The organism is Microcystis sp. M061S2 (assembly GCF_020245605.1).
Taxonomy (GTDB): domain Bacteria; phylum Cyanobacteriota; class Cyanobacteriia; order Cyanobacteriales; family Microcystaceae; genus Microcystis.
Map to the genome: position 1 here is coordinate 57,672 of NZ_JADBUP010000020.1, position 43,347 is coordinate 101,018.

Here is a 43,347-nt window from a genome sequence, read left to right on the forward strand (position 1 = left end):
AATGTCGCTTCCCTACCTTTTGTTTATAAACACATTTCTTTAATGCCCGATGTTCACTTGGGTAAAGGCGCTTTAGTCGGTTCGGTGATTGCCACCAAAGATGCCGTAATTCCTGCCGCCGTCGGAGTCGATATTGGTTGCGGCATGGCTGCCCTAAAAATGCCTTTTACTGGCGAACAATTGCAGGGAAAACTCAAAAAAATTCGCCTCGATGTAGAGGCGAATATTCCCGTCGGTTTTGCGGAAAATAAAGAAGTGGATCGGGAAGTAACTAAATGGCCAAAATGGGCGGAATTTAAACAGATTCATCGAGGCGTGCAGAACCTAGAGAAAAAAGCCCTTAAACAAATGGGTTCTCTGGGGGGTGGTAATCACTTTATCGAAATTTGTTTAGATACAGACAATCAAGTTTGGTTAATGCTCCATTCCGGTTCTAGAGGTATTGGTAATCAACTGGCCCAATGTCATATTGATACGGCCAAAGAGTTAGCAAAACTAGCAGAAGGTAAATTACCTGACCTCGATCTGGCCTACTTTGTTGCCGGTACAGAAGAATTTGCCGCCTACTGGCATGACCTACAATGGGCGCAGGAATATGCCCGTTATAATCGGGAAATTATGATGGCTAGATTTAAACGCATTGTTGAAAAACATCTAGCGGGAGGCAAACCAACTAAACCCCTCTTAGTAGTTAATTGTCATCACAATTATGCCGAAAAAGAAATTCATTTTGGGGAGGAGGTTTATGTCACCCGAAAAGGAGCCGTCCGCGCCAGAGAAACCGATTATGGTATTATCCCCGGTTCCATGGGAGCGCAATCTTATATTGTCAAAGGCAAAGGCGAACATAATAGCTTCTGTTCCTGTTCCCACGGGGCCGGGCGCTTGATGTCGAGAAATCTGGCTAAAAAAACCTTTACTCTTGATGATTTAATCGCCCAAACCCAAGGGGTTGAATGCCGCAAAGATGAGGGCGTTATTGATGAGATTCCGGGGGCCTATAAACCGATCCAAGAGGTGATGAATCAACAGGCGGATCTAGTGGAAATTGTCGCCACTCTCAAGCAGGTGATGTGTGTCAAAGGTTAACAAATCATGGCCAGAGCGATCGATTTTTACGGAACCCGAATTTTTACGCGATTTTGGGGACAGATTATCTCTTGATCAGGCCCAGAATCAGTGAGCAGTCTAGGAATTTAGGATCACAGATCCACTAACATCAACTCCTCGACTAAATCAAAATTAGCCGTTACCGATTGCACATCATCGAGGGATTCTAGGGTGTCGATTAACTTGAATAAAAAACGGGCCTGTTCTCGATCGCTCACTTCTAGGGTATTAGTGGGAATCCAGCGTAATTCTGCTTCTTTGACCTTAAATCCCGCTTCTTGCAGAACCTTATTCAATTTCTCCAGGTTAGACACCTCAGTAAAAACTTCTGCTCCTTGACCTTCCTCCTCACTGTCAAAAAACTCGTAGGATTGGGCCTGGCCCTCTAGGGAAGCTTCTAAAAGCTTATCCTCATCAATAGTTCCCTCAAGGCGAATTACGCCCTTATGGTCAAACATCCAGCCCACACAGCCCGTTTCACCTAAATTACCGCCATTTTTGCTAAAAGCCGCCCGCAGATCCGCAGCCGTGCGATTGCGATTATCGGTCAGTGCTTCGATCAGGATCGCCACACCCCCGGGACCATAACCCTCGTAGCGAATTTCCTCAAAAGCTGAGTCATTTTCCCAAGTTCCCGCCCCTTTAGCGATCGCTCTTTCGATATTGTCATTAGGAATACCGGCCGCCTTGGCTTTTTCGATCGCCGTGCGTAGCTGAAAATTGCCCGCCGGATCAGGAACACCGTTACGCGTAGCCACGATAATGGCCCGGGATAACTGGGTGAAAGTTTGCCCTTTTTTGGCATCAACCCGGGCTTTTTGTCGTTTAATATTTGCCCATTTACTATGACCAGCCATATCTGTCTAAGATATCCAACATCAAAAATCTAGCAGATCGATCGCCCTTGGTAAATCTGGGGATAATTGTCAACGAGTGCAGGGTAATGATAATAAATCCTGTGTAGAAACTATAGGGGGGCGGCCAGTTCGAGCATTTGTACTAAAATTCCCGATAGGCGGTTTAAATCCAGTACAGCTTATTATAGAAAAGGTTGATTGATCAGGTGGCAATATGGCGCAATTTTCTCGCAAAACTCTACTAACCTTGTTTGCTAGTATATTAGTATTATTATTCTCTGTGGCTCCGGCCCAAGCGCTAAGTTATAATAACCGCAATTTGACCGATAACGACTTTGCGGGGCAGGATTTGCGCGATTCCACCTTCGATCACTCTAATCTGCGCGGTAGTAACTTTAGTCATGCCAATCTAGAAGGAGTGCGCTTTTTTTCTGCCAACTTGGAGGGGGCCGACTTTAGCGATGCCAATATGAGAAATGTGGATTTAGAATCGGCCCGTTTAACCAAAGCCAACTTTACCAATGCCGTTCTCGAAGGAGCTTTCGCCACTAACATTTTAATCAAAGGTGCAATTATCGACGGGGCCGATTTTACCGATGCAATTATTCGCTCGGATGTGGAAAAATATCTTTGTGAGAGAGCGACGGGAACTAACCCAGTAACTGGCAGAAATACCCGCGATACCCTATTTTGTCCCTAATCACGCTGTCATGACCGATCGAACTAGAGCCAGATCGGCCATAATTGCTGTAAGCTAGTATTCGATTTTTTAACAAAACCTTTAGAATAGACTTTCAAGTCAGTCAGTTCGATCGATCAGTCCCCTCTTGGAAAAAGGAAATTGTAACCATCGTGTCCACCAGTACCCTCGGCAATCAAGACAAAGAGCAGAAACCCAGTAGTGACTCGGATAGCTTTTTCCAAGGAGTCTCTAGAGTCGCGGGGGGAACTGTTCTCGGCCTGTTGATGGTATCCACGGCCGTGGTGACTGGGGCTGTGGTAGGATTGGCGATTAGTTACCGCAATCTACCCGATGTGAGGATTTTACGCGGTTACGTCCCCACGGAAACCAGTTATATCTACGATGTTAAAGGCAGACCCCTGACCAGCTTACACGGGGAAGCGAATCGGGAAGTGGTGGAACTCGATCAAATCTCTCCCAATCTGAAACGCGCAGTGATGGCGATCGAAGATAGCCATTTTTATCACCATCGTGGTATTAATCCTAATAGTATCGGCCGGGCAGTAGTCGCTAACTGGAAAAGTGGCGGTGTGGTGGAAGGTGCATCTACTATCACCATGCAGTTAGTCAAAAATATCTTTCTTTCCCATCAGCGCACCGTTAGCCGTAAATTAGCCGAGGCGGTCCTGGCAGTACGAGTGGAACAGGTTTTTAGCAAAAATGACATTCTGGAAATGTACCTCAATAATATCTATTGGGGTCATAATAATTACGGAGTGCAAACCGCCGCTAAAAGTTATTTTAATAAACCCGCCTCCGAGTTAAATTTAGCAGAATCGGCGATGATGGCCGGATTAATCCAAGCGCCGGAAGTTTATAGTCCTTTTAATAATTATAAAACCGCCAAGGAAAGACAGGCACTGGTTCTCAGTCGGATGCGTAGCTTAGGTTGGATTACCCCCGCACAGGAAGAGGCCGCTTTCAAGGAACCTCTGAAACTGGGTAAACCCACCGCTTGGCAAGAAAGTAAATTACCCTACGTTACCGATGCAGTGGTGGCAGAATTGCGGCAAAAATTTGGCAAAGAAACCCTAACTAAAGGGGGAATGCGGATTCAAACTACGATCGATCTCGACTTTCAAAACATGGCCGAGTCCACCATCCAAAGGGCCTATAATAGCTTGCGTCGTCGCGGTATTCGCACCAAAGACCTACAAATTTCTCTAGTCGCAGTGGATCCCCGCACCCATTTCGTCAAGGCGCTCGTCGGTGGTGTTGATTACAATAAAAGTCAATTAAACCGGGCCATTCAATCCCGTCGTCAACCGGGGTCAGCTTTTAAACCCTTCGTCTATTATACTGCCTTCGCTAGTGGTCGTTTTACCCCCGAAACGGTAGTTAATGATTCTCCCGTCCGTTTTCGCGAGGCTGGCGGCTTCTATAGCCCAAAAAACTACGGTGGCGGCTTTTCTGGTCCGGTTTCCCTGCGTAGCGCTCTGATGCAGTCTCTGAATATTCCCGCAGTTATTCTCGGTCGTCGCGTCGGGATCAATAAAGTCATTGAAGTCTGTCGTCTGCTGGGTTTCGAGAGTCCTTTAATTGCCGTCACTTCTTTACCTTTGGGATCGGTGGATGTGACTCCTCTGGAAATGGCGGGGGCCTACGCTACTTTTGCCAGTAATGGCTGGCATTCTAAGCCTACCTTTATCATGCGTGTTACTGATAGCCGGGGTAACGTCATGCTCGATAATACACCCAAACCGAAGCTAGTTTTAGACCCCTGGGCCACCGCTTCCCTCAATTCTGTCCTACAGGGAGTTATTCAAGGGGGAACAGCAACCTCGGCTCAAATCGGTCGTCCGGCAGCGGGAAAAACCGGTACTACCGATAACGAGAAAAATGTCTGGTTTGTCGGTTATGTTCCCCAATTAGCCACCGCAGTGTGGATTGGAGATGACCAAAATCGCACTTTAGGTAAAGGTATCACCGGTGGCGGTTTTGCCGCTCCCATTTGGCGCGATTTCATGGCACAAGCACTCAAAAATGAACGGGTAGAATATTTTCCTTCTCCCTCCAAATTCCGCAAACCAACAGTTAAGTAGATGGTTAATCTAATTGGTTTGATCGTAATTTATCGATCGAGTAAAGGTGGCTAGGTTTTTGTAAGAGCGCCAATTCAAAAATGAAACCCACGCTATTTTTGTTCTGTGATGATAAAGTTAAGATGTAACTGTACCAATAATCATCGTTGCCCAGTTGCGAATGTCGTTACCTCAGATTGTTATTGATACCAATGTCATTATTGCTGGATTAAGATCTAGGCGTGGAAGTGCGTTTCAACTTCTTAGCCTTATAGGTACAGGAAAATTTGATATGCACTTATCTGTTCCTCTCGTCTTGGAATATACAGATGTCCTATTGCGGGAGTTGCCCAATCTCTATTTAAGTCGAGAAGAAGTAGATGACTTAATTGATTTCTATTGCTCGGTGGGGATACCTCATAAAATTTTCTTCCTGTGGCGACCATTTCTGCGTGATCCCAAAGACGATATGGTATTGGAGCTTGCAGTTAAAGCAGGATGTCAGAGTATAATCACATATAACACCCGTGACTTTGCTGGTGTTGAGCAATTTGGTTTATCTCTGCTTGAGCCTTCAGGTTTCCTACGATTAATAGGTAAGTTACCATGAGTACCATCCAAGTTCAAATTCCCGACTCATTACAGAAAAGTTTAGATGATCTAGCGGCTCGTGATGGAATTTCGATCGATCAATTTATCTCTACTGCGATCGCTGAGAAACTTTCAGCGTTGATGACAGAAAATTACCTAATAGAAAGGTCCAAAAAGGGAAGTCGAGAAAAGTATCAGGCAATCTTAACAAAAGTTCCCGATGTTGAGCCAGAAGCCTATGACCGGCTGCCGACTGTCTGACATATCACTGCACCCGACTTTCTGCTAGACTTTGACAAGGCGGGTGAGTTCAACCGTTTGACTAGCTGAGAGACTGTATGTCTGGGAAAAAGTTAGGTATTCATACTACTATCGAAATTGTAGCTTTTCTATCAGCTTTGGCTACAATTATGGGTTTTGTCTATTTTTTCTATGATCGCCACTTTGTAACTTGTAAACCTATGGAGGGATTTTCGTCAAACAGAGATGCTTATTATTCATGTCTTCGTAAACTGCTTAAAGAAAATAGGTGGGAGGACGCTAATAGAGAGACTCTAAGACTAATGTTGCAAACGGTCAATAGAGAAGGAGAAGGATTTATAGATACAAAAACTATGAAAGAATTTCCTTGCAAAGATTTGTTGATTATTGAAGATTTGTGGTCAAAAGCAAGTCAAGGCAGATTTGGCTTTGATACTCAGCAAAAAATATGGAAAAGTGAAGGCGGTGAACCCTATTTAACTGATGAGAATTCAGAGGCTTACCATAGGTTTCGCAGTGCAGTGGGATGGAAAAAAGGAAAAGATCCTAACTTTTCTCTGAATGCTCCATATGGCCATTTACCAATATTAGGATCTCATGGAAAAATAGGAGGAATTGCAAACACATATCGAATTGCAGAGTGTCTAGAAAAGAAAGAGTGGGAAGCGCCATAACCAAGGTGAGAGCATCTCAAATGCTATTGACAATTGGCCAATTTTGTGATCCCCGTGGGCATTTCCAGTGATACCAGTCAGTTAGAATAGTTAAGAAATCGACCCATTTGATTGAGAGGGCAAATTCTCCTCAAATATACCTGAATCGTCGGTAAGCAACCCAGATAAAGTTCATTTATAATAAAGTCACAAAAAAACCTTTGCTTGAACCGATGACGACTTCCTTGACTGAGAGTCTCACCCTTGAAGATTTCCTCAAATTGCCATATTTGGAGGATTCTCCAGCATGGGAATACTTGCATGGAGTCGCAATTCAGAAACCCATGCCTAAGACTCGACACTCTATCCTGCAAAAATGTCTTTTAGCTGCGGTTGACAGCCATACTGTTGATTATACAGCTTTACCTGAGTTGCGATGTACCTTCGGCGAGCGTTCGATCGTTCCTGATGTGGCGGTAATTGCATGGAATCGAATTAACCTCAATCAAGCAGGTGAACCAGAGGACGACTTTAGGGAAGCACCTGATTGGACTATCGAAATTCTTTCACCAGATCAAAAGGTAAACCGTGTAATTGACAACATTCTACATTGTTTAAAACATGGCAGTAAATTAGGATGGATGCTTGATCCAGATGATTATTCTGTTTTAATGTTTACTCCCCAACAAGAGCCGGAAGTTTGCAGAGGGGATCACCAACTTAAGGTAATTGCAGGGGTTGAGTTGACACTGACTCCACAACAAATCTTTGCCTGGCTAAAAGTTGGTCAAGCTAGACAAAGTAAGTAGAAGTCTGGGGAGAAGCACAAGAACTAACTTGGTCGTTAGACGAAATTCAATAATAAACGGATTTAGTATAAAATGTCAAAAATTAAAAGTCCCTTGCGTTATCCCGGGGGGAAATCCCGGGCAATTAAGCAAATTCTGCCCCAAATTCCTGTGAATATTAGGGAATATCGAGAACCTTTTTTTGGTGGTGGTTCTGTGTTTTTTGCTGTTAAGCAACTCTTTGGACAACAAATAAAAACCTATTGGATTAATGACTTAAATTATGATTTATATTGTTTCTGGCAATGCGCTCAAGAAAATATTGAGTTATTGGTAGCAAAAATAACAGAAATTAAACAGAAATATGATAGCGGGCGAGAATTATTTCAAGATTTGACAAGGGAAGATTTAAAGTTAACCGACTTTGAGAAAGCAGTGCGTTTTTTTATCTTAAATCGGATTACTTTTTCGGGAACAGTGGATTCGGGGGGTTATTCCCAAGCGGCTTTTACCAGTAGATTTACTGATTCATCAATTGCCAGATTAACTCAAATTGCGCCGTTATTAGCATCGGTAAAAATTACTAACCAAGACTACGAAGAATTATTATTTGCTGAGGGAAAAGAAGTTTTTATCTTCCTCGATCCCCCCTACTATAGTGCCACAAAATCCCGTTTGTACGGCGTAAGAGGGAATTTACATACCAGCTTCGATCATCAACGTTTTGCCGATAATATGCGTCAATGTCAGGCTAAATGGTTAATTACCTACGATGATTGTCCAGAGATACGAAACCTCTTTAATTTTGCCCATATTATCGAGTGGAATCTTCAGTATGGCATGAATAACTATAAACAAGGATCGGCGGCATCTGGTAGAGAATTAATGATCAAAAATTATTAGTGCCAGATTGTAGTGGAGTATTTATCTACCATAATTTAGCCGGCATTATTGATGAAGATTTGGAAAAATCCTCATCAGCCTTCCTAGGAAAGTCAGACAAATCCGTTTTTAATAGGATGATTAACTCCAATCCAACTTGAAAAACCCGCTCCCCACCCTCCTATACATTTTAAATAGGTGGCAGTTCAGGGGGAACTGGAATAGGTGTACAAGCTGCCGCACCTATTCCAGTCAGTTTATTCGTGTTGCAAACGTTCCAACGCAGCCACCAGCGCATCCACCTCGGCTTTAGTATTGTAGAAAGCCAAGGAAGGGCGCACCGTTGCCTCGATACCAAAGCGTCGCAGAATGGGTTGAGCGCAGTGATGGCCTGCCCGCACGGCAATCCCTTCCCGGTTCAGGGCCTGTCCAATAACTTCCACATCAAATCCCTCCAGCACAAAGGAAAGCACGGCAGCCTTATCGGCCGCCGTCCCAATCAAACGCAGGCCCGGAATGGTTGTCAGTCCCGCAGTGGCGTACTCCAGAAGTTCATGCTCGTAATTGGCAATGGTGGCCAAACCAATCTGCTGAACATAATCCAAGGCCGTCCCTAAGCCAACGGCATCGGCAATATTGCCCGTTCCGGCCTCGAAGCGAGTGGGAGCCGCCTGATACACGGTGCGCTCAAACGTCACATCCACGATCATGTTGCCGCCGCTTTGCCAGGGAACCGTGGCATTCAACAGGTCTTCTTGACCATAAAGTACCCCGATCCCTGTGGGACCAAAGACTTTATGCCCGGAAAAGACGAACCAATCACACCCTAATTGTTGAACATCGATCGGAATGTGGGAAACCGATTGAGCGCCATCTAACAAGACTTTAGCTCCGACCCGATGGGCTAAGTCAATGATTTGTTTGGCGGGGGTAATGGTTCCCAAGGCATTGGAAACATGGGAAAAGGCCACCAGTTTTGTGCGGGAGTTGAGTAATTGTTGGTACTCTGCCAGTAAAATCTGCCCGTGGTCATCCACGGGGACAACCCGCAACTTTGCTCCCGTTTGGGCGGCTAGTTGCTGCCAAGGCACAATATTGGCATGGTGTTCCAGATGGGTGAGGACAATCTCATCCCCCGCTTGCAGGGTTTGTTGTCCCCAGCTTTTTGCCACCAGATTAATGCCTTCCGTTGTCCCCCGCACGAAAATGATTTCGTTGGCAGATGAGGCATTGAGAAAACGGCGTACCGTTTCTCTGGCCGCTTCGTAAGCATCTGTGGAGCGAGCCGCTAATTCATGGGCGGCACGATGCACATTGGAATTTTCATGGCTGTAGAAATGAACGAGGCGATCGATGACTGCTTGGGGCTTTTGAGTTGTTGCGGCATTGTCGAACCAGATCAAGGGTTTGCCATTCACCCGTTCTTGCAGGATGGGAAAATCCTGGCGAATGGTATGAACATCAAAGAAGCTAGGTCTTTGAACGCTTCGCCCGCTTGCCTGGGGGACAAAAAGGGGATCGATCGCTGGGACTTGAACAAGCTGTTCAGGCTTGGCCACTACCGCCGGAAGGTCGGGGATTTTTGTTTCTAACTCCTCAATGAAGTAGAAAGAGGGGGTTGCTAAGGGTACAGCCAAGGGTTTACCCTGAGCTACGTCGAAGGGAACTGTGGGCCGTTCGCCCACAGTAGCTGGGGAGGTTGCTGCGGCGGATGGCACCAGATAATCCCGATCTGTACTCAACCCCTTCGCCACCTCGGCCTTAAGGTCGTGCCGTTGTAGTTCTTGAATTATCGTCTGGGCGAGATGCTCAAGAAGGTCAGGTTGGAATAAGGGGTTAAGAGAAATGTTCTCGACCTCAGTTGGGGCAGTGGTGGGCGGGGATACAGAGGGTAGATTCCCCGCCGCCTTTTCAGGGATCAGTTCGGGGTTAGTCATAGTCGTAGATGTGGTATTGGTTGACATCAACGTTCTCCAGTACGGCCGCCGCATCGTCGGTCAACACTGCCAACGAACAGTAGAGGGAGACCAGGTAAGAGGCGATCGCCTTGCGACTAATCCCCATAAATCGCACCGACAAGCCAACTCCCTGTTGACCGGGTAAATTGGGCTGATAGAGACCGACCACCCCTTGACGGCTTTCTCCTACCCGCAATAACAAAATATTGGTTTTGCCTTGTTCATTCACGGCCAACTTATCGGAAGGAATCAAAGGCACGCCCCGCCAGGTAATAAACTGAGAGCCAAATAATGACACCGTAGCGGGGGGTACACCCCGTCGGGTTGCTTCTCGGCCAAAGGCCGCGATCGCTTTAGGATGGGCGAGGAAAAATGCCGGTTCCTTCCACACCTTCACCAGCAACTCATCCAAATCGTCCGGCGTGGGCGCACCATTGCGAGGTTGCACTTTCTGGGAATCAACAATATTGTTGAGCAATCCGTACTCATGGTTGTTGATCAACTCATTTTCTTGACGTTCCTTCAGGGTTTCGATCGTCAGGCGCAATTGTTCATGGATCTGATCGTGGGGACTGCTGTAGAGATCGGACACGCGAGTGTGAACATCCAGTACCGTATTCACCGCACTCAAGAAATACTCCCGGGGGGTCTCTTCGTAATCCACAAAGGTTTCGGGCAGCTCCCGCTCATCTCGTTCAGAGCAAGCCACCTCAACCCGGGAGGCATCCCTGACTTTATTGAGACGATAAATCCCGGCTTCAACGGGTAGCCAATGCAAGAGGCGAACGAACCACCGGGGTGAAATGGTCAATAACTGAGGAACGGTCTTTGTGGCATTGGCCAACTGCCGAGCGGCAGCATCTCCCAAAGCCAGTTGCAATTCATGATCTTGGGTATAGGTCATTGATTTAAATCCTCCAATTCAAAAAAAAGTAACAAAGCGACTGTTATGGCCGAACATTCACAGTCAGGACAGCCCCTCAAATTCCCGAGCCGTCATCAAACATTTCCTGTCGTAGTTGCGCCTGGGAGACAAAACCCCCCGGCGGCACACTGCGGGTTAACCAAACATTTCCACCGATGGTGGCGCCCCGACCGATAGTTACCCGACCGAGAATCGTTGCACCTGAGTAAATCACCACATCATCTTCAATAATCGGATGACGGGCTTGACCTTTGATTAAACTGCCCGATTCGTCCCGGGGAAAACTTTTCGCGCCGAGCGTGACCGCTTGGTAAAGGCGCACGCGGTCGCCAATCACCGTGGTGGCCCCAATCACCACCCCCGTCCCATGATCGATAAAGAAGCTATTGCCGATCGAGGCCCCGGGGTGAATGTCAATCCCCGTTAAGGAATGACCAATTTCACTGATAATCCGCGCCAACAGGGGCGAGTCCAACCGATACAGGGCATGGGCAATGCGGTGGTAAGTGATTGCCGTTACCCCGGGGTAACAAAACAATACTTCATCTAAATTTCTGGCCGCCGGATCACCTCGATAGGCCGCCGTGATATCGGTTTCCAGTAGAGCCTTCAGATGGGGTAATTGAGTGGCAAAGGCTTGTACCGTTCCTTGGGCGTGCTTCTCAATCTGGTCTGACGACCAGTGCAACTGCGACCCCAGCAACCACTGTTCACGACAAACTTGGTGATGCAGCAGTTGTAGGACTTCATTGAGGGTATGACCGATAAAATAGCGGCTGGACGTTTCGCCTAAATCGGGATTGCCAAAGTGATAGGGAAAGAGAACGGCACGCAGTCGATCGACAATCCGAAATAAGGCCTCACGGGAGGGCAAGGGAAAATGGCTTCGTGATTGATACCAACTGTGGAACGACTCGCCACGAGGTTTGGACAATTGAGTGATAATCTCATCGAGATCCAAGGACAAGGTGGGTTGGGAGAGAGCGCTGGAACCGCTCGGATGCTCGCTCGTCATGCCACTAACCCTTGCTCATTAAATACCCCTTGGAATAGGATGGAACTCAAGTACCGTTCTCCGGAATCTGGCAAAATCACGACAATGGTTTTGCCTTGGTGTTCGGGTTGTTGTGCCAAACGAGCGGCGACGGCGACGGCGGCACCGCAGGAAATGCCGGAGATAATCCCTTCTTCCTTGGCCAACCGTTGGGCATAAAGAATGGCCTCTTCGTTGGAAACGGTTTCAATCCCATCCACGAGGGATAAATCCAGAACTTCGGGAACAAACCCCGCCCCAATGCCCTGAATTTTGTGGGGGCCGGACTTTAAGGGCTGACCTGCCCGGGCTTGGGATAGTACCGGGCTGGCTTCTGGCTCCACCGCTACCGATAAAATCGGTTTTCCTTGGGTCTTTTTGATATAGCGCGAAACTCCCGTAATGGTTCCGCCCGTTCCCACACCCGACACGAGAATATCGATCGCCCCATCTGTGTCCTGCCAAATTTCGGGGCCGGTGGTTTCCTCATGGATGCGGGGATTGGCCGCATTACGGAACTGTTGCAACAACACATAGCGATCGGGATTAGATGCGGCAATTTCTTCTGCCTTTGCCACCGCTCCGGTCATGCCCTTGGTCCCTTCTGTTAACACCAGATTGGCTCCATAGGCGAGCAACAGTTTGCGCCGCTCCAAGCTCATGGTTTCAGGCATGGTCAGGGTCAGGGGAATCCCCTTAGCGGCGGCCACAAAGGCTAGGGCAATGCCTGTATTGCCACTGGTGGGTTCCACCAGTTCTTTGCCCGGCCCCAATAATCCCCGTTGTTCCGCATCCCAGATCATGGCCGCACCAATACGACATTTGACTGAATAGGCTGGATTGCGACCTTCAATCTTGGCCAGAACCGTGGCGTGACTGTTGCCAACGACTCGATTAAGGCGCACTAGAGGAGTCCGCCCGATCGACAAACTGTTATCTGCGAACCATTTCTTACTCACAAAATGGCAACTCCATGATCAAAATACGACAGTTCACCAGATTGGCTCATCTTGAATTCATTTGAAATTCATTTTGAATCCATTTACAATTCATCTTAGCCTACGCACTATCAACCTCTGGTCAAGCTAAACAAATCTTTATAATTAGGGGTTGCTGAATAAATCTAAAAACCTTGTTGGATAATATCTTTAGGCTTTTTTGAAATCAAAAAGTGCCCGCCATGGGAGTGGTCGGGGGGAAAATTCAGGTACTTTTTCCCCGAAAATTAGGTAATTGACCCTCTGAAAACGGGTAAAACCCTACACCCTACACCCCACACCCCACACCCTACCCCCACGAAAAACTTTTTGCCGCAAACCCTAATTAGGGGGGGTAGGCGATCGCTGTGGTTGAAGAATCAAGGTATAGGAGGGCGGGAAGTGGAGATAAGCCACTCGCCGCTCTCCTATAGCTTTTAAACAGGATTGAGCAAGAATAATGCCTGAAGCCGCAAAACTAAGGGGTTCAACCTAGTCGCAGTTTAGTGATAATTCTTTGACCATAGAGTTGAATTCCTTCTAACTTAGCTAGGGAGAATTTGGGTTTAATGGGAAGGATCAGTAAAGACATAAAACTCATCCGCAGCAAGCGATAAACAAGGATAGTTAAAGTCGTATGTTTTTCGAGACTGAGAAGATAACTATAGATATTATGAGTTAGTCTTAGATAACCATAGCGACGGGTGATAGAAGATGGTTCATGAATAATTTTAATCTGATTGGTAACAACGACTAAATAGCCTTGATTTGCGTATCTTCGGGAAAAATCAAAGTCTTCGTAGTAGAGAAAGTAATCGGGATCAAAATGGGGACAAGTGGAAAAATTCGAGAAGTTAATTAATAAACTGCATCCCGTCACCCAGTCGGGAATTAGATAGGGTTTATCTCGATAGTCTAAGGATTCCTCCACCACGTTAATTGTGCCGATTTTAGCATTAAATTTTCCCCAACCAAACCAGATTTTACCATCCGGTTCGTAAATTTCTGTACCAGCGATGGCAACTTCGGGATATTGCTGAAAAAATTTGCTGGCTTTCTCCAGAGAGTCCGGTAATAAGTAAGCGTCGGGATTAACTAACCAAACGATAGCTTCTCTGTCTTGTTGATAAATCCAATTAAGTCCCAGATTACATCCTTTCCCAAATCCTAAATTTTCCCCCGCTTCAATAATCTTGACTCTTTCCGATGCTAAAGATTGGATATTTTTATCTTCAGTGGAATTGTTAATAATGATGAGAGTAGCAGATAAATCATCGTCGAGGGAAGCGATTAAACGCTGAATTAATTCCGCGCAATTGTAGTTAACGGTCAATATATAAATCATTACAGATAAAAGGTAGGAGTCACTGGTAATTAAAAATCGTTAGAGAATAGCTTTTCCGTGCTAATTACTTTTTTTGGAGACGACAGAGATTAAAATTTTCAATTTTACTAGGAAAGGGTTGACAATTTTGGAAATCAATAACGAGATTTTCTTTAGCCAAATCTTCCACTATATCAGGGGATTTTTTATTAAAGTCCGTCTGGAGAATGTAGAGAGATTCTGGGGGAGTATTAGCAATAAATGTCTCGGCATTTTTTCGCATTAAAGTTCCCTCACTGACTCCCATATTCCCTCGCAATCGCACAAAACGAGTCGAAGCGGGAAAATGGGGAACTAGATAACCCGTTCCTTCATCTCCCCAGATAACAATCGTGGAATTTTCGTAGGGTTTTAATGCTTGACTATCGATACCAAAATAATTATCTGACCATCCCATTCTCCACCAGTCTAAGGGTTTGACTGTAGCGGCAATTAAGGCAAAAATAGCGATAGATATTATAAAAACTGTCCTTTTATGAGGATAAAGATAGGCAATAATCAGGATAATTAAAACCGGTGTGATTAACTCTAGAACCATCAGATAACGATAAATAGAAAACCCCTTTAACCAGATCAGATAGGCACTACAATAAAAAGGTAGTAAAAATCCGAGAATGGGTAAATGGACTAAATTATTTTTTTGCTCTAGAGAACGGCGAGAGGTGTAGCGATAAATAATTACTCCCAGAAGAATAACAATTAAAAGATAGGCAATAGCAAAACGAGTCTCTTTAAATTTTACCTCAGCCACTAGGGTTTGTTCCTGCACAAAATAAAAGGGATAAAATAAAAATTGCCAAACATCTTTCGGTAAAAAGCGTACATCTTGCAGGTTAAAATCTGTTTCGATGTAGGGAGATTGAAAAATTTTGTTGAAGAAGGGAAAAAGGGGATTAGCAAAATTAGTCCACATCAGGATTATCCAATAACCCATCGTCAGGGAAAATCCCACAGCCATAGAGAGAATTAAGGACAGAAGATTACGCAGCTTTTCCCTGATGGTATTGGTTAAAAAACTAATCGCCACGATTAAACTGATACTATACAGTGCCGTGGTCAATTTTAGTCCTGTTGCTAGTCCGAAAAGCAATCCTGCAAAAATTATAGTTTTAACCTTAACCGGTTGATTACGACCAAGACAAGCGATAATTAAAAATAATCCTGCCAAAACAAAAACACTGCTGGTACTATCGCCGATACTGGTTCCCAACTCTGATAGAAAAGCTGCCCCAAAAATACTGATAATTGCTGCTGCTACGCTTAAAGTTATCTTGTATCTTTCGCCAACTTTATCGAAGGATTGATAAGTGATTAAATGAACCAACCACTGATTTAAACCGTGAAATCCTCCCAAGAAAAACCCGACCACCACAGGAGGTAGTTTTAAGTAATGGATAGCAACGAAAAAAGGAACATCCATCAGAGGATTAAAGAAAGTTTGTATCTGTGCTGGGAGGACATCATACTTAAAACGTCCCGTTAATAACATATAAGGATTATAAAAATGATAATTGCGTAAATCCCAACTAACATCTTGACCTAAGATAACTGAGATAATCCCTAATCCGATAAAATAAACTACTGCCCAGAAGAGGGGATGAGTCAGGGTGAACCGTTTTAATAATGCCATAATTTAATCAATAATTTTGGTGACTTCGACGAGAAAACTAAACCCAATAGGACTGTTTACCTTCGGCAAAAGCCAATCAGTTATTAGTTTTTATTGTGCCATTAGACTAATTACTAGCTCTGGGACGAGTCGGCCTTTTAGCTGATAGCTTTTTACTTGATATACCATGTTTGGCTAACAAATACAAACGGAAACTTTTCACTCCCAAAAACGTCTTTGGGCGAGTTGACCAAATTTTGATACACTAAGGTGATAAAATTGCCCACCATACTGACTCGATCGCCCATGAAGTCCAGAAAAGGGTTAATCTCGGTCAAGCAAGCTTATCTAAAAATTCTATCGGTCATCCTAGTGCTGGCGATAATTGGTTTATCGGTAGTCGGAAACTATGGTATCACTTGGGACGAACCGATCGAAGTGGATATGGTCAATCATAATCTCGAATATATCCGAGAAAACAAGCCCATATCAGAAATGTCGCGTCATTACGGCTTTTATTTTAACTACATCTCCCAACTTATCTATGAAACCAAAGAAAATTTTTTCCCTGCTACCCCCAATCTTCCCCCCAATCCCACTGATAAGGATGAATGGCTATCGAGGATCTGGCAAATAACCCGGGTTAAGCACGTCGTCACCTTTCTTTTTTCCCTGATTACCTATCTATCGGTGGTGGGAATCGTCGCTATCCTAGCAGGAATCGAATCTGCTTGGTTAGGTGCGCTAATTTTAGCCCTATTTCCCGCTTTTTGGGGTCATAGCTTCTTTAATCCCAAAGATATTCCCTTTGCAGCCATGTTCACCCTCGGAACCTTCGCCGGTTCCCTATTGCTAGATAAATATTTTCGATCCGAAAATCAGGCTATTAAACTAGGATTTAACCGTTTAACCGTTTATTCTTGCCTCTACGGGATTCTCGCTGGTTTAATCACCGGAATTCGCATCGGTGGCTTTTTTATCCTCTTTTATCTCATCTTCGCCCATCTGGTGGCCCGATGGAATTTAAAAACAATCCTCAAAACTCTCTGGCGTTTTCTGCCCCTATACGCAGTTATTATACTTTTTTGGGCAATAACCACCTATATAGTCTATCCTGCTGCTTGGAGAAACCCGATTACTTGGTTTATCGAAGCGATAACCCTCATGTCAAAGTATAACATCTGGGATAATACGGTTCTCTTTGACGGTCAAAATATCCCCGGTCGTTCCCTACCTTGGTACTATCTACCCCGGCTATTTTCCCTCACCACCCCCGTCCTCCTGCAAATCGCCGCCCTGGTCGGTGTAATTGGGATTTTGACAAAAATGACCAAATTAACGCCAACCCAGCGTGCTTGCGCCCTAATCACCGTACTCCAAGCGTTTTTACTGCCTACCGTTGCTATCCTGCGTCACTCTACCCTCTACGACGGCATCCGTCACTTTTTATTTGTCATTCCCGCCCTAGCAGCGATCGCAACTACGGCCATTATTTGGACATACCATAAACTCAAGCGAAAGTCAATAAAAATCTTTCTAACGACCCTGCTAATCCTCAACTTTAGCGTCATTGTCTATGACATGATTGGCCTGCATCCCTACGAATACACCTACTATAATCGCGCCTACGGAGGCTTAAAAGCGGCCCAAGGTCAACAGGAAACCGATTACTGGGGATTAAGTCTCAAAGAGGGGATGGAATGGCTTAATCAAAATGCCGCCGCTAACTCTACCATAGTCGTTGCCGGTCCGATGTTTGCGGCAGAAATGGTAGAGGATCACCAACGAAACTTTACGATGATCTATCGAGATGACTTTGCTTGGGGAAAGGCCGCCGACCCCGATTATTACATGGGTTTATCCCGATACGATTATTTCCAAGCTTTCCCCCATTGTCCCATTGTTCATGCCGTCCAACGTCAGGACACCCCCCTAACCATCATTAAACATTGTCGTCAGCCATGATCGAAATGACTGCTATTCCGCCGATTTCCCTGCAAAACTACCGTATCGCGGCGATTATTCCCTGTCACAACGAAGAACTAACGATCGCTAAAGTTGTCTCCCAATTTCAAACTTTTCTGCCAGAAGCGGCAATTTATGTCTATAACAACCGTTCTACCGATGATACCGTGACCGAGGCACTGAAAGCCGGGGCGATCGTTCGTCAGGAAATCCAACCGGGAAAAGGCAATGTTGTCCGGCGGATGTTTGCCGATATCGAGGCCGATATCTATATTCTTATTGATGGTGATGATACCTACGAAATTGCGGCAGTACGAGGCTTAATTGAACGAATGCTGCGGGAACAATTGGATATGGTCGTCGGTGCGCGTCGGGAAGCGGTAAAATCCTCCCAGGCTTATCGTCCCGGTCATCGCGCTGGTAATCTATTTTTAACAGGATTCGTTAAATTTCTGTTTGGAGCGCGTTTAATCGATATGCTCTCTGGTTATCGTGTCTTTTCCCGTCGTTTCGTCAAATCTTTTCCCGCTTTGTCCAATGGTTTCGAGATTGAAACCGAGTTAACTATCCACGCTTTAGAATTAAAAATTCCCTTCGCTGAAGAACCAACCCTCTACGGGGAACGTCCCGAAGGTTCCCAAAGTAAATTAAAAACCTTTCAAGATGGCTGGCGAGTATTGGGAACCGCTATCTTACTTTTTAAAGAAATTCGTCCTTTTCTCTTTTTTAGCCTTGTCTCGCTAATTTTAGCGGTTATTTCCCTTCTCTTAGCGATTCCCGTCCTGTTTGAATACCTCGAAACCGGCTTAGTGCCACGTTTTCCCACCGCTATTTTATCGGCCTCGATCATGCTTTTAGCCTTTTTAGGTTTGACCTGTGGCATGATCCTCGATTCCGTCTCCCGGGGACGCAAAGAGATGAAACGAATGGCTTATCTAGCTAACAGTTGGCTGAAAGGTTAGGGGGAAAAAGTTCACTAAACATACAGGTCTAGGTCACATCTGGGGTTAAACCGCCTCTAACCGTTGCAGCACGGAGGAGGGTTTTTTGTCAATAAATTCCGCCGGCGAAATTTGATATTTAATCAGATTGGCTAATTCCTGTAGTTGGCTGATAGCTTCCGCACCTTCGAGTTTCATTAACTCTCGATCATCGCGCATTTCTGTCCAAGTGATGCCGTAATCGGACACGAGAAACCGAATTAGATGGGTTTCACCCAATCCCACCATAAAGGATGCGCTGTTCATTTGACCGCCACAGGTATAGCAGGATGCTAGATAACCCTGATTTTCTAGTGCGATCGCTAAGGCCTGTAAATCCATGACTAAGTCTTTGACCAGTTGGCGATGCTGTTCTGCAAGTCGTTTAAACACAATTTTCCTCCTGATAACACTCCTCAATTATAAAACCTTAACACTTTTTTAAGATTCTTTCTTGAGAAAATAAGGTATGCGAACTAAGTTTTCGGCTCTTCTGGTTTCTGTGTGGAAACGAGGTCTATACTGATAGTCTCTTCCGCAAAATAGTCCTAAAAGTCTTGCTCAATAAGCACTTCAGGATTCTATAAGCAAAAATTATCACACAAAGTCGAGAAGAGCCAGTTTTCTTACGGATGTTAAGGTGATTTCCGAGAACAAATTTACCTTCGGCAGAGTTTAACAATGCCAAGCTCTGACAGCAGATAATTGATCGTCTGGTAATTTCTTTAGAGGAAATCACCTAAGTAACAAAATGTAAAGAACCCGATACCTAGAGTAGCGCGAATTCCTGAGATAGCCAAGTGTATGTAAGTACAAAGCCACCAGTTTATCCGTCTTTCCACCCCCTCGATGCCAACTATAGCGGTTTTCAGTCTAATAAGGTATAGTAAACCCCTTGATAGATAGGCGTTTCAGCGTTTCAATCGGGACTCACTTCTGTGAAAACCGCTATATTCCCATCATGCCTATTTTTAAAGTTTATGATCCAGTTTCGACAAAAAAGTTCGCAAATCTAGATTGACAATTACATAAACCTATGTCTCTATTCCGGATGAGGAGGGGGGGGAGTGGGAATTGTAAATTATGAATTATGAATTATGAAGTGGGGTGATGGGGTGTGGGGTGTGGGGAAAATAAATAAAAATAATCTCCTGTCTCCTGCCTCCTGTCTCCTGCCTTTTGCCTCCTGTCTCCTGACTCCTGACGACCGACTCCTGATCACTGATTACTGATTACTGATCACTGATCACTGATTGCTGATAAGATTGTTACGAAAATATAAACACGAAATTCTATAGTTAGCCATGACCCAAAACGGAAGCTCGAAGTCGATCGTTGTCTCTCCCTCGATCCTATCGGCGGATTTTAGTAAATTAGGAGCCGATATCGAGGCTGTGGATAAGGCAGGAGCCGATTGGATTCACGTTGATGTGATGGATGGTCGTTTTGTCCCGAATATCACCATTGGACCCCTGATTGTCTCCGCTATTCGTCCCTATACGAAAAAACCTTTAGATGTGCATTTAATGATCGTCGAACCAGAAAAATATGTGGCTGACTTTGCGAAAGCGGGTGCTGACATTATTTCTGTTCACGCTGAACATAATGCTTCTCCCCACCTCCATCGTACTCTTTGCCAAATCCGCGAACTCGGTAAACAAGCGGGTGTGGTATTAAATCCCTCCACTCCCCTAGATTTAATCGAATACGTGCTGCATTTGTGCGATTTAGTCCTAATTATGAGCGTTAACCCCGGTTTTGGTGGCCAGAGTTTTATCCCGGAAGTTGTCCCCAAAATCCGTCAATTACGCCAAATCTGCGATGAAAAAGGCTTGGATCCCTGGATTGAAGTGGATGGCGGCTTGAAACCGGCTAATACTTGGCAAGTTCTCGAAGCAGGTGCTAATGCGATCGTAGCAGGTTCGGCGGTATTTAATGCCCCCGATTACGCAGCAGCGATCGAAGGTATCCGTAACAGCAAACGTCCCCAACCTCAATTAGCCACCGTTTAATTGCCGCAGGGGTGGGTTAGCTGTTGACTAATTATCTTAGTATTGGCACTAACCCACTCTGCTGATTTGTTCTAAAACCTGCCGCCATAAACCGGAATTAGAGACGGCTAAAACTTCGCTAGAATCAGCTTTTAGGGGATTACCCGACCAATCGCTAATTATTCCGCCCGCACCTTCAATAATCGGGATTAAAGCACAAAAATCGTAGTATTTCAGGTCTGATTCTAGGATTACCATCGGCATGGCAGTGCAGCCGGTGGCTAACATCATATAGTTATAACAATCACCCCCAAAAGCGGTACGTTTGCAGACGCTTTGCAGCTGACGAGCGATCGCTTGTTGTCGTTCTGTGATAAACATTAAGGGGGTGGTGGAGGCTAAACAGGCATTTTTTAAGACAAGTTCCCGATCTTGACGGTAGGGATTAACAATCATCCGGTTATTATAAAGACTGGCTTTTCCCTTCACTCCTAACCAGCGATCGCCTAAAATCGGTTGATCGACAATTCCTAAAATCGGTTGATTTTCTGCCACTAGGCCGATTAAAGTCCCAAAAATCGGTAATCCCTTGACAAAAGAGGATGTGCCATCGATGGGATCCAACACCCAATAACGACCACTTTGGGAGGGAATATTGGCTCCTTCTTCCCTAATAACCCCATCTTCAGGCAATTCTCGCCGAATAATCGCCACCATCGCCTCCTCAGCTTCTCGATCAGCGATTGTTACTATTGAGGAAACTTGATCGAGTTTTGTCTCGGTTTCTAGATCAGGCTGCCGAAAATAGCGCCGGATAATCTCTCCAGACGCGTCCGCTAATTGATGAGCTAGTTGGATAGTGCGATCGATATTCATCAATAAAAGTTATCCATACAGGAAAACAATAATGTTTATTTATGGTAAAGGGGAAGTGGGGAATTATGAATTATGAATTATGAATTATCAGTGGGGAGATGGGGAGGTGGGAATTATGAATTATAAATTATGAATTATCAGTGGGGAGATGGGGGATTTAGCGGAAATTTCCCTATCACCCTAAATACCTATTGCGGCATCGAACCTAGAACTATCAATGGGTAACAGTTTGATTTTGACTCCATAATTAAATTAGTCAACGATCGACTCAATCTCAAGACGAGAAAAAATTAATCTATTAGGAGTTTAGCTGATGACGGCTTTTACGGAAAATGACCTAAAAAGGTTAGAAAATCTGATTATCAATGGACAAAAAGCGATCGAAACTCGTTTAACCTCTCTGGAGAATGGACAAAAAGCGATCGAAACTCGTTTAACCTCTTTGGAGAATGGACAAAAAGCGCTCGAAACTCGTTTAACCTCTCTGGAGAATGGACAAAAAGCGATCGAGAATAGCGTCGGAGAGATCAAAAGAGAAATTCAGGTCCTAGAGATAGGACAGACGGAAATTAAGGGAGAAATCAGGACTTTAGACGCAAAAATCACCGGTTTAAATGAAAGAGTGCAACTCATCGAGGCATCCGTGGGAAAAATTCCCGATTTAGCTGAAAAAATTGGGGAGGTAAAAAACTGGAAACAGATCGGTATATCGATTGTGACTGCTTTTGTGGGTGGGGTAATTGGTTGGTTAATTCGGGGAAAATAAAACTAGGCAATGTAACATAGTATTAAGCATTTGTATATTTTTATTAATTTTTATGGAACAGACAGCTTTAAATCTGATCGCGATTACCGTTTTTTCGATCACTCTTTCCGTATTTGTCACCCCTTTGCTGTCTATTTCGCCTTTTATTCCCGCTTTGGCTACTTTTAGCCTCTTGGGATTAGTCACCGTTGATACTCTCACCTTTAATAACCGAGGCGTGACTTTACTACTGGATGCTCTTTCTCCCAGTAAACACCGTCAAAGAGTTATTTACCACGAAGCCGGACATTTTCTCGCCGCTTATATTTTGGGTATTCCGATCGCCAGTTATAGTTTGACCGCTTGGGAAGCCTTTCGTCAAGGCCAAGAGGGAGTCGGCGGCGTTCAATTTGATTTAGCAGATTTAGGGCAAAAAGTCAAGAACTTTACCGATTTTCCTGCTTTTTTAGAGAGAATTTCTACGGTGTGGATGGCGGGAATTGCTGCCGAAACCTTAGTTTATGGTAAAGCGGCAGGGGGAGAAAGCGATCGATTTTATCTGCAATCGGCCTTAAAATTAGCGGGGGTTCCTGAGAATAATTATGCCCAAAAAGAGCGCTGGAGTTTATTACAGGCAAAAACTCTTTTAGAAAAACAACAGACTGCCTATCAAGCTTTAGTGATAGCTATGGAAAACAGGGCCAGTGTGGAAGAATGCTGTCGGGTGATTAGCGAAAGTTTAGTATAACGGGAAAAGTAATCAGGGATGAATTTGATGTTTTCCCCGTTAAATTATCAATCCGATCAGCGATTAGCTTTAATTGTGCGCGGAGCAGTACAAGGGGTCGGTTTTCGTCCTTTTGTTTATCGATTAGCAACGGAATTAAACCTAACTGGTTGGGTGAATAATACAGCAGCGGGAGTTTTTATTGAAGTTGAGGGCAATCGAGACAAACTGGAAACTTTTTTGACTCGATTATCTTTAGAAAAACCACCTCAATCGCTAATTGAAAATATTGAGACTCAATGGTTAAATCCCGTCGGTTATCAAAACTTTAGCATACGTCCTAGCAGCGGCGGTGAAAAAAATACAATTGTTCTGCCCGATTTAGCCACTTGTCCCGATTGTTTAGCCGATATTTTTGACCCGAATAATCGTCGTTATCGCTATCCTTTTACTAACTGCACTAACTGCGGTCCTCGCTACAGTATTATCGAGAGTTTACCCTATGATCGCAGTGCCACAACTATGAGGGGTTTTAATCAGTGTCCCGAATGTCAAAGGGAATACGAAAACCCTCTGGATCGCCGTTTTCATGCCCAACCGAATGCCTGTCCTAGTTGCGGACCCCAAATCAGTCTTTTAGACAGTCAAGGAACTGTATTAGCGGAAAAAGATCAAGCTTTAATCGCCACCGCTAGAGCAATTAAACAGGGAAAAATTATAGCGATCAAAGGATTAGGAGGATTTCACCTAGTTGTCGATGCAAGAAATACGGAAGCAGTGCAAAAATTGCGACAACGCAAACAGCGACCAGATAAGCCTTTTGCCGTGATGTATCCTAATCTTGAGTTAGTGAAAAACCACGGTTATGTATCTTCTTTAGAATCGCAATTATTGCAGTCTCCTGCTGCGGCAATTGTCCTGATTAAACAGCAAAAAAATGATCTTTCTGCTGCCGTTTCTCCGGGTAATCCCTATCTAGGAGTCATGTTACCCTATACTCCCCTACATCATCTTTTATTGGCAGAATTAGGCTTTCCTGTTGTAGCAACCAGTGGTAATCTAGCCGATGAACCTATCTGTATTGAGGAAAAAGAAGCTTTAGAAAAATTGGGAACTATCGCCGATTTATTTCTAGTTCATAATCGTCCAATAGTTCGACCAGTGGATGACTCTATTATCAGGGAAATGGCGGGAAAAGCGATGATTTTGCGCCGGGCGCGGGGATATGCTCCCTTTCCCGTTAAAATTAATGAGGGAGATTTTCCCCCGATTCTGGCCGTGGGAAGTTATTTTAAAAATACCGTGGCTATCTACCAAAAAAATCAAGTTTTTATCAGTCAACATATCGGCGATTTAGATACGGTTAATGCCGTCAATCATTTTGAAAATATTCTCGATAGTTTAAAAAAATTATACGAGTTTGCACCCGAAGTTATTGCCTGTGATGCTCATCCTGAATATCTAGCGACCAAGTACGCTTATAGCTTAAATTTGCCCGTTATTCCCATTCAACACCATTACGCTCACGTTTTATCCTGCATGGCAGAACATCAGCTACAACCTCCGGTTTTAGGGGTTGCTTGGGATGGAACAGGATACGGTTTAGACGGCACAATTTGGGGGGGAGAGTTTATCCATATTGCTGCCGATTCTTGGCAGCGAGTCGCCCATTTTAAACCCTGGCCATTACCCGGAGGAGAAAAAGCGGTTAAAGAACCCAGACGAGTAGCTTTAGGATTACTAGAAGTTATGGAAAATACTGATAGGATAAAATCAGCTTTTAGTGAACAGGAATGGTCTATTTTTAGGCAAATGTTAACCAAAAAAATTAATTGTCCTTTAACTTCTAGTGTCGGGCGTTTGTTTGATGGCGTGGCGGCGATTCTAGGTTTATGTTATCAATTAAGTTTTGAGGGACAGGCAGCAATGCAGTTAGAATTTGCCCTTGAGAGCATTAAAACAGAGGAATATTATAATTTTTCTTTGTCCGCCGACTCACCCATAGTTATTGATTGGAATCAGATAATTTTAGGAGTTGTTGAGGATTTAGAAAAACAAGTACAAATCGGCATAATTGCCGCTAAATTTCATAATAGTTTAAGTGAGATTATTGTAGAAATTGCTCACCAAATAGGTAGAGAAAAAATTCTCCTGACGGGAGGCTGTTTTCAAAATCGTTATCTAACGGAAAGAACAATTAATCGCCTACAAGCTTCGGGATTTCAACCCTACTGGCAGCAAACTGTTCCCACTAATGATGGTGGTATTAGCCTTGGTCAAATTATCGGGGCTTTTTCTCAACTTAAACGGTTCTAGATAGGACAAAATTAACTTCTTGGTTAGGACAGGCAAGAGCTAGTTATAAACCACAGAGACACAAAGAACACAGAGAGCCGATTTTTTTCTAGACTGTTGAGATGGTCGAAAATTGAGATTTTAGCTTAAACGATGCCACTCAACGATTTTATTACCTACTTTCAAAATAATTGCTTGACCTAAACCGAGTTCTTGTGTCACATTGACTAGATGGGCGAAATTTTGACGGGTGATTGCTAGTCCCTGCAAACAGGCTAGAAAATCGAGACAGAGAACCGTAGAAAATTCCCAAGTTTGTCGGTAAATACGGCAATTGTCCGGTAAAAAAGCCACAAGAGTGCGAAAATGAGTCAAAGCGGCTTTCTCAAAATTGGCGCTAGTGCAGTCAAAAGACGAGTGCTGATAGCTCATAAAAACTTTGCCTGATAGGGAGATAGCAGGGTTTCCCTCAGACTAGCACCTCGCTTCTGGGGATCACGTTCCCTTTAGAATTTCTCAATAGACTGGCAAATCCCCCCAGAGGGGTATCCTTACCCGCGAACAAATTGCTAGAAGCTAGGTTTCTTCCCAGAGATGGTGTACTTTAGATATTGATGTCCTTCCTGCTGGCAAGATAACCTGTAAATTTCCCCACTCGTCCCTAGCGATAAAAGGCTGTATTTAGTCAAAAATCAAGTGTTGACTTTGATGCCAAACTTGCCAAGTAAAAAATGATGACAGCCTCAAGTTGCCGCTTAACTACTTGACTAATTAACTGATAACTGGTAACTAAGATTATGAATAATGCAATTGTCAAACCGAGAGATGTACAAGTAGCACCTATTGCCGTCGATACTTTTGTCTTTCGTTCCCGCACTTGGGACCGGTTAAAATTCGAGATCGAATACGGATTACAAAAGGGAACCACCGCCAATAGTTATCTGATTAAAGGTGAAAAGGTCGCTCTTTTTGATCCACCGGGGGAATCATTCTCGGCTATATTTTTAGAGGCTTTAACTAAAAGAATTGATCCGAAAACTATTGATTATATTATCCTCGGTCACGTTAACCCCAATCGTGCCGTCACCCTCAAGGCACTTTTAGAAATCGCTCCTCAAGTCACTTTTGTTTGTTCTAATCCGGGGGCAATTTCCCTGAAAAAAATTCTCGAAACCGAAGCATTAAATCTGTTGGTTGTCAAGGGGGAAGAAATATTAAATTTAGGGGCAAACCATCAATTAGAATTTATCCCCACTCCTAACCCCAGATTTCCCGATCAACTCTGTACCTACGACAGCAAAACCGATATTCTCTACACCGATAAATTATTCGGAGCGCACGTTTGTGGCGACCAAATTTTTGATGAGGGTTGGAGCGTTTATAACGAAGATCGGCGTTATTATTTCGATTGTCTCATGGCTCCCTATGCCAGCCAAATTAGCAACGCTTTGGAGAAATTAGCCGCTAAATCGCCCTTATTTTATGCTGTTGGTCACGGTCCTCTGGTGCGTTACGCGATGCACGAATTGACCCTTTCCTATCAACAATGGTTAGCAGTACAAAAGTATCAAGAGTTGACAATCGCCCTGATTTATGCCAGTGCCTACGGCAACACCGCCACCCTTGCTCAAGCGATCGCCATGGGGATCACGAAAGCGGGAGTAGCAGTGACGGCGATTAATGCCGAGTTCGCTGAACCGGACGAGATCAAAACGGCGATCGAAAAAAGTGTCGGTTTTATCTTTGGTTCCCCCACTTTGGGAGGACACGCACCGACTCCCATCCAAACCGCCTTGGGGATTACCCTAGCAAATGGCGATAAAAGCAAGCTGGTGGGAGTTTTTGGCTCCTACGGTTGGAGTGGGGAAGCGGTCGATCTTTTAGAAGGTAAATTCCGGGATGGCGGTTATCGCTTCGGTTTTGAGCCAATTCGGGTTAAATTTAAACCGACGGAGGCAGTTTTAAAGACCTGTGAGGAAGCAGGAACCGATTTCGCTCAAGCAGTCAAAAAAGCTCGCAAAAGCAGACAACCGAAAACTAATGTTAACCAATCCCAAAGCGATCGGCGATCGCAGGCCCTGGGACGTTTGGTGGGTTCTCTCTGTATCGTCACCTGCGAATTGGGGGAATTGCGCGGCGCCATGTTAGCCTCTTGGGTGTCGCAAGCGACGTTCACCCCCCCCGGATTGACTATTGCCGTGGCGAAAGAACGAGCGATCGAGTCTCTGCTCTATAGCGGTACGCCTTTTGTCCTTAATATCCTCCAAGAAGGTCAACATTTGGCTTTAATGAAGCATTTTCTTAAACCTTTTTCCCCCGGAGAAGATCGTTTTGCTAATATCGAAACCACTAAAGCTGAGAACGGTGGGCCGATTCTGGCCGAAGCGCTCGCTTATCTGGAATGTCGGGTAGAACAACGAATGGAGTGCGGTGATCATTGGCTGATTTATGCGATCGCAGAAAAAGGCAAGGTTTTACACCAGGGTTTAACCGCCATCCATCATCGCAAATCCGGCAGTTATTATTAATTTGTCGTTATGATCATTTCAGGGGGTGTTTTCAGGCAGGATAACGCACCCTGATTGGTCTAAAAATATATTCTTATGAAAAGTATTGTTTTAATTGTTGGCTTTGAAACCTTTAACACCAATTTATATCGGCAATCGGGCCTGTTGGCTAGTTCTAAATGTCCCGATTTAGAGGTCAAAGTATTTAGCGATAAATCCTTGACGAGCGAACCGGAAATAGTCGAGCAAGCTTTAGCCACTGCCGACGTTTTTTTTGCTAGTTTGATCTTCGATTACGATCAAGTTACTTGGCTGCGGCAACGAGCGGCAGAGATTCCGATTCGCTTAGTTTTTGAGTCTGCTTTAGAGTTAATGAGTTTAACCCGTTTGGGAGAATTTGCCATCGGGGATAAACCAAAAGGAATGCCAAAACCAATTCAATTTATCTTGAGTAAATTTTCCAGTGGCAAGGAAGAAGATAAGTTAGCCGGTTATCTCAGTTTCCTCAAAACTGGTCCGAAACTGCTGAAATTTATTCCCGCTAAAAAAGTTCAAGATTTGCGTAATTGGTTAATTATTTACGGTTATTGGAATGCGGGAGGAACTGAAAATGTTGCCGCTATGTGTTGGGTAATTGCCCAAAAATATCTAGGATTAAAAGTACGGGAAATACCCGAAGTTATCGAAACTCCCAATAAGGGACTATTACACCCCGATTATCAGGGTTATTTTCTCACTCCCCAAGAATATTTGACTTGGTATAAAAAAAATAAATCTCTTGATAAACCAGTGGTGGCACTGCTGCTTTATCGGAAGCACGTTATCAGTAAACTACCCTATATTAATCAATTAATCCGTCATTTTGAAACGGCTAATTTAATTCCCCTACCCGTGTTTATTAACGGAGTAGAAGGCCATACAATTGTTCGGGATTGGTTAACCACAGACTACGAAATTCAGCAAAGAAAAAAAGGAATCATTGAAACTCCTTCTTTAAGTGAAGATGCGGTGACAGTAGATGCAATTGTCTCGACGATTGGCTTTCCTTTGGTGGGGGGTCCCGCGGGTTCTATGGAAGCAGGAAGACAGGTAGAAGTGGCTAAACGAATTCTGTCCGCTAAAAATATTCCTTATCTTATCGCTGCCCCTTTATTGATTCAAGATATTTATTCTTGGACAAGACAGGGAATCGGTGGTTTACAGAGTGTGGTTCTATACGCTTTACCTGAATTAGATGGAGCAATTGATACGATTCCTCTGGGGGGATTAGTGGGGGAAACTATCTATTTAATCCCCGAAAGATTACAGCGTTTAACTGGACGTTTAAACAGTTGGATTAAGTTACATAAAACCCCTCCCCAAGAACGCAAAATAGCCATCATTCTCTATGGATTTCCCCCTGGTTATGGGGCAGTTGGTACGGCAGCTTTATTAAATGTTCCCCGGAGTTTGGTTAAGTTTTTACAAGCTTTACAAGCGCAGGGTTATAATGTGGGAACAATTCCCGAAGACGGGGAAGAAATTATTCAAAAAGTTAAATTTGCCGATGATGAAAATCTCTCTAAACAAAATCGTTTATCGATAGAAACTTTAGAAAATTGGCTAGGTTATCTGTTAACTTCTCGCATTGAAAAACACTGGAAATCTCTGAAAGATGCGGGGATAAAAACTATTGGCGATCAGTATCATTTAGGGGGTATTGAGTTAGGTAATATCTGGATTGGAGTGCAACCACCTTTAGGAATTGCTGGGGATCCGATGCGGTTAATGTTTGAAAAAGATTTAACTCCTCACCCTCAGTATGCGGCCTTTTATCAGTGGTTACAAAAAGATTTTAAGACCGATGCGCTCGTTCATTTTGGTATGCACGGAACCGTCGAATGGCTGCCCGGTTCACCCCTAGGAAATACTGGTTATTCTTGGTCAGATATTTTATTAGGAGATTTACCGAATTTATATATTTATGCCGCTAATAATCCCTCGGAATCTATCCTGGCTAAACGTCGCGGTTATGGGGTGTTAATTTCCCATAATGTGCCTCCCTACGGACGAGCGGGATTATATAAAGAATTGATGATTTTACGAGATTTGATTGCAGAGTTTCGAGAAAATCCTGAGAAAAATTACGCTTTAAGAGATAGTATTCTCCAAAAGATTATTGATACAGGTATCTCTAAAGATTGTCCTTTTCTGGAAGCAGAAAAACAGGGAATAGAATTCACTTTAGAAAATGCCAAATTATTTAGCCGCTATGCACTAACTGATTATTTTGTTAAGGTGTATAATTACCTACAAATCGTCGAACAAAGACTATTTTCTTCTGGGTTACACACCCTAGGAACTGCTCCCAATCAGGAAGAATTAAAAGGTTATCTTGACGCTTATTTCACCGATTTATCTGAGCGAGAATTTCAGCAAATTCTCGCTGATGAAGCAACCAATGAAAAGCTTAAAGAAGGCATTGCTATTAAAAATTTATTAGGACAAAATAGCGAAGAATTAACTAATCTTTTGCGGGGATTAAATGGGGAATATGTACCACCGGCACCAGGGGGTGATTTACTCCGGGATGGTGCGGGAGTTTTACCCACAGGACGCAATATACACGCTTTGGATCCCTACCGAATGCCTTCCCCCGCAGCCTACACTCGCGGACGAGAAATCGCCAAAAAACTGCTACAACAAAACTTAACCGAAAAAGGAAAATATCCCGAAACTGTAGCAGTTTTACTCTGGGGATTAGATGTGATTAAAACTAAGGGTGAATCCCTGGGTATTCTCTTAGAATTAGTCGGTGCGGAACCAGTGAAAGAGGGGACAGGAAGAATTGTCAGGTATGAATTAAAACCTTTAGGGGAAATTGGACACCCGCGCATCGATATTCTGGCTAATTTATCGGGAATTTTTCGGGATACTTTTATCAATATTATCGAGTTATTGGATGATTTAATGCAGCGGGCAGCCGAGATAGAAGAATCGGAAAATGATAATTATATCCGTAAGCACTATTTAGCCTTAAAAAGTCAAGGAATTGACAATGCCAGCGCTCGTTTATTTTCCAATCCTGCCGGGGATTTTGGCTCTTTAGTTAATGACCAAGTAGTGGAGGGAAATTGGGACAATGAAAACGAATTAGCGAAAACTTGGGAAAAGCGTAATGTTTTTAGTTATGGTCGTCAAGATAAGGGACAAGCGCGGCCAGAAGTGCTACAACAGTTATTAAAAACCAGTGAAAGTATTATCCAAGAAATTGACTCGGTAGAATACGGTTTAACCGATATTCAGGAATACTACGGCAATACAGGAGGATTAAAATTAGCCGCAGAAAAACAAAGCGGTAAACGGGTGATGACGAGTTTTGTCGAGAGTTTTTCCAATGATACAACTCCCCGCAAATTAGAGGAGGTTTTGCGCTTAGAATACCGCAGTAAATTACTCAATCCTAAATGGGCCAATGCCATGGTTAATCAAGGTTCCGGTGGGGCCTATGAAATCTCCCAAAGAATGACCGCTTTAATTGGTTGGGGCGGTACGGCTAATTTTAGTGACGATTGGGTGTATGATCAGGCAGCCGATACCTACGCTTTTGATGCAGAAATGGCGGAAAAATTGCGTCAAGCTAATCCCGAAGCTTTCCGTAATATTGTCGGTAGAATGTTAGAAGCACAGGGTCGCGGTTTTTGGCAAGCAGACCCCGACAAATTAGAGAAATTACAGGAATTATATCAATTGACCGATGAAAAGTTAGAAGGGGTTACTTAGGGTTTGCTGAATAAATCTAAAAACCTTCTTGGATAATATCTTTAGGCTTTTTTGAAATCAAAAAGTGCCAGCGATTGGAGTGATTGGGGGGAAAATTCAGGTACTTTTTCCCCGAAACTTAGGTAATTGACTCCCTGAAAATGGGTAAAACCCCACACCCCACACCCTGACACCAGGAAAAACTTTTTGCCGCAAACCCTACTTAGGGTTTTTATGGCAACAGGGAATCCTTGTGATAATCTGATTTTCCTCCTGTTTTACTCAGCAGAAGGATATTTTCAATCAGGATTGATTTTTCTAACGCTTTAGCCATATCGTATAAAGTCAAGGCTGCCACAGATACCGCCGTTAAAGCTTCCATTTCTACCCCAGTTTCCGATTTTGTCACCACTTCTGCCCGAATTTCGTAGCCGGGTAACTCTGCTTTCGGGATAATCTGAACATTGATTTTTTGCAGGGGTAAGGGATGGCAAAGGGGAATTAAACAGGAAGTTTGTTTGGCCGCCATAATTCCCGCTAGTCTGGCCGTCCCTAAAACGTCACCTTTAGGCGCATTTCCCTGTTCTATGGCTTCAAAAGTCGTTTTTAGCATTCTCACTTGTCCTAGGGCGATAGCAGTGCGTTTAGTGGGCATTTTCTCCGATACATCCACCATCTGGGCCTGTCCTTGGCTGTCGAGATGAGATAATTTTTCTTTACCCTCTTGCGTCATTGAATGAACCTGTGCTATAGTAGTTTACTGTTGAGAAAAACAAGGGCTTGTAGCTTAGTGGATTAGAGCGTGTGGCTACGGACCACAAGGTCGGGAGTTCGAGTCTCTCCAAGCCCGTTAGATACAATGGCATATACTACAGGAATTAGGAACCTATGGTTCCTAATTCCTTTGGTTTTTTACCCCATCTCCCCCAAGTCCCTAATATAGCACAAGTGTATTTATTTTTTCTGCAAGGGGACTGAGGTTAAATTGAAGTAAACCAGAATTCAAAATAGGAAATAGCGCTGGGCCATGGGTAAAACCGTAGCCGGTTCACAGATTAATAATTCCCCGTCAGCACGCACCTCGTAGGTTTCAGGATTAACTTCCATGCGCGGCAAAGCGTCATTAAGCTTCATACTAGCCTTACTGATATTGCGCGTATTCGACACTGCCACGGCGGTTTTTTTCAGCTTTAACTTCTCAGGAATGCCCGCTTTCATAGCATATTTAGAAACAAATGTCAAGGAAGTTTTGGCGATCGCACCACCAAAAGAGGCAAACATGGGACGCATATAAACCGGTTGGGGTGTGGGAATACTGGCATTAGCATCGCCCATTTGCGCCCAGGCGATTAAACCGCCTTTCAGGACAATTTCCGGTTTTACGCCAAAAAATGCCGGTTTCCAGAGAACCAAATCGGCTAATTTGCCCACCTCGATGGAACCGACATAATCGGAGACACCATGGGTAATAGCAGGATTAATCGTATATTTAGCAATATATCGTCTTGCCCGCAGATTATCATTCTCTCCCGTTTCCCCGGTCAGTCTGCCTCGTTGTACCCGCATTTTGTGGGCAGTTTGCCAAGTGCGGATAATTACTTCTCCCACCCGTCCCATCGCTTGAGAATCGGAGGAAATGATGCTAAAAGCCCCTAAATCGTGGAGAATATCCTCGGCGGCAATAGTTTCGCGGCGGATGCGGGATTCGGCAAAGGCCACATCTTCGGGAATACTCCGGTCTAGATGATGACAAACCATCAACATATCGAGGTGTTCCTCTAAGGTATTCGTCGTATAGGGACGGGTGGGATTAGTAGAGGAGGGTAAAACGTTCATTTCCCCGCAAACCCTGATAATATCGGGAGCATGACCACCGCCGGCCCCTTCCGTGTGGTAGGTGTGAATGACGCGATTTTTAAAAGCGGCGATAGTGGCCTCAACAAAACCGGCCTCATTGAGAGTATCGGTATGAATCGCCACCTGCACATCGTACTTATCGGCCACGCTTAAACAGGTATCAATGGCTGCCGGAGTGGTTCCCCAATCTTCATGGAGTTTTAAGCCAATTACCCCCGCTTTTACCTGTTCCGCTAGTCCTTCCGGCTGACTGCTATTGCCTTTACCCAAAAAACCCAAATTCATCGGGAAAGCTTCGGCGGCCTCTAGCATTCGATAGATGTTCCATTCTCCCGGGGTGCAGGTGGTGGCATTAGTTCCCGTCGCAGGTCCGGTCCCGCCACCAATCATCGTGGTAATCCCCGACGCGATCGCTGTCTCAATTTGTTGGGGACAGATAAAATGAATATGAGCATCAATCCCCCCTGCTGTCAAAATCATCCCCTCCCCGGCTAATGCCTCGGTAGCAGGACCGATAATAATATCGACATTATCTTGAATGTGGGGATTGCCCGCTTTACCGATTTTATAAATTTTGCCGTCTTTAATGCCCACATCGGCTTTAACGATGCCCCACCAGTCGAGAATTAAGGCATTAGTAATCACTAAATCTACCGCCCCATCTTCCCTAGAAATGGGGGATTGGCCCATCCCATCGCGAATTACTTTACCGCCGCCGAATTTTACCTCATCGCCGTAGGTGGTGAAATCTTTTTCGACTTCGATAAATAATTCCGTGTCTGCGAGGCGAACTTTATCTCCGACGGTGGGGCCGTAGGTTTCTGCATAGGTGCGGCGATCGATGCGATAATTCATAGGGGGAATTCTTGAAAATCGACATTGATTATACGATCAATTTTCCAGGAATTATCGCTTTTTAGGGATTTTCTTCCATTTTTAATCTGGCTCATTTTCCAGGATTTCTTTGGCTTTCAGTAAAGCTTGGCGATGTTCTTCGGTGACGGTGGGATATTTTAAACCGAGGGATTCGAGGGTGTGATAAATAACCGCCCCCACAGCTAAACGAGTAAACCATTTGCGATCAGCCGGGATAATATACCAAGGGGCCCATTCGGTACTGGTATGATTGAATACCTCCTCGTAGGCTTTCATGTAATCACCCCAAAAAGCTCTTTCTTTGACATCATTTTCGGAAAACTTCCAATTTTTTTCGGGGCGATCAATTCTTTCTAAAAATCGTTTTTTCTGTTCTCCTTTAGAAACATTGAGAAAGAATTTTAGGACAATAACCCCATTGTTAACCAGATATTTTTCAAAATTATTAATCTCCTCAAAACGTCGCTGCCAAACTTTCTTGGTTCTGTCTTCCGGGGGGAGTTTTTGCCGTTCCAATAAATTTTGATGGACGCGCACGACTAATAATTCTTCGTAGTAAGAACGATTAAAAATACCGATACGACCCCGCTCCGGTAAAGCTTTATAATATCGCCAGAGATAATCGTGATCTAGTTCTTCGGCCGAGGGAACTTTAAAGCTAAATACCTGACAGCCTTGGGGATTTAAGCCCGACATAACGTGTCTGATCGTACCATCTTTACCCGCCGCATCCATGGCTTGTAGATTAATTAACAAGGCATAGGTATCCTGGGCATAGAGTTTATCTTGAAACTCGGCCATTTTTTCGATTCCCTGTTGCAGCAGCATCGTGGCATCTTCTTTGGTGATATAGTCGGGCTTAAACCCAGGATCGTAGTCTTTGTGCAGAGAAATTTCTTTACCCGGTGGCACGATTAAGGATTGTAAAAATGCGTGGCGATCAATTTTGCTGACCATGCTCTTCTCCTTGATTGTTTTGACCCCTAAGATTACATTGTAGCACTTTTGCTCGGAAAATATCTAACCCTTGAACCGGCGAGCCAAAGATGAAGTGACAAAAGTATATTTAAATAGCTGTCAGTCCCTTTCTTGAAGTAACCTCGTTATCAATATCCTTAAAAATCGCTAGTTTTTTCTGTAACATCAATCTATTACTTCCTCTGAATTAGGTTCCTGCAAGTAAAATTCACTAGCAAAAAAATCAAAGTTATTCAGTCCAATATGTTTGAATTGTTCAAACTGTTCGGGAGAATTAGCATAGTTATGTAATTTAGCGACTCCCGGTTGTCGTTCGATAACAGACCAATATTCAAGAGGAACACCATTCATGATATTTTCATCGTTAGTGGTCATGATAAGTTGCACTAAGCCTGTTTTCGCCTTTTTCCCAAACTAATTTTTCAATGATAACATCTGCGTAGGCAACCCAATGTTCATTTACCAAAGGAATTGGAACATCAACAGGAATAATTCTATAATCTTCTTTGCTCCCTTGATACTGTTTAGATAATTCCAAACTTTCTGGATAACCTTGAGATGGTTTTAACTTTAAAATACTATTCACTTCACAGAGCATCCCCATAAATTTTACCTCTTTATTTTCTGAGCAGAGGGTGAGCTTTTCATAGCTCACCCTCAACTTCATGCTAACTCAAAACACCAGAAGGAATCCCTAAGATATCCTCAATCTTAGGTAAATCTTCTAGGGGAATTACCCGGCCTTCATCCTCAAAACCAGCGATTTCATTAAAGTTTAAATAGCGGTATAAATCGCCAGCAAAAGGATTAATTTTCTCGGTGACAATTGCCAGGTATTCCTCGACGGTGGGAATGCGTCCTAGCAGCGCACAAACCGCCGCTAATTCGGCGGAACCGAGATAGACTCGCGCATCTTTTCCCATGCGATTATTGAAGTTACGAGTCGAGGTAGAAAATACCGTTGCTCTGTCTTCAACCCGCGCTTGATTACCCATACAAAGGGAACATCCAGGCATCTCGGTACGCGCCCCAGAAGCGGCAAAAATGCCATACATTCCCTCATCGCGCAATTGTTTTTCATCCATGCGTGTGGGGGGACAAATCCACAGTTTAGCCTTAGCAACTCCTGCCCCTTCTAATATCTTAGCAGCGGCGCGATAATGACCGATATTAGTCATACAAGAACCGATGAACACCTCATCAATTTTATCCCCGGCGCATTCCGACATTAACTTGATATTATCGGGGTCATTGGGTGCCGCGACAATGGGTTCTTTAATCTCGCTTAAGTTGACGGTGATAATATCCGCATATTCGGCATCCTTATCCGCCTCCATCAGGACGGGATTAGCTAACCATTGTTCCATTTTTGCTACCCGACGTAGGATAGTTTTGGCATCACTATAACCCCGAGCTGCCATATTTTTTAACAGGGCCACATTAGAGCGTAAATATTCCGCCACTGTTTCCGTACTTAACTTAATCGTACAACCAGCACAGGAACGTTCCGCCGTGGCATCGGTTAACTCAAAAGCCTGTTCTAATTTCAAATCCGGCAGCCCTTCCATCTCCATAATGCGACCGTTAAAAACATTTTTTTTGTTCTGTTTTTCCACGGTTAATTTGCCTTCTTGCATGGCAACGTAGGGAATAGCATTAACAATATCGCGCAGAGTTACACCGGGTTGTAATTCCCCCGTAAAACGCACTAAAACCGATTCCGGCATATCCAAAGGCATTACTCCCAAGGCGGCGGCAAATGCCACTAAACCCGACCCCGCAGGAAAGGAAATTCCCAGGGGAAAACGAGTATGAGAATCGCCGCCAGTCCCCACCGTATCCGGCAATAACATCCGATTTAACCAGGAATGAATAATGCCATCTCCCGGACGTAAAGCCACCCCCCCCCGGGTAGAGAAAAAGTCCGGTAATTGGTGATGAGTTTGAATATCAACCGGTTTGGGATAGGCTGCCGTGTGACAGAAACTCTGCATGACTAAATCGGCGCTAAAACCTAAACAGGCTAACTCTTTTAACTCGTCTCTGGTCATCGGGCCGGTGGTATCCTGAGACCCTACCGTGGTCATAATCGGGTCACAGGAAGTACCCGGCCGCACCCCGGGTAAACCGCAAGCTTTGCCGACCATTTTTTGCGCTAGGGTGTAACCTTTACCCGTGTCATTAGGCATAGTGGGACGGGTGAATAGGGTACTAGCCTCAAGTCCCAAGGCGTGACGGGTTTTATCGGTGAGACTACGACCGATTAAGAGGGGAATACGACCGCCGGCCCGCACTTCATCCAGAATTGTCTCAGGTTTGAGGCTAAAGGTGCTAATAGTTGCGCCCGCTTCGTTGGTGATTTTGCCTTCGTAGGGATAAATTTTAATCACATCCCCCGTGTTCATTTGGCTAACATCGCATTCAAGCGGTAAAGCGCCGGAATCTTCAGCAGTATTAAAGAAGATAGGGGCGATTTTACTGCCTAAAATATAGCCACCAGCACGTTTATTAGGCACAAAGGGAATATCATCGCCAATATGCCAGAGAACCGAGTTAATTGCCGATTTTCGGCTGGAACCAGTCCCAACCACATCTCCCACATAGGCGACCGGATGACCTAATTTTTTCAATTCGGCAATGGTTTCTAAGGACCCGGGTTGACGGGTTTCTAACATTACCAAGGCATGAAGGGGAATATCGGGCCGGGTGGTGGCATGGGGAGCGGGAGATAGGTCATCTGTATTGGTTTCTCCCGGGACTTTGAAAACGGTGACGGTAATTTCTTTAGCAAGTTTCGGTTTAGCGATAAACCAAGCGCCATTGGCCCAAGCATCGATAACCTGTTTAGCATAGGGATTGGTGTCGGATAATTCCAAAACCTCGTTAAATGCGTCGAATACCAGCAGAGTTTTACTTAAAGCGCTGGCAGCAGCGGCGGCGATATTAATATCTCTGGATTTCAACAGTTCAATCAGAGAATGAACGTTATAACCGCCGACCATGGTTCCCAGTAAGCTAACCGCACCCTGGGGGGAGATAACGTTAGATTTTATTTCACCTTTGGCAATTCCTGTTAAAAATCCCGCTTTAACGTAGGCCGCTTCATCAACTCCGGGGGGAACACGGTCACGCAGCAGGGTCAGCAATTCTCCCTTGAGTTCTTCGGACGGATTTTTGAGCATTTCGCATAATTCCGCCGTTTGTTGAGCATTGAGGGGAAGGGGAGGGATACCTAATTTCGCTCGGTCGGCAACGTGGCGGTGATACGCTTCTAACATAGGTCTATTGTCTCCTAGTCTTCACTTGTGACGGTTTCTTCCTAGGTTACTGGATCTTTGCTAGTCTCGGAATTTCTAGGTTAGCGAGAGATGACTTTGCTGTGTGACTTCCATAAAATGAGAAAATAGCGATCGATTGACTATATTGAGGCTTAGATAATGGCTATCACCGATTCTGATCTAGATTTAGCACAATATATCGACCATTCTCTCCTCATGCCCACCGCCACCAGTGAACAATTAGAGGCTTACTGTCAACAGGCCGAACAATATCGTTTTCCCACCGTCTGCGTTTATCCCGCTGCCGTTAAGCAAGCGGTGCAGTTACTCCACGGCAAAAAAACTTTAGTTTCTACCGTGATTGGTTTTCCCGCAGGGGCCACTACCTCCGCAGTTAAACGTTATGAGGCTTTAGAAGCCGTAGATAATGGTGCCAAGGAGTTAGATGTGGTTATTAATCTCGGTTGGCTAAAAGATGGGAAATCAGAGCAATTATTCCAAGAAATTGCTAGTATTTGTCAGGAAACCGGCCAGACAGTGAAAGCGATTCTGGAAACCTCGCAACTGACGGACACCGAGAAACGTTTGGCGGCGGAGATTTGCATGGATGCAGGAGTCAGTTATCTAAAAACCAGTACCGGCTGGTTTGGGGGTGCAACGGTTAGCGATGTGAAGTTTCTCAAGGAAATTAGCAAAGGCCGGGTAGGAATTAAAGCATCCGGCGGAATTCGCACCCTAGAACAAGCGATCGCTCTTATCCGGGCCGGGGCCACCCGTCTGGGAACTTCCCGCGGTGTCGATTTAGTCCGTCAGCAAAAAGCCGCTTTTGAGGAGTAATACTAAATCCTGTTTAAAAGGTATAGGGAATTATGAATTATGAATTATGAATTATGAATTGGGGAGAGGGTAGTGGGGAGTGGTGTGGGGAGCGGGGTGTGGGGTGTAGGGTGTGAGAAGTAGGGAAGTGGGAAGTAGGGAAGTGGGGGGATGGGGAGAATAAATAAAAATAATCTCCTGTCTCCTGAATCCTGTCTCCTTAATCCTGAAAGCTAAAATGATGACTGACATTCAATAAAAATAAGGGGGTTTATTTGCCGATAATTCGCTGTGGTAATCGAGAATTTAGAGATATTCAAGGGATTGTTTTTGATAAGGACGGTACGCTAGAGGATTCGCGAGCTTTCTGGTACGATCGAGCTATAGCCCGGATACAAGCCATTGAATCGCAAATCCCCGGTTTAGAGTCTTTATTAACTAAAACTTTCGGTATTGGGGCAAATAGTCTCAATCCTGCCGGTTTAATGGCAGTGGGCAGCCGCAGAGATAATCATATCGCCGCTGCCGGTTGTATTGCTTCCACCGGTCGGGATTGGTTAACGGCAATGGCGATCGCAAAAGCGGCCTTCCAAGCGGCCGATGAAAAGGTTCCCCCCCGCTTAAATCCCCTCTATCCCCAATGTTTAGAAGTAATTCGTTATCTGCACGCGGCCGGTTTACAATTGGCGATTCTTTCCTCCGATACCACAGCACGAGTTGAGCAATTTGTCAAGGAAAATCACCTATTAAATTATATTAAAATCGCCCAGGGCTGCGATCGAGGTTTAAGTAAACCCGATCCCCTATTATTGCAAGAAACCTGTCAAGCTTTGGGGACCGCAGTGGACAAAACCCTGATGGTGGGGGACACTAGGGCCGATTGGGAAATGGCTAAACAGGCAAAATCAGCAGCTGCGATCGCAATTAGTTGGCAACCAGAAAACCATCAAGATTTACAATTAGCTGATGTGGTTATTAGAGAACTTACTGCCATCTCGGTTATCAGCTCCGAATTTTCAGTTCACTGATTACTGATTACTGTTTACTGTTCACTGAAAAACCCCACTTCCCCACTTCCCAATTCATAATTCCCTCTATGCTAACAATTGCCTTACCGAAGGGTGCTTTACTAAACGAAAGTATCCAAATATTTCAGAAAATTGGCTTAGATTTTAGTGCCTTTCTTGACTCAAAAAATCGCCAATTACAGATTACTGATCCCACCAACCAAGCGAAAGCCTTATTAGTCAGAGCCACAGATGTACCAGTTTATGTAGAATACGGTCAGGCACAATTAGGCATCGCCGGTTATGATATTTTATTGGAAAAATCTCCCGATGTGGCTAATTTAATTGACCTAAAATTTGGTTACTGTCGGATGTCGGTAGCTGTCCCTGCTGATAGTCCCTATCAAAGTCCCTTAGATATTCCCCATCACGGTAAAGTTGCCTCAAAATTTGTCAATTGTGCTAAGGATTATTTTCGTCGTTTAGATATTCCCGTCGAGATTATACCTCTCTATGGTTCCGTAGAATTAGGCCCGATTACGGGGATGTCAGAAGCGATAGTTGACCTAGTTTCCACCGGTCGAACTTTACGCGAAAATGGTTTAGTAGAAATCGCCGAATTATTTGCTAGTAGCGCTCGATTAATCGCCCATCCCCTCAGCTATCGACTAAATCGCGATCAGATTTATAACTGGGTAGAAAAGCTCAGTTTAACTAATCAGCACCCCCCTTATTAAGGGGGGATTAAGGGGGGATCAGCACCCCCCTTATTAAGGGGGAATCAAAGGCAAAATATATCTTAATATTTAATTAGAACCATTTACTTATTTACCCCTAAACTAATTGTTTCAATAGTAAACCAATAAGCGCACCAGCCAGAATTAACCAAGTAGAATTAACCTGAAAACGTAGTAAAAGAATAGCGGAGATAAGAGATATAATGATAGCCAATAAATTAAAAGGTAAATTCCCGTAGGGTTGTAACCAAGTAGCTAGAGCTAAATTAAAAATTACTGCTACCATTAAAGCCACGGCACTAGCATTAATTGCGTCTAAAAAAGCACCCGCCCAAGCGGATTGTCTCAGTTTAGGAATAAGAGGATTAAGTAATAAAACAAAGATAAAAGAAGGAAAGAAAATCGCTAGAGTTGCCACAATTGCCCCCGATACTCCTAATATTTGATAACCGATAAAAGTGGCTGTAGATAACACCGGACCGGGGGTAAATTGACCCACAGCAATAGCATCTAATAATTGTTGCTGGGTTAACCATCCTTTACCCTGCACTAAATCCCCTTCTAAAAAGGCAACTAACACATAACCACTACCAAATAAAACACTTCCCACCTTGAGGAAAAATAGCCCTAATCCTGTTAATGTCGGTGGGATGTTGCTAGGAGTAGCAACCGCCGTCGCACCGCCTATTCCTGCCACAATCAGGGGAAAAGTAGCGAATTTTTTTAGGATAAACATCCCGATAATTCCGCCCAACAGTAAAGCGATAACTTCATTTAAACCTAAGATTAATAATCCGATAACTCCCAATCCGATGAAGAATAATTGACGGGTTTTTAGTGCCTTTTTGCCTAAGCGCCAGAGGGCCTGAAAAATCACCGCAATTACCACCGGTTTAATCCCCGCAAAAATCGGAGCCACATCCGGTAAAGTCCCATAGGTAGTATAAATCCAAGCCAGAAAACCCGTAATTAACACCGCAGGAGTAATAAAACAAACCCCCGTGATTATTAAACCCGCTAAACCCCCAAAAATATAACCGATATGGATGGCCATTTCCGTGGAATTAGGACCAGGAATCAGATTAGTGGCCCCCACCAAATCGAGAAATCGCTCCTTAGTCATCCAACCGCGACGCTTAACCACTTCTTCCTCCATTAAAGCGATATGGGCAGCCGGACCGCCAAAACCGATAATCCCGATTTTGAGAAATAAAAGGGCAAGTTGCGAGAGATTGGGAGGCGATGAAGTCAGCATTTTCTAATTACCAATAGTTTTTCTAGAATCAAGTTTATATCCAAAATAAATTGCAAAAGTGTTTTATACAAACTCAATCATAAATATTTAATGCTCCCGTTCAAGTAAATTTGATACAAAAAAAGTTAAGAAAACTTTATAAATCATATTAATTAATTTGTTTATAATAAACCCCATTAATACCAACTGAAACCCATCACCACCCCCCTTATTAAGGGGGGCAAGGGGGGATTAAGGGGGGATTAAGGGGGGCAAGGGGGGATTAATTAGAACCCCTTAGTCAACAAACCATAAACAATAATCAATTATCACAATCGACTCTAATCTATACAAAAAAACTCTATGGACAGCTTGCCGCCCAAGACTACCCAGTTTTCAGATACTCAAGAGCCAGCAGCGAGTCCAACTCAGCGCCAAGCAGTGCCGGTCAATTATGAGTACAGCCTCAATCTGCCGGAATTACTCAACCAGCTTGACCTCTCAGTGTTGATTTCCACCTACCAAGCGGGACGAGTGGCCAGCATTGGCACTTATCAAGGACAAATGCGGGTGAGTTTCGCCCATTTTGACCAAGCGATGGGTTTAACCCGAACCGCTACCGGAATTGCTGTGGGCGCTCGTCAGGCAATTTGGCATTTACCCGCTAATCGAGAGATTGCCCCCCAGATTAAACCGGAAGGGGAACAGGATATCGCCTTTTTGGCCCGCTCCTCTCACCTCACCGGCCCGATTATGGGTCATGATTTGGCCTTTGGCAGTAATCGCCTTTGGGTGGTCAATACCTTATTTAACCCCAGTTCGGGTTAAGCAGCGGGGGGTAAAGCCCATTCCATCTTCAAGGAGGGTTTTTTCGGCTGGTGACAGTAAGCAATCAAACCACAGAGAAGATTAACGCAAAAATTAACAGGGCTGCGGTGGCGGGAAT

At 44.3% G+C, this 43,347-nt stretch carries 36 protein-coding genes, 1 tRNA gene and 2 pseudogenes (1 of these 39 cut by a window edge); 21 read left to right on the plus strand and 18 right to left on the minus strand.

The features are described 5' to 3' along the window. Positions 1 to 1,089: the 3' portion of an RtcB family protein gene (locus tag IM475_RS04130; protein WP_287726775.1), read on the plus strand. The gene continues 93 nt to the left of window position 1, outside the view; 1,089 of the gene's 1,182 nt are visible here — the last part of the coding sequence; the start codon falls outside the window, past its left edge; it ends in the stop codon at positions 1,087 to 1,089. Between the two features lie 113 nt (positions 1,090 to 1,202). Here the strand turns inward: IM475_RS04130 and IM475_RS04135 are convergent, their stop codons facing one another. After that, complete coding sequence (locus IM475_RS04135; protein ID WP_287726776.1) at positions 1,203 to 1,967, minus strand: YebC/PmpR family DNA-binding transcriptional regulator; 765 nt, start codon at positions 1,965 to 1,967, stop codon at positions 1,203 to 1,205. Positions 1,968 to 2,181: 214 nt separating this feature from the next. On the opposite strand from IM475_RS04135, the gene IM475_RS04140 reads away from it, so the two are divergent. The 7 genes from IM475_RS04140 (at position 2,182) to IM475_RS04170 (ending at position 7,926) form a co-directional block, all read left to right on the plus strand. Continuing rightward, a complete protein-coding gene (locus IM475_RS04140) occupies positions 2,182 to 2,667 on the plus strand; it encodes a pentapeptide repeat-containing protein (protein ID WP_287658637.1) in 486 nt (161 codons plus the stop codon). Between the two features lie 152 nt (positions 2,668 to 2,819). Continuing rightward, positions 2,820 to 4,751: a transglycosylase domain-containing protein gene (locus tag IM475_RS04145; protein WP_287726777.1), complete on the plus strand. Its 1,932-nt coding sequence runs from the start codon at positions 2,820 to 2,822 to the stop codon at positions 4,749 to 4,751. 160 nt (positions 4,752 to 4,911) lie between these two features. Further along, a complete protein-coding gene (locus tag IM475_RS04150; protein WP_271925585.1) occupies positions 4,912 to 5,340 on the plus strand; it encodes a putative toxin-antitoxin system toxin component, PIN family in 429 nt (142 codons plus the stop codon). Continuing rightward, entirely contained in the window at positions 5,337 to 5,582 is a 246-nt protein-coding gene (locus tag IM475_RS04155) for a YlcI/YnfO family protein (RefSeq protein WP_004162257.1), read from the plus strand. The genes IM475_RS04150 and IM475_RS04155 overlap by 4 nt, the downstream gene beginning before the upstream one ends. A gap of 77 nt (positions 5,583 to 5,659) precedes the next feature. After that, positions 5,660 to 6,256 (plus strand): GUN4 domain-containing protein, encoded by a 597-nt coding sequence (locus IM475_RS04160; protein WP_002746508.1) that lies wholly within the window; start codon positions 5,660 to 5,662, stop codon positions 6,254 to 6,256. Positions 6,257 to 6,468: 212 nt separating this feature from the next. After that, positions 6,469 to 7,044, plus strand: coding sequence for a Uma2 family endonuclease (locus IM475_RS04165; protein WP_287726778.1), 576 nt, complete (start codon positions 6,469 to 6,471; stop codon positions 7,042 to 7,044). Between the two features lie 72 nt (positions 7,045 to 7,116). Beyond that, positions 7,117 to 7,926, plus strand: a complete 810-nt coding sequence (locus tag IM475_RS04170) for a DNA adenine methylase (protein WP_287726779.1) — start codon at positions 7,117 to 7,119, stop codon at positions 7,924 to 7,926. 236 nt (positions 7,927 to 8,162) lie between these two features. On the opposite strand, the gene IM475_RS04175 is transcribed toward IM475_RS04170, so the two are convergent. The 6 genes from IM475_RS04175 to IM475_RS04200 form a co-directional block, all read right to left on the minus strand. Next, on the minus strand, positions 8,163 to 9,869 hold the full coding sequence (locus tag IM475_RS04175) for a family 2A encapsulin nanocompartment cargo protein cysteine desulfurase (protein ID WP_287726780.1): 1,707 nt from the start codon (positions 9,867 to 9,869) through the stop codon (positions 8,163 to 8,165). Further along, entirely contained in the window at positions 9,835 to 10,767 is a 933-nt protein-coding gene (locus IM475_RS04180) for a family 2A encapsulin nanocompartment shell protein (protein ID WP_002750434.1), read from the minus strand. The genes IM475_RS04175 and IM475_RS04180 overlap by 35 nt, the downstream gene beginning before the upstream one ends. Before the next feature lie 76 nt (positions 10,768 to 10,843). Further along, positions 10,844 to 11,803: a serine O-acetyltransferase EpsC gene (gene epsC / locus IM475_RS04185; protein ID WP_287726781.1), complete on the minus strand. Its 960-nt coding sequence runs from the start codon at positions 11,801 to 11,803 to the stop codon at positions 10,844 to 10,846. Continuing rightward, a complete protein-coding gene (gene cysK / locus IM475_RS04190) occupies positions 11,800 to 12,780 on the minus strand; it encodes a cysteine synthase A (protein ID WP_287726782.1) in 981 nt (326 codons plus the stop codon). Before cysK ends, epsC begins: the two co-directional genes overlap by 4 nt. A gap of 505 nt (positions 12,781 to 13,285) precedes the next feature. Beyond that, positions 13,286 to 14,143, minus strand: coding sequence for a glycosyltransferase (locus tag IM475_RS04195; RefSeq protein WP_287726783.1), 858 nt, complete (start codon positions 14,141 to 14,143; stop codon positions 13,286 to 13,288). Positions 14,144 to 14,207: 64 nt separating this feature from the next. Beyond that, complete coding sequence (locus IM475_RS04200; protein WP_287726784.1) at positions 14,208 to 15,812, minus strand: glycosyltransferase 87 family protein; 1,605 nt, start codon at positions 15,810 to 15,812, stop codon at positions 14,208 to 14,210. Between the two features lie 285 nt (positions 15,813 to 16,097). Here IM475_RS04200 and IM475_RS04205 point away from each other — a divergent pair, with 285 nt between their 5' ends. Next, positions 16,098 to 17,756 (plus strand): ArnT family glycosyltransferase, encoded by a 1,659-nt coding sequence (locus IM475_RS04205; RefSeq protein WP_287726785.1) that lies wholly within the window; start codon positions 16,098 to 16,100, stop codon positions 17,754 to 17,756. Next, complete coding sequence (locus IM475_RS04210; RefSeq protein ID WP_287726786.1) at positions 17,753 to 18,718, plus strand: glycosyltransferase family 2 protein; 966 nt, start codon at positions 17,753 to 17,755, stop codon at positions 18,716 to 18,718. Before IM475_RS04205 ends, IM475_RS04210 begins: the two co-directional genes overlap by 4 nt. A gap of 45 nt (positions 18,719 to 18,763) precedes the next feature. On the opposite strand, the gene IM475_RS04215 is transcribed toward IM475_RS04210, so the two are convergent. Beyond that, positions 18,764 to 19,129 carry a DUF1815 family protein gene (locus IM475_RS04215; RefSeq protein WP_287726787.1) on the minus strand — a complete coding sequence of 122 codons (366 nt, stop codon included), beginning with the start codon at positions 19,127 to 19,129 and terminating at the stop codon, positions 18,764 to 18,766. A 911-nt stretch (positions 19,130 to 20,040) separates the two neighbouring features. On the opposite strand from IM475_RS04215, the gene rpe reads away from it, so the two are divergent. Next, positions 20,041 to 20,748: a ribulose-phosphate 3-epimerase gene (gene rpe / locus IM475_RS04220; protein WP_002736739.1), complete on the plus strand. Its 708-nt coding sequence runs from the start codon at positions 20,041 to 20,043 to the stop codon at positions 20,746 to 20,748. 48 nt (positions 20,749 to 20,796) lie between these two features. Here rpe and hisN read toward each other — a convergent pair whose 3' ends face one another. Then, positions 20,797 to 21,603, minus strand: coding sequence for a histidinol-phosphatase (gene hisN, locus IM475_RS04225; protein WP_287726788.1), 807 nt, complete (start codon positions 21,601 to 21,603; stop codon positions 20,797 to 20,799). A gap of 313 nt (positions 21,604 to 21,916) precedes the next feature. On the opposite strand from hisN, the gene IM475_RS04230 reads away from it, so the two are divergent. From IM475_RS04230 to hypF, 3 genes are read left to right on the plus strand one after another with little or no spacing between them, the layout of a single operon-like run. Beyond that, a complete protein-coding gene (locus tag IM475_RS04230; protein ID WP_287726789.1) occupies positions 21,917 to 22,369 on the plus strand; it encodes a hypothetical protein in 453 nt (150 codons plus the stop codon). A 52-nt stretch (positions 22,370 to 22,421) separates the two neighbouring features. Further along, complete coding sequence (locus IM475_RS04235) at positions 22,422 to 23,096, plus strand: ATP-dependent Zn protease (protein WP_287660655.1); 675 nt, start codon at positions 22,422 to 22,424, stop codon at positions 23,094 to 23,096. Positions 23,097 to 23,123: 27 nt separating this feature from the next. Next, positions 23,124 to 25,391, plus strand: coding sequence for a carbamoyltransferase HypF (gene hypF, locus IM475_RS04240; RefSeq protein WP_287726790.1), 2,268 nt, complete (start codon positions 23,124 to 23,126; stop codon positions 25,389 to 25,391). Positions 25,392 to 25,511: 120 nt separating this feature from the next. On the opposite strand, the gene IM475_RS04245 is transcribed toward hypF, so the two are convergent. Continuing rightward, entirely contained in the window at positions 25,512 to 25,802 is a 291-nt protein-coding gene (locus tag IM475_RS04245) for a hypothetical protein (RefSeq protein ID WP_287660657.1), read from the minus strand. 365 nt (positions 25,803 to 26,167) lie between these two features. On the opposite strand from IM475_RS04245, the gene IM475_RS04250 reads away from it, so the two are divergent. Both IM475_RS04250 and bchH read left to right on the plus strand, forming a co-directional pair. Further along, positions 26,168 to 27,898 (plus strand): diflavin flavoprotein, encoded by a 1,731-nt coding sequence (locus IM475_RS04250; RefSeq protein ID WP_287726791.1) that lies wholly within the window; start codon positions 26,168 to 26,170, stop codon positions 27,896 to 27,898. A gap of 75 nt (positions 27,899 to 27,973) precedes the next feature. Next, complete coding sequence (gene bchH / locus IM475_RS04255; protein ID WP_287726792.1) at positions 27,974 to 31,639, plus strand: magnesium chelatase subunit H; 3,666 nt, start codon at positions 27,974 to 27,976, stop codon at positions 31,637 to 31,639. A gap of 211 nt (positions 31,640 to 31,850) precedes the next feature. Here bchH and moaC read toward each other — a convergent pair whose 3' ends face one another. Continuing rightward, entirely contained in the window at positions 31,851 to 32,351 is a 501-nt protein-coding gene (moaC, locus tag IM475_RS04260) for a cyclic pyranopterin monophosphate synthase MoaC (RefSeq protein WP_287726793.1), read from the minus strand. 43 nt (positions 32,352 to 32,394) lie between these two features. On the opposite strand from moaC, the gene IM475_RS04265 reads away from it, so the two are divergent. Then, a tRNA-Arg gene (locus tag IM475_RS04265) sits at positions 32,395 to 32,468 on the plus strand. Positions 32,469 to 32,620: 152 nt separating this feature from the next. Here IM475_RS04265 and ureC read toward each other — a convergent pair. From ureC to acnB, 5 genes are all read right to left on the minus strand, one after another. Beyond that, positions 32,621 to 34,330 carry an urease subunit alpha gene (ureC, locus tag IM475_RS04270; RefSeq protein ID WP_002735350.1) on the minus strand — a complete coding sequence of 570 codons (1,710 nt, stop codon included), beginning with the start codon at positions 34,328 to 34,330 and terminating at the stop codon, positions 32,621 to 32,623. Between the two features lie 81 nt (positions 34,331 to 34,411). After that, positions 34,412 to 35,308 (minus strand): polyphosphate kinase 2 family protein, encoded by an 897-nt coding sequence (locus IM475_RS04275; protein WP_287726794.1) that lies wholly within the window; start codon positions 35,306 to 35,308, stop codon positions 34,412 to 34,414. 186 nt (positions 35,309 to 35,494) lie between these two features. After that, positions 35,495 to 35,704: a hypothetical protein gene (locus IM475_RS04280; RefSeq protein ID WP_287726795.1), complete on the minus strand. Its 210-nt coding sequence runs from the start codon at positions 35,702 to 35,704 to the stop codon at positions 35,495 to 35,497. Beyond that, positions 35,694 to 35,984, minus strand: a complete 291-nt coding sequence (locus IM475_RS04285) for a DUF2584 family protein (RefSeq protein WP_287726796.1) — start codon at positions 35,982 to 35,984, stop codon at positions 35,694 to 35,696. The genes IM475_RS04280 and IM475_RS04285 overlap by 11 nt, the downstream gene beginning before the upstream one ends. A gap of 13 nt (positions 35,985 to 35,997) precedes the next feature. Continuing rightward, positions 35,998 to 38,607, minus strand: coding sequence for a bifunctional aconitate hydratase 2/2-methylisocitrate dehydratase (gene acnB / locus IM475_RS04290; protein WP_287726797.1), 2,610 nt, complete (start codon positions 38,605 to 38,607; stop codon positions 35,998 to 36,000). Between the two features lie 159 nt (positions 38,608 to 38,766). Between acnB and deoC the strand changes: the two genes are divergently transcribed. The 3 genes from deoC (at position 38,767) to hisG (ending at position 41,167) form a co-directional block, all read left to right on the plus strand. After that, complete coding sequence (deoC, locus tag IM475_RS04295) at positions 38,767 to 39,444, plus strand: deoxyribose-phosphate aldolase (RefSeq protein WP_287726798.1); 678 nt, start codon at positions 38,767 to 38,769, stop codon at positions 39,442 to 39,444. A gap of 254 nt (positions 39,445 to 39,698) precedes the next feature. Further along, positions 39,699 to 40,451, plus strand: a complete 753-nt coding sequence (locus IM475_RS04300) for an HAD family hydrolase (protein ID WP_287726799.1) — start codon at positions 39,699 to 39,701, stop codon at positions 40,449 to 40,451. 68 nt (positions 40,452 to 40,519) lie between these two features. After that, positions 40,520 to 41,167: an ATP phosphoribosyltransferase gene (gene hisG, locus IM475_RS04305; protein ID WP_045357499.1), complete on the plus strand. Its 648-nt coding sequence runs from the start codon at positions 40,520 to 40,522 to the stop codon at positions 41,165 to 41,167. A 97-nt stretch (positions 41,168 to 41,264) separates the two neighbouring features. On the opposite strand, the gene chrA is transcribed toward hisG, so the two are convergent. Further along, on the minus strand, positions 41,265 to 42,422 hold the full coding sequence (chrA, locus tag IM475_RS04310; protein WP_287726800.1) for a chromate efflux transporter: 1,158 nt from the start codon (positions 42,420 to 42,422) through the stop codon (positions 41,265 to 41,267). Between the two features lie 342 nt (positions 42,423 to 42,764). Here chrA and IM475_RS04315 point away from each other — a divergent pair. Continuing rightward, positions 42,765 to 43,214: pseudogene (locus IM475_RS04315) on the plus strand (DUF4915 domain-containing protein); the annotation flags it as partial. An 11-nt stretch (positions 43,215 to 43,225) separates the two neighbouring features. Here IM475_RS04315 and IM475_RS04320 read toward each other — a convergent pair. After that, positions 43,226 to 43,347 (minus strand): annotated as a pseudogene (locus tag IM475_RS04320) (IS982 family transposase); the annotation flags it as partial.

Coding starts and splice junctions, on each gene's coding strand:
- moaC (WP_287726793.1), bottom strand. CDS start 32,351: ATGACGCAAGAGGGTAAAGAAAAATTATCTCATCTCGACAGCCAAGGA.
- IM475_RS04140 (WP_287658637.1), top strand. CDS start 2,182: ATGGCGCAATTTTCTCGCAAAACTCTACTAACCTTGTTTGCTAGTATA.
- bchH (WP_287726792.1), top strand. CDS start 27,974: ATGAAAAGTATTGTTTTAATTGTTGGCTTTGAAACCTTTAACACCAAT.
- IM475_RS04250 (WP_287726791.1), top strand. CDS start 26,168: ATGAATAATGCAATTGTCAAACCGAGAGATGTACAAGTAGCACCTATT.
- IM475_RS04230 (WP_287726789.1), top strand. CDS start 21,917: ATGACGGCTTTTACGGAAAATGACCTAAAAAGGTTAGAAAATCTGATT.
- hisN (WP_287726788.1), bottom strand. CDS start 21,603: ATGAATATCGATCGCACTATCCAACTAGCTCATCAATTAGCGGACGCG.
- IM475_RS04205 (WP_287726785.1), top strand. CDS start 16,098: ATGAAGTCCAGAAAAGGGTTAATCTCGGTCAAGCAAGCTTATCTAAAA.
- IM475_RS04160 (WP_002746508.1), top strand. CDS start 5,660: ATGTCTGGGAAAAAGTTAGGTATTCATACTACTATCGAAATTGTAGCT.
- epsC (WP_287726781.1), bottom strand. CDS start 11,803: ATGACGAGCGAGCATCCGAGCGGTTCCAGCGCTCTCTCCCAACCCACC.
- IM475_RS04165 (WP_287726778.1), top strand. CDS start 6,469: ATGACGACTTCCTTGACTGAGAGTCTCACCCTTGAAGATTTCCTCAAA.
- hypF (WP_287726790.1), top strand. CDS start 23,124: ATGTTTTCCCCGTTAAATTATCAATCCGATCAGCGATTAGCTTTAATT.
- IM475_RS04275 (WP_287726794.1), bottom strand. CDS start 35,308: ATGGTCAGCAAAATTGATCGCCACGCATTTTTACAATCCTTAATCGTG.
- IM475_RS04280 (WP_287726795.1), bottom strand. CDS start 35,704: ATGACCACTAACGATGAAAATATCATGAATGGTGTTCCTCTTGAATAT.
- IM475_RS04245 (WP_287660657.1), bottom strand. CDS start 25,802: ATGAGCTATCAGCACTCGTCTTTTGACTGCACTAGCGCCAATTTTGAG.
- hisG (WP_045357499.1), top strand. CDS start 40,520: ATGCTAACAATTGCCTTACCGAAGGGTGCTTTACTAAACGAAAGTATC.
- IM475_RS04155 (WP_004162257.1), top strand. CDS start 5,337: ATGAGTACCATCCAAGTTCAAATTCCCGACTCATTACAGAAAAGTTTA.
- ureC (WP_002735350.1), bottom strand. CDS start 34,330: ATGAATTATCGCATCGATCGCCGCACCTATGCAGAAACCTACGGCCCC.
- IM475_RS04200 (WP_287726784.1), bottom strand. CDS start 15,812: ATGGCATTATTAAAACGGTTCACCCTGACTCATCCCCTCTTCTGGGCA.
- IM475_RS04135 (WP_287726776.1), bottom strand. CDS start 1,967: ATGGCTGGTCATAGTAAATGGGCAAATATTAAACGACAAAAAGCCCGG.
- IM475_RS04175 (WP_287726780.1), bottom strand. CDS start 9,869: ATGTCAACCAATACCACATCTACGACTATGACTAACCCCGAACTGATC.
- deoC (WP_287726798.1), top strand. CDS start 38,767: ATGGCTATCACCGATTCTGATCTAGATTTAGCACAATATATCGACCAT.
- acnB (WP_287726797.1), bottom strand. CDS start 38,607: ATGTTAGAAGCGTATCACCGCCACGTTGCCGACCGAGCGAAATTAGGT.
- IM475_RS04170 (WP_287726779.1), top strand. CDS start 7,117: ATGTCAAAAATTAAAAGTCCCTTGCGTTATCCCGGGGGGAAATCCCGG.
- IM475_RS04235 (WP_287660655.1), top strand. CDS start 22,422: ATGGAACAGACAGCTTTAAATCTGATCGCGATTACCGTTTTTTCGATC.
- IM475_RS04150 (WP_271925585.1), top strand. CDS start 4,912: ATGTCGTTACCTCAGATTGTTATTGATACCAATGTCATTATTGCTGGA.
- rpe (WP_002736739.1), top strand. CDS start 20,041: ATGACCCAAAACGGAAGCTCGAAGTCGATCGTTGTCTCTCCCTCGATC.
- IM475_RS04195 (WP_287726783.1), bottom strand. CDS start 14,143: ATGATTTATATATTGACCGTTAACTACAATTGCGCGGAATTAATTCAG.
- chrA (WP_287726800.1), bottom strand. CDS start 42,422: ATGCTGACTTCATCGCCTCCCAATCTCTCGCAACTTGCCCTTTTATTT.
- IM475_RS04210 (WP_287726786.1), top strand. CDS start 17,753: ATGATCGAAATGACTGCTATTCCGCCGATTTCCCTGCAAAACTACCGT.
- IM475_RS04180 (WP_002750434.1), bottom strand. CDS start 10,767: ATGACCTATACCCAAGATCATGAATTGCAACTGGCTTTGGGAGATGCT.